At 38.5% G+C, this 57,671-nt stretch carries 42 protein-coding genes (1 of these 42 running past the window's edge); 35 read left to right on the top strand and 7 right to left on the bottom strand.

Annotation, left to right across the window (positions count from 1 at the left end; all coding sequences use genetic code 11):
* From KI375_RS13545 to KI375_RS13480, 14 genes are all read left to right on the top strand, one after another.
* Positions 1-280, top strand: partial view of an arylsulfatase gene (locus KI375_RS13545; protein WP_212974014.1) — the final stretch only. 1,274 nt of this gene lie to the left of the window's left edge; only the last 280 of its 1,554 coding nucleotides appear in the window; the start codon falls outside the window, past its left edge; it ends in the stop codon at positions 278-280.
* A 174-nt stretch (positions 281-454) separates the two neighbouring features.
* Complete coding sequence (locus KI375_RS13540) at positions 455-592, top strand: sulfatase-like hydrolase/transferase (protein WP_212974013.1); 138 nt, start codon at positions 455-457, stop codon at positions 590-592.
* 263 nt (positions 593-855) lie between these two features.
* Positions 856-1,497, top strand: coding sequence for a spore coat protein (locus KI375_RS13535; protein ID WP_212974012.1), 642 nt, complete (start codon positions 856-858; stop codon positions 1,495-1,497).
* Positions 1,498-1,831: 334 nt separating this feature from the next.
* A complete protein-coding gene (locus tag KI375_RS13530) occupies positions 1,832-2,665 on the top strand; it encodes a sugar phosphate isomerase/epimerase family protein (RefSeq protein ID WP_212974011.1) in 834 nt (277 codons plus the stop codon).
* Between the two features lie 448 nt (positions 2,666-3,113).
* On the top strand, positions 3,114-4,175 hold the full coding sequence (locus KI375_RS13525; RefSeq protein ID WP_244852626.1) for a GntR family transcriptional regulator: 1,062 nt from the start codon (positions 3,114-3,116) through the stop codon (positions 4,173-4,175).
* Positions 4,176-4,334: 159 nt separating this feature from the next.
* Positions 4,335-5,672, top strand: coding sequence for an ABC transporter substrate-binding protein (locus KI375_RS13520; RefSeq protein ID WP_212974010.1), 1,338 nt, complete (start codon positions 4,335-4,337; stop codon positions 5,670-5,672).
* A gap of 270 nt (positions 5,673-5,942) precedes the next feature.
* Positions 5,943-6,869 (top strand): carbohydrate ABC transporter permease, encoded by a 927-nt coding sequence (locus KI375_RS13515; RefSeq protein ID WP_212974189.1) that lies wholly within the window; start codon positions 5,943-5,945, stop codon positions 6,867-6,869.
* A 12-nt stretch (positions 6,870-6,881) separates the two neighbouring features.
* Positions 6,882-7,718 (top strand): carbohydrate ABC transporter permease, encoded by an 837-nt coding sequence (locus KI375_RS13510; RefSeq protein WP_212974009.1) that lies wholly within the window; start codon positions 6,882-6,884, stop codon positions 7,716-7,718.
* A gap of 249 nt (positions 7,719-7,967) precedes the next feature.
* On the top strand, positions 7,968-10,379 hold the full coding sequence (locus tag KI375_RS13505; protein ID WP_244852624.1) for a family 43 glycosylhydrolase: 2,412 nt from the start codon (positions 7,968-7,970) through the stop codon (positions 10,377-10,379).
* A 256-nt stretch (positions 10,380-10,635) separates the two neighbouring features.
* Entirely contained in the window at positions 10,636-12,399 is a 1,764-nt protein-coding gene (locus tag KI375_RS13500) for a glycoside hydrolase family 2 protein (RefSeq protein WP_212974008.1), read from the top strand.
* A gap of 264 nt (positions 12,400-12,663) precedes the next feature.
* On the top strand, positions 12,664-16,773 hold the full coding sequence (locus KI375_RS13495; protein ID WP_212974007.1) for a carbohydrate-binding protein: 4,110 nt from the start codon (positions 12,664-12,666) through the stop codon (positions 16,771-16,773).
* A 332-nt stretch (positions 16,774-17,105) separates the two neighbouring features.
* Complete coding sequence (locus KI375_RS13490) at positions 17,106-18,659, top strand: type 2 periplasmic-binding domain-containing protein (protein WP_212974006.1); 1,554 nt, start codon at positions 17,106-17,108, stop codon at positions 18,657-18,659.
* Positions 18,660-18,821: 162 nt separating this feature from the next.
* Positions 18,822-19,790: an ABC transporter permease gene (locus KI375_RS13485; RefSeq protein WP_212974005.1), complete on the top strand. Its 969-nt coding sequence runs from the start codon at positions 18,822-18,824 to the stop codon at positions 19,788-19,790.
* A gap of 19 nt (positions 19,791-19,809) precedes the next feature.
* The gene (locus tag KI375_RS13480) at positions 19,810-20,697 is read left to right on the top strand and encodes a carbohydrate ABC transporter permease (RefSeq protein WP_212974004.1); all 888 of its coding nucleotides are present in this window, start codon (positions 19,810-19,812) and stop codon (positions 20,695-20,697) included.
* A gap of 230 nt (positions 20,698-20,927) precedes the next feature.
* On the opposite strand, the gene KI375_RS13475 is transcribed toward KI375_RS13480, so the two are convergent.
* Complete coding sequence (locus KI375_RS13475; RefSeq protein WP_212974003.1) at positions 20,928-21,773, bottom strand: helix-turn-helix transcriptional regulator; 846 nt, start codon at positions 21,771-21,773, stop codon at positions 20,928-20,930.
* A 478-nt stretch (positions 21,774-22,251) separates the two neighbouring features.
* On the opposite strand from KI375_RS13475, the gene KI375_RS13470 reads away from it, so the two are divergent.
* From KI375_RS13470 to KI375_RS13395, 16 genes are all read left to right on the top strand, one after another.
* Positions 22,252-23,769 (top strand): sulfatase family protein, encoded by a 1,518-nt coding sequence (locus KI375_RS13470; protein WP_212974002.1) that lies wholly within the window; start codon positions 22,252-22,254, stop codon positions 23,767-23,769.
* Positions 23,770-23,796: 27 nt separating this feature from the next.
* Complete coding sequence (locus KI375_RS13465) at positions 23,797-25,218, top strand: LamG-like jellyroll fold domain-containing protein (RefSeq protein WP_212974001.1); 1,422 nt, start codon at positions 23,797-23,799, stop codon at positions 25,216-25,218.
* 105 nt (positions 25,219-25,323) lie between these two features.
* Complete coding sequence (locus KI375_RS13460; protein WP_212974000.1) at positions 25,324-25,572, top strand: FIMAH domain-containing protein; 249 nt, start codon at positions 25,324-25,326, stop codon at positions 25,570-25,572.
* Between the two features lie 113 nt (positions 25,573-25,685).
* A complete protein-coding gene (locus tag KI375_RS13455; RefSeq protein WP_212973999.1) occupies positions 25,686-27,461 on the top strand; it encodes a glycoside hydrolase family 2 protein in 1,776 nt (591 codons plus the stop codon).
* A gap of 378 nt (positions 27,462-27,839) precedes the next feature.
* A complete protein-coding gene (locus tag KI375_RS13450; RefSeq protein WP_212973998.1) occupies positions 27,840-29,408 on the top strand; it encodes an arylsulfatase in 1,569 nt (522 codons plus the stop codon).
* Positions 29,409-29,522: 114 nt separating this feature from the next.
* Positions 29,523-30,965: a sulfatase family protein gene (locus KI375_RS13445; protein WP_212973997.1), complete on the top strand. Its 1,443-nt coding sequence runs from the start codon at positions 29,523-29,525 to the stop codon at positions 30,963-30,965.
* 59 nt (positions 30,966-31,024) lie between these two features.
* Positions 31,025-32,575 (top strand): sulfatase family protein, encoded by a 1,551-nt coding sequence (locus KI375_RS13440; RefSeq protein WP_212973996.1) that lies wholly within the window; start codon positions 31,025-31,027, stop codon positions 32,573-32,575.
* Positions 32,576-33,106: 531 nt separating this feature from the next.
* Positions 33,107-33,292, top strand: coding sequence for a hypothetical protein (locus KI375_RS13435; protein WP_212973995.1), 186 nt, complete (start codon positions 33,107-33,109; stop codon positions 33,290-33,292).
* Positions 33,293-33,563: 271 nt separating this feature from the next.
* Positions 33,564-35,147, top strand: coding sequence for an extracellular solute-binding protein (locus tag KI375_RS13430; RefSeq protein WP_212973994.1), 1,584 nt, complete (start codon positions 33,564-33,566; stop codon positions 35,145-35,147).
* A gap of 1,083 nt (positions 35,148-36,230) precedes the next feature.
* Entirely contained in the window at positions 36,231-37,790 is a 1,560-nt protein-coding gene (locus KI375_RS13425) for an extracellular solute-binding protein (RefSeq protein ID WP_212973993.1), read from the top strand.
* A 131-nt stretch (positions 37,791-37,921) separates the two neighbouring features.
* Entirely contained in the window at positions 37,922-38,836 is a 915-nt protein-coding gene (locus KI375_RS13420; protein ID WP_374706848.1) for an ABC transporter permease, read from the top strand.
* Positions 38,837-38,876: 40 nt separating this feature from the next.
* A complete protein-coding gene (locus KI375_RS13415) occupies positions 38,877-39,773 on the top strand; it encodes a carbohydrate ABC transporter permease (RefSeq protein ID WP_212973992.1) in 897 nt (298 codons plus the stop codon).
* A gap of 126 nt (positions 39,774-39,899) precedes the next feature.
* Positions 39,900-40,862 (top strand): glycoside hydrolase family 43 protein, encoded by a 963-nt coding sequence (locus tag KI375_RS13410; protein ID WP_212973991.1) that lies wholly within the window; start codon positions 39,900-39,902, stop codon positions 40,860-40,862.
* A gap of 443 nt (positions 40,863-41,305) precedes the next feature.
* Positions 41,306-42,589 carry a sugar ABC transporter substrate-binding protein gene (locus KI375_RS13405; RefSeq protein ID WP_212973990.1) on the top strand — a complete coding sequence of 428 codons (1,284 nt, stop codon included), beginning with the start codon at positions 41,306-41,308 and terminating at the stop codon, positions 42,587-42,589.
* Positions 42,590-42,716: 127 nt separating this feature from the next.
* Positions 42,717-43,613 (top strand): carbohydrate ABC transporter permease, encoded by an 897-nt coding sequence (locus tag KI375_RS13400; protein WP_244852640.1) that lies wholly within the window; start codon positions 42,717-42,719, stop codon positions 43,611-43,613.
* Between the two features lie 33 nt (positions 43,614-43,646).
* Positions 43,647-44,453: a carbohydrate ABC transporter permease gene (locus KI375_RS13395; RefSeq protein ID WP_212973988.1), complete on the top strand. Its 807-nt coding sequence runs from the start codon at positions 43,647-43,649 to the stop codon at positions 44,451-44,453.
* 113 nt (positions 44,454-44,566) lie between these two features.
* Here KI375_RS13395 and KI375_RS13390 read toward each other — a convergent pair whose 3' ends face one another.
* The gene (locus tag KI375_RS13390; protein ID WP_212973987.1) at positions 44,567-45,925 is read right to left on the bottom strand and encodes a GGDEF domain-containing protein; all 1,359 of its coding nucleotides are present in this window, start codon (positions 45,923-45,925) and stop codon (positions 44,567-44,569) included.
* 215 nt (positions 45,926-46,140) lie between these two features.
* On the opposite strand from KI375_RS13390, the gene KI375_RS13385 reads away from it, so the two are divergent.
* The 4 genes from KI375_RS13385 to KI375_RS13370 all read left to right on the top strand — a co-directional run bounded on the left by KI375_RS13385 (position 46,141) and on the right by KI375_RS13370 (position 51,187).
* Positions 46,141-47,157 (top strand): NAD-dependent epimerase/dehydratase family protein, encoded by a 1,017-nt coding sequence (locus KI375_RS13385; RefSeq protein ID WP_212973986.1) that lies wholly within the window; start codon positions 46,141-46,143, stop codon positions 47,155-47,157.
* Positions 47,158-48,216, top strand: coding sequence for a dihydrodipicolinate synthase family protein (locus KI375_RS13380; RefSeq protein WP_212973985.1), 1,059 nt, complete (start codon positions 47,158-47,160; stop codon positions 48,214-48,216).
* Positions 48,217-48,232: 16 nt separating this feature from the next.
* The gene (locus KI375_RS13375; protein ID WP_244852621.1) at positions 48,233-49,240 is read left to right on the top strand and encodes a zinc-dependent alcohol dehydrogenase; all 1,008 of its coding nucleotides are present in this window, start codon (positions 48,233-48,235) and stop codon (positions 49,238-49,240) included.
* Between the two features lie 345 nt (positions 49,241-49,585).
* On the top strand, positions 49,586-51,187 hold the full coding sequence (locus KI375_RS13370; protein ID WP_244852618.1) for an FAD-dependent oxidoreductase: 1,602 nt from the start codon (positions 49,586-49,588) through the stop codon (positions 51,185-51,187).
* Positions 51,188-51,271: 84 nt separating this feature from the next.
* On the opposite strand, the gene KI375_RS13365 is transcribed toward KI375_RS13370, so the two are convergent.
* Complete coding sequence (locus tag KI375_RS13365) at positions 51,272-51,520, bottom strand: hypothetical protein (RefSeq protein ID WP_212973983.1); 249 nt, start codon at positions 51,518-51,520, stop codon at positions 51,272-51,274.
* A gap of 138 nt (positions 51,521-51,658) precedes the next feature.
* On the opposite strand from KI375_RS13365, the gene KI375_RS13360 reads away from it, so the two are divergent.
* Positions 51,659-52,228: a hypothetical protein gene (locus KI375_RS13360; protein ID WP_212973982.1), complete on the top strand. Its 570-nt coding sequence runs from the start codon at positions 51,659-51,661 to the stop codon at positions 52,226-52,228.
* Positions 52,229-52,485: 257 nt separating this feature from the next.
* Here the strand turns inward: KI375_RS13360 and pgeF are convergent, their stop codons facing one another.
* The 4 genes from pgeF to KI375_RS13340 form a co-directional block, all read right to left on the bottom strand.
* A complete protein-coding gene (gene pgeF, locus KI375_RS13355) occupies positions 52,486-53,250 on the bottom strand; it encodes a peptidoglycan editing factor PgeF (protein WP_212973981.1) in 765 nt (254 codons plus the stop codon).
* Positions 53,251-53,397: 147 nt separating this feature from the next.
* Entirely contained in the window at positions 53,398-54,447 is a 1,050-nt protein-coding gene (locus KI375_RS13350; protein WP_212973980.1) for an ABC transporter permease, read from the bottom strand.
* Positions 54,448-54,471: 24 nt separating this feature from the next.
* Entirely contained in the window at positions 54,472-55,953 is a 1,482-nt protein-coding gene (locus KI375_RS13345; protein ID WP_212973979.1) for a sugar ABC transporter ATP-binding protein, read from the bottom strand.
* A gap of 168 nt (positions 55,954-56,121) precedes the next feature.
* Positions 56,122-57,105 carry an ABC transporter substrate-binding protein gene (locus tag KI375_RS13340; RefSeq protein WP_212973978.1) on the bottom strand — a complete coding sequence of 328 codons (984 nt, stop codon included), beginning with the start codon at positions 57,103-57,105 and terminating at the stop codon, positions 56,122-56,124.
* Positions 57,106-57,671: the final 566 nt, after the last annotated feature.

Below are 57,671 nucleotides of genomic sequence, written 5' to 3'. Positions count from 1 at the left end.
AGGGGATAGTTTAGTACCTGTCTTTTTGGGAGAGGGAAGGGAAGAGCGGACGTTTTGTTTTGAACATGAGCAACATTGCGGTGTGCGAAAAGGCCCGTGGAAACTATCAAAAATTAAAGAAGGAGATTGGGAGCTTTATAATATCGATGATGACCGGACCGAACTGCATAATTTACGAGATCAGCATCCAGAACTTGTGAGCGAATTAAAAGGAATCTGGGAGACATGGGCTGAGCGGACAGATGTCTATCCGCGGAGAGTGATGAGTAGGGAATCCTAACTGTATTGTACCGAATCTACGATGTAAATGAACATGTTCATACACGATGATGGGCATGTTCATTTAACTATACTAACCATTGTAGATCTTTAGTAGCTTTTAGTATCATGTAAGAATTACTTAATTTTAAAGCATAAGCAGTATATTAGACTACACATATAGGGAGGAAGGAAAATGGAACAACCAAATATTCTTTGGATATGCACGGATCAGCAACGTTTCGATACACTCGGTTGTTACGGAAATGAATTTGTTCGTACGCCAAATATTGACAGATTAGCAAAAAGTGGTGTGTTATTTGAACAATTATAGAACTTGAACGGAATCTACTTAGATGGTAAATGGAGAATGAAGATGATTTCCCAATGAATACAACCGTAACTCTAAACGATCGAAACAGATATGAAGAAAAGACAAGTACATAAGGAAAGCTTTTATTCTAAGGAAAATCATATTATCAACCAATCGGGGCAGCCTCTCTTATAGAGAAGTTGGCCCGTTCCTTTTTAGAAACGGATAGTTTTTGACAAATGGCTCATACTATCTCAAGTAAACCAAATTTAGGAGGTATTAGAATGGAATTCCAACAGCCGCAAAATAATCAAAACGTTGAAACAGGAGCCGTTTCACCACAAATGAACCATGGTGGTCACGAGATGTTCGATGTACACGAGGTGTTGTCTGGTGTAATTAACACAATGAACACGTATACGATGCTAAGTGAACATGTACAAGATCAGGAGCTTCGCGATATTCTAGAGCGTCAAAAGCAATTTATGGCAGATGAGTATAACACCACTTTAGAATGTTTTCAATCAGGACAAGATCCTGCTAAACCTACGCAAAGTTACAAGATGAATCAAGGAAATAATTTTACTTATGGAATGCAACCAACAAGTCAACCACAAAAACCAATGCAATCTGCTACAGAACTTAATGATGAAATGATAGCGCTTAGCATGTTAAACGCTGTTAAATCAGGTGCTCCTGTTAAAACAGCTGCCGCAATGGAAACGACAAACCCGGTCGTTCGTCGTGTGCTTGCTGATTCTCTACCAAACTGTATTGAAATGGCCTATGAAATATCTCTTTACCAAAATAAGCACGGTTACTATCAGGTACCGCAGTTGTCGCAGCAAGATATGCAAAAAATCCAGAATGGATATGCTCCAGCACAAGTCCAACCGCAAATGCCTGGAAATAATCCAACTCACTAATTTTAAAGACTAGAGAATGAAGTGCCAATAGAAAAGGCCGCTTTCCTTTACCGGAAGTGGCCTTTTTCCATTGAAACCTTGCGGAAACAGAGATTATGCTCTAATCAAATGGCAGTAAAACCTCCACTTTGCCAATGATGGCAAGATTTCTAGATTATTGAAAAGTTAAAAGTGCTGCAAAGCTAAGGACTGAAAACTTCGTCTATATCCAATTTTATACTAACTATAGTATATACATGAACTGATTAATCTAATATCTTCAATTTTAAATAAACTCACTGATAATGTTGGGCGCTTATTCTAAATAACATGACTTGAAAAGAGGCGATTTATAATGTGGAAGAAAAAACTATGTCTTGCTACATCAGACTGCTTCGAATTGTCTACGAATGAACAAATAAAAACGTTTGCTAACATCGGATTTGATGGATTCTTTACGGGATGGCAAGCAGATTCTCCGCTGGAAGAATGGGTAAATACCGCTAAAGAAACAGGTATGATCTATCATTCCATCCATGCCCCATTCGGACGTTCCGCCGATATGTGGGGCGATAATGAAGAGAGTGGTCAAGTAGCACTGGAAGAGTTATTAGCTTGTCTGGAAGATTGCAAGCGATGGGAAATTCCAATCATGGTGGCACATGCCTTTATTGGCTTTGAAGATCACACCCCCACACAGATCGGTTTAGAACGTTTTGGGCAACTTGTCCAGTCAGCTGAAAATAGTGGTGTCAAAATTGCTCTTGAAAATACCGAAGGAGAAGAATATCTATTTGCACTCATGGAAGAGTTCGCTGATCATCCAGCAGTTGGCTTCTGCTGGGATTCCGGTCATGAAATGTGCTATAACCATTCACAGGATCTGCTTGCTCGTTTCGGCGACCGCCTGCTCATTACCCACCTAAACGATAATCTTGGCATTCGTGACTACAATGGGAAAACTACATGGATAGATGATCTCCATTTACTACCATTTGATGGGATCGCTGACTGGGATTATAATGTTGAGCGATTAAAAAAATGCGACTTTGACGATATCCTTACCTTTGAATTGACCAGAAACTCCAAGCCAGACCGTCATGAGAACGACCTATACAAAAAAATGGAGCCCGTCGAATATCTTACAGAAGTATATAAGCGCGCCTGCCGGATCGCTGCCAAATTTTAAAACATGTCTCTAACTGATGGTCTATGACTTTTATTTATTGAGGAAATAGATTTTTTACTTGACTCTTACAAAAACTTCGTCATCAAATCTTGCTTTGTCATCTGAAAACTTAATCGATTGGAAGGAAGTGGGATATGTATACCGAAATGATAATTGTTATTAATTTATTGAAAAAATGACAGTGATTTATATTTTCGGATAAAACATTTACGATTAAATCAGCCTATGATAAATTTTAAGTCAGGAATAGAAAGGTAACTCTTAGTTCTTTCACCATACGATTTCTCAATGAAAATACCATTACTATATATACCCAAGCGCATTTTTTATAAGATATCTACCCTAAAATGTAACTTCATCATCAAAGAATGGACAAATACATTGTTAGTATATAAGATATAGTTAGTATAACAATAGGCTTGGGTGATGACTTATAAAAAATATACCTTTGTATCAACAGATAAAAGAATATATTAAAGAACAGATTCAATCTGGAGAATTGCGATTAGGAGATTTGGTTTTTTCTGAAAAGGAGTTAATGGAAAAGTTCCATGTGAGTCAAATTACAACAAAGAATGCACTTAATGGACTTGCAGAGGAAGGAATTGTAGAGAGAATTCGTGGGAAGGGTACATTTGTAGCAGAAAGCGACTTTCTAAAAGAGTCAAACCCATCTGTGATGAGTCCAGAGGATTACTCCAATGGGATAGTGGGGCTTATATTGCCTAGTATGAAAACAAAGATCGAACAAGAATTAGTTAACTATATTGAGTTGTATGCATCGAAGTATAAGTATAATTTAATGGTTAAAATTACGAGAGAGTCACAGTTTGAGGAAAGCAATGCAATTAAGACGTTTAAAGAATTGGGAGTTAAAGGACTTATCATTTTTCCAACTGAAAAGGAAGTATATAATGAGTCGATCCTCAGACTTTCATTGGATAAATTCCCATTCGTGTTAATTGATCGGTATTTAGAAAATATTAGGACCTACAGTGTTTCTTCCGAAAATGAAAAAGGGACAATTGAAGTGATTTCTTATTTAATTCGCAAAGGCCATCAAAATATTGGCTTGATTTCACCACTAATTACAAATACTGTTACAAATGAGAGATCAATTGGTTTCGAACGAGCCTTCTTAAAAAATGATTTGGTTGTAAATAAAAATTTATGGTTATTATTGAACTTTAATAAAATTTCCATCGAAGAAACCCCGTTATTAATTAAGAGGTTTTTGATGAGCAATCCAGATATTACTGCGCTTTTTATTATGAATGCAGAATTAGCACGCTATACAAATATAGCCGTGGAAAGGATAAAGAAAGAATCTGCCAGGGAGATTGAAATCATATCCTTTGACTATTCAGGAATTGAGGGTGTTTCTTATATTCAACAGGATATTGAAGAATGCAGCAAACAAACAATAGAACTATTACAAGAGCAACTTACGGGGGATTATCGGCCAAGAAGAGTCTTTGTCCCGGTTAAGTTTATCAATGAGCTATTTTAATCATCTCACCGCCTTTTACCTAATAAGCTATCTATTAGGTATTTTTTTATACCCAAAATAATATAGTTAATCTATTTTATACTAAATATAGTATATATTTTGTTCTGGCAACCTAATAATATAGTAAATGTAAGTGATTACATTTCTAGGGGGTCAAATATGAAAAGGGTTAGAAATGGGTTATTTGTACTTGTTCTGAGTGCGTTTCTCTTTGTCGCGGGATGCAGTAGTAACTCGAGTAATTCAGGAGGAGAATCAGAGAAAAAGGGAGAAACAATTGAATTATCATTTATGGGACACGGAAATCCGGATGAGAAGAAAATTTTCCAATCTGTGATTAAATCTTTCGAAGAAAAATATCCAAATGTGAAGGTAAAGTATACGAGTGTTCCGCCTGCAGAATATTCGCAAAAACTCTCTACATTAATTGCATCTGGTAAACAACCTGATGTGTATTATGCTGCTGGACCTGAATTCGCCCGATTCGCTGGCGCTGATCAACTATTAAATTTACAAACATATCTTGATCAAACAGACATTTTTAACCCGGACAATGTTTGGGATCAGGCATTAGACAGATATCGATATAATGGTTCAACAGTAGGCGAGGGAGATTTATATGGCTTGCCAAAAGATGTGGGACCATGGGCAATGGTCTACAACAAAGACTTATTTGATGAAGCTGGGGTAGAGTATCCATCTAAAGAGGTTGGAGAATGGACATGGAATGACATGTTAGATGCTGCGTTAAAATTAACAAAAGATACAAAAGGTGATGGGAAAACGGATCAATTTGGGATCGCGGGTTTTCCTTTAGAAAATGCTGTTTGGGGTAATGGAGCGGATTTTATAGACTATGATACGGGTGAGGCAAAAATTGATACACCCGAATTTATCGAAGCGATGCAATTTGTCGCAGATTTAAGTCAAAAGCATAAAGTATCACCATCCCAAGAAGCGGAAGAAGCGCAAAATTCCTACACAAGGTTTGTATCTGGAGGAGTGGCAATGTTCGCAATGGGCCCTTGGGATCAACCAAGTTTTTGGGAATTGCCATTTGGCTGGGATTTAGCACCTTGGCCAGCTAGTCCTAATACGGGGGAAACGGCAACTTGGCTTGGCTCTATGGGATTTGTTATTTCCAAAAAAACAGAACATCCTGATGAGGCGTTTGCTCTTGCTTCCTACTTATCATTGGATGAAGACGGACAAAGGCAATTTATGGAGTTAGGACAACAAGTACCAAACCTAAAGAGTCTAGCAGAAGACGAATTTTTAAATATGGATCAGGCTCCAGAAAACCGTCAAGAGTTTATTAATATTATTGAGGATTATGGTAAACCAAACAACGGTTGGAGATCACCAGATGTTCAGTGGCTTGATTATTTTAATCAGGAAGCAGCAAAGGTCTGGAACGGAGAAATGTCTGTCGAGGATTGGGTTAAACAAGCTAAACCTAAAATGGAGGAACTGTACAAAAAGGGAAACTTGAAGTGATCCAATAAAGTGGCTGGGGAATAAAGAATGCGTTTGCAAATGGGCGGTTTGCTATTTAGGCAAATTACCTTTTCCCAGCCCTTTCATTCTTTTTGTAAAAGCTCAAAAGTCGGCTTTTACACATAATTAATGAAGTTTAGCGGTTTTTACAAAGTTAGTAGCTCTTTTCTTGGGTGGTAAACATTTCCAATTTCTCGTTATTAAAAATGATCATTAACGTTTAAGAAAAGAGCCTAAACAAAAGGAGGGAGAATTTTGAGTGAGTTGCTTATGGAGACCAAGAAAAAGGTCCCTTCCAAACAAAACCGTTCTAAAATTCCCGGATATAAAAAGAAAGAGATCATGTGGGCTTATTTATTTGTTGCAGCTCCAGTAATTGGTTTTTTCTTATTTGGATTGATTCCTACCATTTGGTCAATTGGTTTAAGCTTTACTGAATGGGATCTAATTAATAAACCTACGTTTGCAGGAGTAGGTAATTATAAAGAACTTCTCGGAGACGAAAAGGTCTTTAAATCTATTTATAATACCATCTTCCTCATGATTGGAATCCCAATTGGGATGATCCTCTCATTAATATTGGCCGTTATGATGAACAGAAAGATCAGAGGGATTAGCGTTTTTAGAGCGATCTATTATATTCCGGTTATCACTCCAATTATTGCTGTTTCACTTGTTTGGCAGTGGATTCTTAATTATGATTTTGGACTTTTAAATAATATGCTTTGGGAATGGTTCGGAATACAAGGTCCTAACTGGCTAGGAAGTGCATCTTGGGTAAAACCAGCGCTCATCATTATTGGCGTTTGGACAGGATTGGGAAGTAATATGATTCTTTATCTAGCAGGACTTCAATCTATTCCAAGTTCTTATTATGAAGCAGCGGAAGTGGATGGGGCGAATATTTACCAAAAGTTTGTAAAGATTACTTTTCCTTTGTTATCACCTATTCATTTCTTTGTTCTTGTTATGGGAGTAATCGGGGCGTTTCAGTCTTTCAGTCAAATTTATGTTCTCGCTAATGACGGAGGCCCTGAATATAGTGCGGCTACGATTGTATTCTATATTTTTGAACATGGTTTTAAATATTACAATATGGGATATGCCAGTTCGATTGCATGGATACTAGGTGTGATTGTCTTTATTGTAACGTTAATCCAATTCAAATTATCTAAACACTGGGTTTATGAAGGATAGGAGGGTGAAGGTATGAGAAGTGAAAAAATTATTAATATTTGGGCCTTTGCTATACTGTTAGTTGGATCAGTGGCGATGCTCGTACCTTTTGCTTGGTCAATCTCTACCTCATTAAAAGATCAAAAAAATATATTTCAAATGCCACCGCAATGGATTCCCGACCCAGCAACGTTTCAACATTATATCGATGTCTGGAAGGAAGTCCCGCTGTTCAGTGGATTTACCAATACACTTATCGTTGTCATTTTTGTATTGGTGATTGGCATTTTTACCTCCACGATGGCTGCTTATGCTTTCGCTAAAATTGCCTTTCCTTTTAAAGAAACGATTTTTTTAGCGCTATTAGGTACGATGATGATTCCTTTTGCAGTCGTGATGATTCCACAATTTATTATGTTTTCTAAATTGAATTGGGTGGATACTTTGTTACCTTTAATTTTACCAGGTCTATTTGGCAATATTGTGATCGTGTTCTTTTTAAGACAATTTTTACAGAGTGCCTTGCCTGATGAATTAATTGATGCATCCAAAATAGATGGTAGCGGTTTTATCCGGACTTTTTTTACTATTGTTATACCTGTCGCCAAACCGGCTATTGCGGCCCAAGCGGCATTAGGTTTTATGGGAATTTGGAATGACTTTCTCGGTCCATTAATTTATTTGCATTCTCCAGAGAAACAAACCTTACAGGTCGTAATCGCATCAATGCAGGCACAGTATATGGGCTCTTCAAATTATCCATTGATATTGGCTGCATCCATTATATCCATGATTCCATGTGTGATCATCTTTTTGGCAGCACAAAAGCATTTTGTTCAATCATTGGCGATCAGTGGTATAAAAGGATAGTTAAAGAGGATGTTCAAAAAGTAAGGATCAAGTGGATGAACAGCTAAGTTCGCGTCGTCCTGACCAATGCCCTGTTGGCCTAAATCTGCAATAACAATCGTAACATGTTTGTGATATGCGCCTGCAGGACTCCGCGAACTTCCGACGTACAGGATGTACTAATGTCGGAGACTGGACTCCGCGCTTTTATCCTTCTTTTTGAACACGCATTTAAAGTAAGTTGAATGTTTCTGGAGGTTACAAATTGGCATGAACCGAAAACAATATTTTACGCTCCTTTATTTAAGTCTGATGCTATGGGGGTTAACAGCTTGTACGCAAATAGAGGAAGTAGAGGTGGATGTAAATATGGATAAGATGCAGACTTACGCTAATCCATTTGAGTTGGCTGACGAATGGCCGGATTATGGTAATGGTGATCCTTATGTTTTCCGTTATAACGGGATTTATTATTTATATGTGAGTACAAAGGATGCCAGAGTAGGAATTAAAGCATGGAGTTCCACAGATTTAATTAATTGGACATACGAAGGGTTAGTGACAGAGGATGAGCGGACAACTTCTGCTTATGCACCTGAAGTTGTTTATTGGAATGGAACCTTTTATATGTATACGTCGCCAGCCGGAAATGGACATTATGTGTTAAGTAGTAAGAGTCCAACTGGCCCTTTTAAAATTGAAACGGAGAATCTTGGAATGTCTATCGATGGATCTGTTTTTATTGATGATGATGGCTCGTGGTATTTTACTCATGCAGGAAATAAGGGAATAGTTGGCCATAGAATGAAAGATCCGTATACATTTGAGGAAGGTGTGGAAACAAATGTCTTTCTCGATCATTGGACAGAGGGGTCAATGATTATTAAGAATAATGATCTCTATTATATGACGTATACAGGAAATCATGTTTTCAGTAAAGGGTACAGAATTAATTATGCGGTTTCTGAACAAGGCCCATTAGAAGGATATGAAGTTCCCGAACATAATCCGGTTCTAATCAGTACTGAAGATGAGTTTAATGGGCTTGGTCATAATTCCATTGTGATGGGTCCGAATCTAGATTCTTATTATGCTATATACCATAATCTCATTGGCCGTTCGGCTGAGGGCCCTCCTGTACGCAAAATGAATATCGATCGGATGGTCTTTAATGGGAAAAAGTTGGATGTGCTTGGTCCAACCCACTACCCGACTCCTGTACCGGAATCAGCTGATTTTGAACAGAGATGGGAAGAAAGTGAACTGGTTAAGAACAATTGGTTAAGTGAGGCTAAGACAAAGGATCATTTTACTGCGGAGTTTAATTTTGCAGCAGCGACAATTGAAAAGGATGCGCAGCTGGCAATCCAATTTTCTTATCAGGATGATCAAAATTATGGTGCGGTATCGATTGATTTGGAAGGAAATAAAATAGAACTTTTACAAGTAGTGGATGGGAAGAGCAAAGTCTTAAATGAGGCTGCATTTCCTCAAGAATTTGATTTTAGCTATCTGCATACTATTAGAGTAGAAAATAGAAAAGATAAAACAATCGTATTTTTGGATGGCATGAAAAAAATAGAAGTGGAAGCGTCTGATTTTGGTGCAGGAGAAATAGGTTATCAAATGAAACATGCGAGCATGTCTTTAGGATATACCGCATTCTCTGACCAAGTTGATCATTCAAGTGATGTGGAATTATATAAGCCATTACCTGGCACGATTGAGGCTGTTCATTACTTGGAGGGGGAAAATAGAGGGTATTCGATTAAAGAACCTTCAAAAGAAAATCAATACCGGGAGAATGTACCTGTTCAATCACGTGAGGATGGTTCCTATTCTGTGGCTCTAAAAGATAAAGGTGACTGGCTTAAGTATAAAGTAAATGCAAGTAAAACGGGATTGTATGAGGTAAATGCAGTTATAAATCCAAACTCCATTCAAAAAAATCTTTCATTCGGAGTATCGATAGATGACGAAAAGCAACAGACATTTAAGGTGAAAAGGGAAGATATGGATGTTGATACTAGTTTGCTTAAAGTTCGACTCGGCAGAATGAATATAGATGAGGGTTTTCATGTATTAAAACTTTTGCTGAAAAGTGGAGAAGTGGAGATTGACCATTTAGAATTTAATCTTGTCTCTGATGAAAAATTTGATATTGAAGATGGATTGGAGCAAGTGGAAACAGAGGATATCCATGGGCGCTGGGAACTACCTGAGATAGGAGCTGTTTCTAATTCTAGTGAAGATATGAAGATGTACTTAGGTGATGAGAAGTGGACAGATATTGAAGCAGATTTGACATTTGAAATCAATGATGAATTGATGGATGAAGCAGGATTGTTATTAAGAGTCACCAATGAATCCGAGTTTAAACATCAAGTAGATGATTCGTTGATGGGTTATTATATTGCTTTCAATGCAAGAGAAGTAACTTTACAAAAGTTAAACTATAACTCTACCTTACTAGAGTCGTCAACTGTTTCACTGGATGGAGGAAAAGAATATCATTTACGTGTTTCGGTCAAGGGTAATGAAATGAACGTTTATTTGGATGATGAAAAAGAGCCAATTATTTCCTATAAAGATCCAATGGCTTTTATGAACGGAAAAGTAGGAATAAGATCAGGATACTCAGACGTTTATTTTAAGGAATTGACAATTAAATCTATACAATAATTGAGTGTTCAGAAAGAAGTATAAAAAGGACCAAGTCGGCGACTACGCTGACGTCAATCGCAAGCTTCCGACACTAATGCATCCTGTACGTCGAAAGTTCGAGCACAAGGAAAGCTTCCCGCCAACGAACTTCCACAGAATGTGGTGACTTCGATGTTCGGTACAGGACATGTCAGTACTTAGTCGAAGTTTCTTGATCTCGAAGTGCCATTTTTACTGGGCTTTATGAATAAACTCGATAAGGAGAATGTACTAAATGGATCAAAATATTATCCCAAGAAAAGAATATCCAAGACCTCATTTTGCAAGAGAGGATTGGCTAAATTTAAATGGAGAATGGAACTTTGCCTTTGATAAGAACAATATAGGGGAAAAGGAAAAGTGGTACGAGTCTGGGGATCTCAAACAAAAAATCATTGTCCCTTTTACATATGAAACGAAGGCAAGCGGCATTGGCGAAGAAGTATTTTGCGCTAATATATGGTATCAAAAACAAATAACTGTTCCTGAGGAATATAAAGATAAGAAGGTCCTTTTACATTTTCAGGCTGCCGATTATATTACAAAGCTATGGGTAAATGGCAAGTTTGTGGGCAGACATCAGGGGGGACAAATTGCTTTTTCTTTTGATATTAGCGAATTTATCGATGAGAATCGTGAAGTGAATATCGTGGTGAAAAGTGAAGATAGTGATAGCTGCCATCAACCTAGAGGAAAACAACGCTGGCTTGATAAGAATTTTGGTTGCTGGTATGTACAAACAACGGGAATTTGGCAAACGGTATGGCTGGAATTTTTGAATGAAGTGCATGTTGATTCGGTAAAAATTACGCCAGATATTGATACAGAATCAGTAGAGTTTTCATACCAGCTTCCAGAAGAGGCTGATATTAGTGATGATCTAACGTTGAAGACGGAGATCACCTTTAATCAAATGTCGATTAAATCCTTTAGTATCGATATCCATCGGCCGAAGCACACATCGAAAGTAAACATTGCCAGTGATCATTTTGATTGGAAAGTGATGTTGTGGGGGCCAGAGCATCCCAATCTTTATGATGTCGTTTTTACCCTTTATAAAAATGGAGAAATACTGGATCAAGTTGAATCTTACTTTGGCATGAGAAAAATATCGATTGAAAATGGAAATGTCCTATTGAATAACATCCCAATCTACCAGAGATTGCTCTTAGATCAAGGTTACTGGCTGGATAGTCATTTAACACCGCCTTCAGAGGAAGCCATTTTGGAGGACATCGATAAAACAATGGAAATGGGCTATAACGGTGTTCGTAAACATATGAAAGTGGAAGATCAACGTTTTCTCTACTGGGCTGATAAGAAAGGGTTGCTCGTTTGGTCGGAAATGGCTGCCACTTATGAGTTTTCAGAAGAAGCGATGCAAAATTTTACAGAGGAATGGCTAGAAGTTGTCGAGCAGCAGTATAATCATCCTTCCATTATTACTTGGACTCCTTTTAATGAGTCATGGGGAGTTAAAAATATTTATACAGATGTGAAGCAACAGCAGTTTACTGAAGGAATCTATCATCTGACCAAAGCTTTTGATAGTATGAGACCAGTTATTGTCAATGATGGCTGGGAGCATACGGTTTCAGATATTTTAACCTTACATGATTATGTAGAAATGGGAGAAGAGTTTTCAGAACGGTATAAGGATCTAGAAACTATCGTTGAAAATAAAATTGCTTTCAATAAACATAAGCATGCAATGGCTAAGGGTTACGAATATAAAGGCCAACCGATCATTATCAGTGAATATGGAGGCATTGCCTTTAGCTCGGAAAAAGGCTGGGGTTATGGGAATCAAGTGAAAAATGAGGAAGAGTTTTTGAAAAGATTTGAGTCGATCACTCAAGCCATTAAGGAGATAGATTATATTTGTGGCTTCTGCTATACCCAAATAACAGATGTTCAACAAGAGGTTAATGGACTCCTGACTGAAGACAGACAACCAAAAATAGATTTGAGAAAAATTCGAGACATTAACCTTAAGTAAGGAACTTGAATGAGTAGAACCTACACCGCTTGATACCTTGCTTTAGGATAATTCAAGCGGTGTTTTGTGTCTAAACGAGATTAATAGGAGAAAAAAAATGTTGACGAACAAACCAAACATGAAGTAGATCTTAGTGGGGTGAATAGGAATGACGAATCAGCTTAACTTTGAACAACAAATAGACAAGGGGAGTTCACTACTCTTCCTCTCCTTTTTTTAGGTCAGAAAAATTTGGAATAATCATACAAGGAGGTTATGTTCACAATGTGGTTTTTACGTGTGCTTCTCATAATAGGTGGGTTATTCATATTCCCTAGTATTTCATTTGCATACAGTAATCCTTTTGATTTGTCGGATTCGTGGGAATGGGAAAATGGGGATTTCTATGGAGAAGGAGATCCTCACATTTTAAAATATAATGGAACCTATTACCTTTATGTAAGTACTGTTGATGATAAGAGTGGTGTCAAGGCTTGGACATCGGAAGATCTAATAAACTGGGATTACGCTGGACTGGTCACTGAGGAGTCCAGTACAAAAGCAGCTTATGCGCCTGAGGTGACATATTGGAATGGAGAATTTTATATGTATACATCTCCAGGTGGCAATGGGCATTATGTTTATAAAAGCTCAAGCCCATTAGGTCCTTTTGTAAAACAAACAGAAAATCTGGGCATGGGAATTGATGGTCACGTTTTTATTGATGATGATGGGCAGTGGTATTTCTACGGTACTGGATCCAATCGCATCAGTGCATACAAAATGGAGGATCCTTATACTTTTGGTCCAGCCATAAATACGGGAGCAGAAATGGACGGATGGACAGAAGCTCCAACGGTATTTAAAAGGCATGGACAATATTATATGACTTATGTGGGTAATCATGTTTGGAGCAAAGCTTATCGTATTGATTATGCTACTAGTGATTCACCAACGGAAAATTTTACAGAGAAGCCATTGCAGAATCCAATTCTTCTTAATACAGAAGGTGAAAATGTTGGACTAGGGCATAACTCCATGATAAGAGGTCCTGATCTAGATTCAGAGTTTATTGTCTATCATAGTCATGCAAATCCTGGCCGCTTTATCAATATGGATCGGATTGCATGGAATGGGGATAAAATGACGGTGCTGGGTCCAACTACATTTGAGCAGCAGAATCCAAGCTTACCGGACTTTAGTGATCGTTTTAAACGGAATGATATAGGTGCAGAGTGGTCAAAGATTAATGGTGGTAGTTGGTCGATCCGTGACCATGGACTGGAACAAAAGTCAATAAATGATACTACATGGCATCGGCTTATCACCAATCACAAGACAGAAGCAAACTATACAGCCGAATTTAACATGACTTTCATGGATAATGGTGAAAGTGCGTCTCCTCGTTATGGTGCGGTATTTTCCTACCAAGATGAAGGAAATTACGGAATCGCTGTGTTGAATTCAAAAGCTAATAAAATAGAAACTAATTTCTTTGTTGATGGTGTTGAACAAGGCTGGGAGGAATCAACACTTCCTACTGATTTCGATTTTAAACAGTTGCACCAAATCAGAGTTGAAAAGGAAGATTCCAAGTTTACTATTTTTGTAGATGGAATGAATAAACAAACAAGGGATATTGATTCTTTACATGGTGGGAAAATTGGCTATACAACAAGCGATGTATATGCCTCCTTTGGTTATATTGCAACAAGTAATAAGGTAAATGGCAGTAATGTATTTGATTTCCATAAACCTTTGCCAGGTAAAGTGGAAGCTGTTCATTATAATTCAGGCGGGGATGGCACTGGCTACCACATTTCCAACGGCGAATTAAATCATACGTATCGGCAGGATGAAGTGGATACTCAAGAAAATTCTGAAGGTGGATATAGTGTCAAGCTAGCGAAAAAAGATTGGCTGCAATATAACGTCAATGTAGAAGAAAAAGGTCAATATAGTATTAGCTTAAGAGTGGCTACAGACAACAATGAAGCAAAAGTGCGATTGTCGCTTGATGACAAGGATTTGACTGATACTGTCAGCATTCCAAATACTGATGGGCACTGGCAAAACATTATAATTGATCATGTTTCTGTGCCAAAAGGAAAACAGAAGCTGAAAATCGAAGTCACTCAAGGTTCTTTATCCTTTGCTAGTTTTGAGATTAGTAAGTACAAGGATGCACCAATTGTTTTGGAAGATTTTAATGATGGGTTTGATTTCGGATGGGATCGTTATGAAGGATCTTGGAGAGTGGATACCAATCAAGATTCCGAAAGTGTATTTGATGGGTTTAAACCGATTCCCGGAGATATTCAAGCAGCCTATTACATTACTGGGGGAGAAGGTGTAGCCTTTCATGATACCACCCCAGAAAATATAGGCGGTGTGCTAAGAGATGATGCTGTTGATATTCGCGATAAGCCAGGGGGCGGAACAGCGGTTGGCTGGAATCAAACAGGTGAATGGTTAAAATATAATGTGGCTATTCAAGATGAAGGAATCTACAATCTGGAAATGGAATATGCCACGACATTTGAGGATGCAAAAGTACGATTTTGGTTAGATGATGATATTGATTTAACAGGTATAGTTGATGTCTCCGCGACAGAAGGCTGGAATGATTGGCAGATGCTGAGGATGGAAGATATACAATTGCCGAAAGGGGAACATACGCTAAAGATTGAAATTGTGGAAGGTGAATATGATATCGCTAAATTTCACTTTAGATCTTTTGATATCCACAAACCAATCCCAGGCACAATTGAAGCAGAAGATTATAATCTTGGTGGCGAGGGTGTTGCTTATCATGTCCATTCCGATTCAAATACCGATGGTGAATTTAGAAATGATGCGGTAGATAGTCAACCTGATCCAGACGGTGGATATGCCATCCACGATTTAAAAAAGGGAGAATGGATCAAATATAATGTAAACATATCCGAATCGGCTAAATATGGACTTGATTTCATTGCCAATAATTCCGATGAAGCTACGAAAATACGTATTTCGTTAGATGATGGAATAGATGTAATGGAAAGTGTTACCATTCCTGTTACGGATGGAGAAAAGGATTGGGAGAATATTTCCATTTCCGATTTAGATTTACCGAAAGGAAAACATACGCTAAAGATTGAAGTGAGCGATGGCGAATTATCTTTTACAAAAATGATTTTCGATACATTTGATCGTACTCATTCCTTGCCAGGGAAAGTGATGGCGGTCGATTATATGACTGGTGGTGAAGGTGTCGCCTATCATGACAAAACCCCGCGAAATATCGGAGGCAAATATCGCTATGATCGTGTAGATATTCGCAATCATCCGGATGGCACGTTTAATATTGGGTGGAATCAAACGGATGAATGGTATAAATACAATGTTGATATTGCCAAAAGTGGTGACTACGTATTAGATATAAACGTCACAACCAAACAACAGGAGGGTCAAGTACGATTATGGTTAGATGATGAAATAGATCTCACAGGAGTAATCGATATTCCGCGAACAGGGGAATGGGATGATTGGGCGAGTGTGATTAAGGAAAATATTTCATTGCCTGCCGGAGAACACACGATTAAGGTAGAAACAGTCAATGGTGAGTTCGATTTCCATCATTTTAGTTTTATTGAACAAGATGAGTATCAAGAAGTGGAACAAGAGGGTGTGTATCGCTCAGGGGCAGGGACATTTGGTAAGTCAGTGATTGGCGATAGTGCTTGGCATAATTATATCGTTGAAGCGGATATCCAGGTTGTGGATGGTAAAGGTGATGGTGGTATCCTATTTAGGGTAAATAACCCTGCCCACGGAAAAGAACTCAACCACAATAATGCCGATATGTTACAAGGATATATTGCATATATTAATAAAGATGGCGTTCATCTCGGTAAATTTAACTACAATTGGGCTTACCTCAAAGGAGCCAAACTAGATGATCCAATAGATGAATGGCAACATATTAAAGTAGTTGCAAGTGGAACAAATATTAAGATTTATGTTGGGGACATGGACAAACCAAAAATAGATTACGATGATCATAGTGCTACCGCATTTATTCATGGCAAGGTTGGTGTTCGTAGTCACTTCAGTGATACAAAATACGATAATATCTTTGTGCGACCACTAGAGCCTAGTACTAATGATTTGCTATCAATCCTCAAGGATCGTCAGCAGGATTTATCAGAAAAAGATTATCAATCTCTCAAGATCCACTTAACAGCTGTAAGTCAATTTGAGAAAAAAGGTGCAGCTGAGAAGATAAGCAAACATATGGAAGGTTTCAAGCAATTGCTTGATTATCAGCAAGAAAAAGAGCTGATTTCTAAAGAATTGCACGGGGTTCTGAGGGCAGCGGCCAATTCGCTTATCGAGAAATGGGAAGGTGCATAAAAGCACTAGGAAATCTTATCCTTTCTGGGGGCATCCTATGGATGTTCCTCGGATCGTTGAGGAGGTGGTTATGGCCCAAGAGAATGGGAGGAAACCTTGCTGATACTAAAGGATGTTTTTCCTCCATTCATTATGAATGCGCTATCATTCATGCGGAGGTGGTGTAATCAGATTTTTTTTACAGTTGGGAAAGGCAACAAAAAGGACGAAATCAGGGAGGGGATTATCTTAAAAGGTGATTTCTGTGCCAGGATAAGGGGATATAAATTTCAATGAAAACCGTTTCATAAATTAGTCCTATTGTAATGAATTAAATAAAGGGGGAATCGGTTTTGAAGAAAAGTGTTTTAGTTCTGTTATTGATTGCGTCAGCTTGCCTCGTCTTTTCAGGTTGTAGTTCAAAAGGAAGTTCAAACCAGGCTGACCCTGCTAAGGAAGAACCGTCAGATGATTTTAATGCGGAAGGTTTCCCAATTGTTGATGAACCTATTACATTAACGATGTTTGCATCTAGATCTGCCGCAAATGGGCCATATAAAGATATGTTTATGTTTCAGGAGTATGAAAAAAAGACCAATATTAAGTTTGATTATAATGATGTACCAGCTGAGGGATTTGATGAAAAGAAAAATCTAGTATTCGGTAAAAAGGAACTGCCAGACATCTTCTATAAAGCGTATATTTCTAATGACAATTTAATGAAATATGGCAGCAGCGGCGCGTTAGTTCCATTGGAAGGATTAATTGAGAAGTATGCACCAAACATTCAATCCATTTTTGATAAGTATCCTGAGGTGAAAAAAGGAGTAACCTCACCAGATGGTCATATTTATGGAATGTCAAGTGTTATTGAACCATTGGTACAAAGAACCAATAAGCTGTGGATCAATAAGCAAATGCTTGAAGATGTCAATATGGATGAACCAGAAACAACGGATGATCTATATAACTTATTGAAGGCGTTTAAGGAGAAGTATCCTGACCGTACGCCATTTCTAACAAGCGGCGTACAAGACCTTGTTAATGGGCTTAGTGGGTCATGGGGATTATATCGACAAATGGGCTATAGCCTTAATATTGACAATGACAAGGTTCATATTTGGTTAACAGATGATAAATATAAAGAATTATTAATGTATTTGAACAAACTTTATGGAGAAGGTTTGATTGGTCATAAAGTAATGGACCAAGAATATGCTGAATACATTGCTCAGATGCAATCAGGTGAACTTGGTCTATTTACCAATCAAGCTGCTGACGCTTTTCCACAGGTTGCTGATCAATATAAAGGGATAGCGCCTGTTAAAGGCCCAGATGGAGATCAAGGCTATGTTTCGAGCCCAATTCCTCGCGATACAGGAGCATTTGCAATTTCTGCTTCAAATGAATACCCGGAAGCGTCTATTCGCTGGTTAGATTATCTTTATGACGGGGACGAAGGTTCCATGTTTTTCGCATATGGCGAGGAAGGAAAGACCTTTGAGTATGATGAAGAAGGTTTGCCGCAATATACAGATGAAGTTCGTAATTTGTCCAAAGGCACTGGCTCTGCTTTTCCAGGACCAGGAGGGGGTACACCACAATATTCAACACTTAAAACAGCAGGAGCGGTAAATACGCCAATAGATGCTGAAGCTGCTTCAAAGATGGAGCCTTATGTTTTGGAGGAAGTGTATCCTGCCCCAATATTTGAGGAAAATGCGTCGAAAAAGGTATTTGACATACTAGATGATCTTGACACATATGCCAATGAAAGCAGAGCAAAATTCATCACAGGGGACCTTAGCTTTGATGCTTGGGATCAATATGTTTCACAGTTGCAAGACATAGGGATAGATCAACTTGAAGAATATTATCAGGATGCCTATGATAAACAATTTAAATAAACATTAGGAAACGAGACTGGGGCGAGGCGTCTTCACCAAAGAAAAAAACGAACTATTATTGTGCATATACCTCCGCTAAGGTAATGCGTTGTTCATTTTTGAAGCTTAGCATTTTAGTAATGTCTCAGTCTCATCCCTTTTTATTTGTATGGAGGCGAATGAATGAACCTTAAACCTGAAATTGCCCATCGAAAGTCAAAAGCGACGGTTCCAGTTCCTAATCCAAAAAAGAAGCTCTGGAAGCAAATTTTGAAGCGACATCAATTATATTTAATGCTCTTATTACCCATGGCTTGGTATGTTATCTTCACATACGGTCCTATGTATGGACTGCAGATTGCGTTTAAAGAATATCTGCCCATGAATGGATTTTGGGGGAGCGAGTGGATTGGGTTTGAGCACTTTAAGCGTTTTTTCTCTTCCTACTATTTTTGGAGACTGATCAAAAATACAGTTACCATTCAACTATTCTCTTTGATTATTGGTTTTCCAATTCCAATTCTATTAGCTTTGTTAGTTAATGAAATCAGAATGAACAAGTTTAAAAAAACACTGCAAAATATCACTTATATTCCTCATTTTATTTCAGTAGTGGTGGTTGTAGGGATGTTAAGCTTATTTTTGGATCCTGAGAATGGGATTGTGAATATTGCGTTAAGTCATTTCGGCATTGATTCAATTCCGTTCATGCAAAAACCGGAATGGTTTAAATTTCTTTTTATTAGTTCAAACATATGGACCGACATGGGATGGCAGTCGATTATTTATATTGCGGCACTGAGTGGTGTGGACCCACAATTGTATGAAGCAGCAAGAGTTGACGGTGCCAGCCGACTGCAAAGGGTTATCCATGTTTCCATTCCAGCTATTTTACCTACAATTATCATTCTGTTAATTTTGGATATCGGCCATTTTATGGACATTGGCTTTCAAAAAATTTTATTAATGCAAAATGATCTAAATCTGTCTTCAAGCGATGTTATTGCAACCTTTACCTATCGAAAAGGTATTTTAGACGGTGACTACAGTTACACAACTGCAATCGGTTTATTTAATGCTGTGATTAATTTTATATTACTGATATTAATTAATCAGCTAGGAAAGAAAAAAGCAGAAACAAGCTTATGGTAAGAAGGACATGGGGGTGAGTATGATTACAAAGAAATTCTCCGAAGATAAGATCTTTAATATCGTTATTTACACGATTGCAGTTATGATTATTATCATTGTTTTGTATCCACTGATTTTTGTGGTAAGTGCATCCTTTAGTGAGCCCACTAAGATTCTCAGTGGAGAGGTGTGGTTATATCCGAAGGGGTTTACGCTCGATGCTTATGCACAGGTATTTCAAGACGGACGGATTTGGAATAGCTATAAAAACACAGTTGTATATACAGTTTTAGGAACATTTATTAATCTAGTATTAACCACTCTACTAGCATATCCACTGTCAAGAAAGGATCTGCCAGGAAGAAACATCTTTATGTTGATTATTGTTTTTACAATGTTTTTCCAGGGGGGAATCATTCCAACCTACTTAATTGTACAAAACTTAGAGATGATCGATACTATTTGGGCTATGGTCATTCCAAATGCGATCGCAACCTATAATGTGATTGTTATGCGTACATTTTTCCAGAGTAGTATCCCTTGGGAATTGCAAGAAGCAGCTTTAATAGATGGCTGCGGTGATTTTAAACTGTTTTTAAAGATTGTTATCCCTTTATCAAAGCCAATTATTGCCGTAATGGTTCTTTTTTATGCTGTAGGTCATTGGAATTCTTACTTTGATGCCTTAATTTATTTAGATCGCGATGGTTTATATCCCCTGCAAATTATTTTAAGGGAAATACTCATTCAAAATCAGTCTGCTATGGAAAATGCCGTTATGGACTTTGAGATGGTGAACCAGGTAATGCTGGCTGAAAGTATGAAGTATGCGGTAATTGTCATTGCTAGTTTACCAGTCATTGTAATGTATCCATTTGTACAAAAGCACTTTGTTAAAGGGGTTATGATTGGGTCTATTAAAGGATGATTGTAGCATCTATAAAAAACACCTCAGAAAGGGTGATAGAATTGAATATAAGGGGATTGCCCACCGAGGATATCCAGTTAAATATTCAGAAAACACATTAACTTCCCGTCAAGGCAGAATAAAAAAATAGAAGGCAAATAAGAGGCTCCCCATGCAGGTACTTTCAGCATAGGGAGCACATAGGTTACCTTTCGTTTCAATAGGATTATGTCCTTCTCATTTATGGACACTTATTCTTTTGCAAGGTATTGATTTGGTGAGACACCATAATAGTTTTTGAAAGCCCTTGAAAAGGAATAAAGGTCTGAATAGCCAAGGGTCAATGCGATTTCCGTAATCATATGCGTTTTCTCTGAAATTAACTCTACGGCCCTATTCATTTTTAAAGATAGAAGATAGTTACTTGGTGTTACTCCGACCTCATTTACAAATGAATCGGCAAAGTAGGAACGGTGAACACCAACATATTTTGCTACATCTGCTACCGAGATATTCTCCGCAAAATGCATATTCATATATTCCTGGCTTTTTTGCAGCCAATTTCTAGGTGTAGCAGGGGTAAGCCTTTTCTGTTTTGATTGAACAGAGAGGCTGTGAAATAATTTATATATGATACTCAAGCCAAATAAGTCGTCATCTTCATCATCCTTTTTAAAAAATGTAGCAAGCTCGTTTAAAATATCAGTAATCTCCTGATTAAGAATGCCTTTCACATGAGTGGAGTAGTTTGTTATCCCAATCCGTTTGAGAAGTGGATTTGCTTGCCTTCCATCAAAGGCCAACCAGAACATTCGAAGTGGGTGGTCAGGATTAGATGAATATTGATGTGTTTGGTTAGGGAGTAAACAAAATATATCTCCTTGCTGAATCTTTTTATTTGTTTCATTCTGACTAAATGACCCTTCGCCATCTAATATAAAGTGTATGCTGTAATAGGAGATCATACGCGGTCCCATTCTGTAGTTGGGCTTGGCCTTGTTCTGCCCTGCTCTAATAGGCCAAAGTCCCCCCGCCTTTTCCATAGGAGTTGGGTTATGAAACCAATGTTCCGCATGTTCATGGGAAAATTCCTTCAAATGTAACTCCTCCTTTCAGGAAATGTAAAAGAAAGTTATAAGTTCTTGTAATGTCTAGCTCCAGGCGCCATGGGCTTGCAGGATGCGACAGGGCGTTGCGTCTTTAGCTGTTCATCCTTACTATGAAAGTTTGTACGTCGCTAAACGGGCGCATGCACTTTTGTTCGTCCAGCTCCAGCGCCTAGCCCCTCGAGGTCAAATAACCTGAAACCTGCGAAGGGACAACCGCCCTTCTTAGTTTCAGAACATTTGCTTGTCGGAGGCCAACAAGGATGTTGGTCAGAAAGGCGTTGTGCCAGGACGGCACGAATTTAGCCTTTCTTCCTAGACCAAGGCGCATGCGCTTTTCTTAGAATCTAACAAATTGTTATCCAATCATCTAACAATGTAACATTCATGATTTCATAGATCTTGGCTATGGTAGAAACCAAGGTCTATTTTTATACTTATTATATTGTGACAACTGGAGGTCTAGCAAGTGGGAAAAGGAAAACAGCCTAACATTCTGTTAATTTCAACAGATCAACAACATTGGAACACCATCCATGCATTAGGAAACGAAACAATACATACTCCGAACTTGAATCGAATGGTGGAGGAAGGGGTTGCTTTCGAACGGGCATATGTAGCAAGTCCGGTTTGTTCTCCGAGTCGTTCCTCTATTATCACAGGGGAATACCCATCAAGACATAAATGCTGGAATATAGGTGTGGAATTAGATGAAAATAGAACAACTATGGGTCAGGTAATGATGGAACATGGGTATAAGACAGGATTGTTTGGCAAGGCCCATTTTAAGCCTGTATTAAAAGAAGGTAGTTTTGAAGCTCCACCACATATACATGATCGTGACTTTTGGAAGGAATGGCAAGGTCCATACTATGGATTTGAAAAAGTCGCAATGGTTCACGGACATTCTGATGAAGATTCCTCCCATGGTATGCATTATGGGGCATGGCTTGTGGAACAAGGTATTGATCCGTCGAAGTATTTTGGACCCGGCGGTGGGCATCGTGAAGGTTCTTGGGATATACCAGAGGAATATCATTACACTCGTTGGACGGCAGATCAGACAATGGACTTTATTGAGAATAAAGAGGATGATAAACCGTTTTTAGCTTGGTGTAGTTTTCAAGATCCTCATAATGCCTTTTTATGCCCTGAACCATGGAACAGTATGTATGATCCCGATCAAATGCCGCCATTTGTTGAAAAAGAGGGCGAGATGGCTGATAAGCCACTTATTCATCAATATCTCCTGGAAGATCGGATGAATGAACTTGATATTGATGTTACATCAGATCCGGGCCATAATACGGGAGGAGTTCAGTGTCTAGGCCACACGAATAAAAAGATCGGTTATGATCGAGCCAAAAAATGGCTTACCTCTTATTATGGCATGATAAGCTTAATAGACCACCATATTGGGCGCATTTTAGATAAATTGGATGAGCTAGGTTTAGCCGAAGACACGTTAATTGTGTTTACATCCGATCATGGTGATTATGCCGGTAATCATGGTTTTTGGCTAAAAGGACCGATACACTATGATGATATTTTACGTGTACCATTTCTTGCACGGTGGAAAGGCGAGCTTCCGGAAGGCAGAAGGACAAATTCACTAATGAGTTTAGTTGATTTAGCACCAACATTCCTAGAGGCTGCTGGAATCGACAAATATCCTACCATGCAGGGAACTAGTCAATTAAAAACGCTGTATCAACCTGATCAAGCGACACGAGATTGGTGTTTAGTTGAAAATCGTGCAGAACCTAGCTTTTATGTAAAAACACTTGTGACAGATCGATATAAGCTAAATTATTTTCTTGATCGAGATGAGGGTGAACTTTACGACCTTAAAGAAGATCCAAATGAATTTGTTAATTTGTATAACAAAGAGGACTACGCAGAGATTAAGCTGAAAATGTTTCAAAAGTTAGTAGACATCTACGGTGAACTAGAAAAGCCAATACCACCGAGAGAAAGCTTTGCATAAATACCATTAAAAAAGGAGAGTTGTATGATGGCCAAGGAATCACCCGCATACTTAATTGCCTATTTTAGATCTGGACCTATGCAAACGAATAAAAATGAGAAACTTCATTACGCATATAGCCGCGATGGATTACATTGGTATGAACTTAATCAAAATAATCCCGTTTGGTCACCATCTATTGGAGAAGGAATATTACGTGATCCTTTTATTAAGAAAGGAAAAGATGGATTCTGGCATCTGGTCTTTACCATTCGTCCAAAAGGGAAATTGCTGGGATATGCTAAGTCAAAAGATTTAATCACATGGGAAGATGAAAAGGCGATCGAGGTAATGGCTGATTATGACCAGGTTCAAAATTCATGGGCACCGGAATTTAATTACGACCCAGAAAAAGAGGACTATATTCTTTATTGGGCTTCCAGTGTTGGAGAAGATATGAGTCATAATAAACATTATTACTGTCGAACATCGGACTGGAATACTTTTTCTGAAACAAAGCTATTTTTTGATCCTGGTTTTCAAACGATTGATGCCAGTATCGAACAATGGAACGGAACAAATTATATGTTTGTAAAAGACGAAAGCGCCGTCTATGATCCGAAAAAGCGCCCTCAGCCGATTGCTAATAAGCTTGCTGTATCGTCCAATTTAAGCGGACCATATGAGGTGATCAGTGATTTTATTACTCCGGAATATACGGAAGGACCCGAAATATTAAAGATTCCAGACAAGCAAAAGTGGTATCTGATTTATGATTATTGGAAATATGGGAGATTTGGGATTAAGGAATCTACCAATCTTGTAGATTGGTCTGATGAGCTTGCTAGTGAACAGTGTCGTTTTCCTCATCAGATTCGCCATGCGACAGTATTTTCTTTAGAGGAAGATGAGCTATTTCAGTTAATGAATCATTTTTCTTTGGAGGCTTACTACCCAACCACATTCCATAGTTATGTAGCTTTGGCTGCCCATTCAAGTAGTGGCTTTATGCATAATGAGTTTTATATGCGTTCGATATCTATGTGGTTTAAAGCTAATCGCACAGATGGAATCCAAGTTTTATATGATGAGGGAGGAAATGATAGCGGTCTATGTATCCGGATCAAAGATGAAGAATTAGCAGTAGCGATCCGAAATGAGGAGAAGCAAGTTACTGTTTCTGCGGGATCGATAGAAACAAATAAATGGTATCATGTAACCGCCGTATTCAATGAAGGGATTTTAAAAGTATACTTGGATGGAAAATTGGCAGAGACAAAGTCCTCATACTCTCCGTTTGTTGAACAACATTCCAATCCAGGTGGACTTGGTGCTCGATTTGGTGTAGATGCCTTTGGTGAATCAGCTGGTAAAGCAGTATTTAATGGAATATTCCGAGACTGCAGGATTTATACAGTGCCGTTACAAGACGAGGATGTGGATTGTTTATTTCGAGCTGAGCAAAGATAGATTGATGCCTGTGTCGATGGTGCGGAAGCGACATATAATTCTTTTACTGGGTTTGATATTTCGGATCATCCGCATGATTGGAAGGAAGATATTAATACATCTGACATGCTTACAACACTTGAAAGTCATCAGGAAGAACTATCTGAACAAGTCTATCGGGCTTTGTCCACCCATTTAATCTCAGTTGGGCATTTTGAAGAGCAACAGAATGCTAAGAAAGTTGTCAAACATATGGAAGGCTTTAAACAATTAATTAATCATCAAAAGGATAATCAATTCATTTCAAAAGAGCTCCAAGAAATATTGGAGGCGGATGCAGACTCCATGATATTAAAGTGGCAAGGTGAAAAGTAATACAAATAGGGCTAGCCCAAAGCGCGAGGCTTTCTAGCATTAGTATTAATACAAAGTATTTATGGATGTTGGATGATCGTTCGGCATTCTAAAAATAAAGGAGAGCAATGTACATGACAACGACTGTAAAAACATATCAAAGAACAGAATATCCGAGACCGCAATTTCAACGTCAATCTTGGGTGAATTTAAATGGGACATGGAAGTTTTCCTTTGACGACCAGAATATTGGTGAAAAGGGATCTTGGTATGAAAAGCCTTCTTTCTCGACGGAAATACAAGTCCCTTTTACGTATGAAACAAAGGCAAGTGGTATAGGTGAGGAAAAGTTCCATCCATATATTTGGTATCAAAGAACATTTGAAATCCCAAAAGAGGAAATTGGAAAGAGAACGATCCTGCGTTTTCAAGCTTCTGATTATCTAACAAAAGTATGGGTGAATGGTATTTTTATTGGTCAGCATAAAGGGGGATATGCAGCGTTTTCTTTTGATATTAGCAATGTCATAGACAATACAAAGGAAAATGAATTAGTTGTTAAGGTAGAAGATAGCCAAAGCTGTTATCAGCCTAGAGGAAAGCAGCGGTGGATGGATCAAAACTTTGGTTGCTGGTATGTGCAAAATACGGGTATTTGGCAAACCGTTTGGTTAGAATTTTTAAATGAAGAAAGTATTGAAAGCGTAAAGATGACACCAAATATTGATACTAACTCCGTAGTTTTTGATTATAAACTACATGGGGAATTGCCAGAAGATACAAGACTTGAGACAACTGTTACATTTTCAGGAAAAAGGGTTAAGCAATTTTCCATTAATCCTGATCGTCCGGATATCCATTTTGAAGTAGATCTTACTTCAGAAATACACCACTGGAAGGTTTACCATTGGACACCGCAAAATCCGAATTTATACGACGTTCAATTTCGTTTGTATGTGGAAGGTAAACTTGTTGATGAAGTAGATTCTTATTTTGGAATGAGGAAAATTTCAATTAAAAATGGCCAAGTCCTGCTGAATAATGCGCCAATCTATCAAAAGCTGTTATTAGATCAAGGTTATTGGACGGATACAATGCTTACCCCTCCATCCGATGAGGCGATGCTAGAGGATATTGAAAAGACGGTGCAGATGGGCTTTAACGGTGTCCGAAAACACCAAAAGCTTGAGGACGAACGATTTTTATATTGGTGTGATAAAAAGGGATTATTGGTATGGTCCGAGATGGCTTCTACATTCGACTTTTCAGATGAAGCAGTTGAGAACTTTACAACAGAATGGCTGGAGATTGTACAACAGCATTATAATCATCCTTCAATTATTACATGGGTTCCATTTAATGAATCTTGGGGCATCCGAAATGTCCTTACAGATAAAAAGCAACAAAAATTCACCGAATCTATCTATCATCTAACAAAATCAATTGATTCTGAACGTCCAGTTATCGTGAATGATGGATGGGAACATACAATTTCCGATATTATCGGCTTGCATGATTATGAAGAATCTGGAAAGGCCTTCTACGAGCGCTATAAGGATAAAGATCGAATTCTTCACAATGAAATTACTGCTAACCATCATAAGTATGCAATGGCTGAAGGCTATGAATATAAAGGCCAGCCTGTGATGATCACGGAATATGGCGGAATTGCTTTTAATGACGAACGTGGTTGGGGATACGGGAATCAAGTAGATTCAGAGGAAGCCTTCTTAAAGCGTTACAAAGAAATGACTGAGGCAATTAAAGCAATTCCTTATATTACAGGATACTGCTATACACAAACAACAGATGTTCAACAGGAAATCAATGGATTATTAAAAGAAGATCGAACACCTAAGATTGCGTTAGAGAAGATCAAAAAAATTAATGATTCATTCAGACCAAGATAGTCATCTAGAAGATAAATGAGAGAGGGGATTGGCAGTAACAATCCCCACTCTTTTATTTCAAGCCTCTTGTTGTTAAACATCGTCTACCAAGATAGTGCGTGGTTGATTTCCGCTACAGTTGCTCGCTTTCCGCGGGCGGGCGGTGAGCCTCCACGGCGTAAAAAAAAAACGCCTGTGGGATCTCACCTGTCCCGTTGATCCCGCAGGAGTCTTGCACTTTCGCTCCAATCAACCTTCAACAGATTTTGTTATTGCTAAGCAACAATTCCTTGGCTCCATAAAAATGTAGGAGGAGAAATAAAAATAGTACAAGAAAACCTTGTACCGTCTAGCTCGGTGAATACCGAGATACTATAGAAACATTCGGAGGGATGAATCATGTCTGAGAAAAAGCCAAATATCGTATTAATTTTAGCCGATGATTTAGGGTTTTCTGATCTAGGAAGTTTCGGAAGTGAGATTAAAACCCCGAACTTAGACCAGCTCGCTATGGATGGATTGCGGTTAACGCAGTTTTATAATTCTGCACGCTGTTGTCCAAGTCGAGCATCGTTATTAACTGGGGTATATCCACATCAAGCCGGTGTTGGGCATATGACAGAAGACCATGAGATTCCTGGATATCGTGGATTCCTAAAGGATCAATGTGTGACACTTGCCGAAGTGTTAAAGGAAGGCGGGTATCATACGTATCTATCAGGAAAATGGCATGTTGGAGAAAAGGGACCAGTAGAACGCGGTTTTGATGATTTCTATGGTATTTTAGGTGGATTTACAAGTTTCTGGGATCAAAAGGATTATTCTCGCCTACCTAAAGACCGTCCCACAAGACATTATGGAGAGGGAGAATTTTACGCAACAGATGCGATTACAGACTATGCCCTAGATTTTCTGAAGGATTCGCGCTCCGATGAACAGCCTTATTTTCTCTATCTATCCTACAATGCTCCTCATTTTCCACTGCAGGCACCTGAGGAGGAAATCGCTAAATATGAGCAAGTTTACGAAAAGGGTTGGGATCGAATTCGGGAAGATCGGTTAGAACGAATGAAAAAATTAAAGATTGTGGAAGAAAATACATCTCTAACTCCTCGAGCTGAATATTGGAATCGTGATAGAGACATCCAGGGGACAAATCCTGCTTGGGATTCGATTGACCCTGATCGGCAAAAGGATTTAGTGAAACGAATGGCCATTTATGCAGCGATGGTTGATCGAATGGACCAAAATATCGGACGAGTCCTAGACGATTTGCGTGAAAATGGGGAATTAGAAAATACTCTGATTTTATTCTGTTCTGATAATGGAGCTTGTGCTGAGTGGGATCCATGGGGATTTGATGACTGGAGAACAACTTCCAACTTCTTACATCGTGGAGCTGATCTAGAAAAAATGGGGGGACCTGACTCGTACCATAGCTATGGTTCAGGATGGGCCAACGCATGCAGCACACCACTTCGACTATATAAGCATTATGGACACGAAGGTGGAATTAGTACGCCATTGTTAGCTCATTGGCCGGAAACGATTAAACGTCAAGGGGAGATTGAGCATCAACCAGGTCATTTTATTGATGTAATGGCCACTTTGGTTGATATCAGCAATAGCCCATACCCTAATCATTATAAAGGGCATCAAATTCTTCCAATGGAGGGGGAAAGTTTAGTTCCTCTATTTACGGGAGAGGGAAGAGAAGAACGTATATTTTGCTTTGAACATGAGCAACATTGCGGTGTGCGAAAGGGTCCATGGAAACTATCGAAAATCAAAGAGGGTGACTGGGAGCTTTATAATATCGACAATGATCGGACTGAAATGCACAATGTAAAAGAACAGTATCCAGCACTCGTAACGGAATTAAAAGGAATTTGGGAAGAATGGGCTGAAAGGACAGATGTTTATCCACTTAGAGTGGGTAGGCAAAGGAAGAACTCCGTATTGAAATAATTTCTGATAAATGAACATGTTCAATCAATGTTAATGGGCATGTTCATTTAACGACTATTAATGATTGAAAGTTTCATATCTATATCCAACAATTTATAGGGGAGGAAAAGGAAAATGGAACAACCAAACATTTTATGGATATGCACGGACCAACAACGTTTTGATACACTCGGTTGTTATGGAAATGAATTTGTAAATACGCCAAATATTGATAGATTAGCAAAAAACGGTGTGTTATTTGAACATTGCTATAGCAATAGTACAGTGTGTACGCCAAGTCGAGCAAGTTTTCTAACAGGCAGGTATCCGAGGACAAACCGTACCAGACAAAATGGACAATCAATTCCCGCTGATGAAGTTCTGGTTACAAAGATGTTGGCGGATGCAGGGTACATATGTGGTTTAGCGGGTAAGTTACATATCTCTGCCTGTAACCCATCTGTTTCTACTGCTAGGGAACCTCGGATAAATGACGGTTATACAGAATTTAATTGGTCCCATCATCCCAATCGAAATTGGTCCTCTGATGACTATCAACACTGGCTCACAGAAAAAGGTGTGAAGGTTAAAAAAAGAAAGGTTGAAGGGATGCCTTATATCGAATATGGTGCTGATGAGGAGAATCATCAAACCACATGGTGCGCGCAGAAAGCAATCAATTTTATTAAAAACAATGCCGATTTTGAAAATCCATGGTTATTTTCGGTGAATATGTTTGACCCGCATCACCCATTTGACCCACCGGAAGAATACATGAAGCGATATTTAGATATTTTTGATGAAATCCCTATGCCTAACTATAAAGAGAACGAATTGAGTGAAAAGCCAATTTTTCAACAAATTGATCATGAGGGAGCATATGGAGTAAAGGGATTATTTCCTGGCTCTAAAATGAGTGAAAAAGATCATAAATCTTTAAAAGCGGCATATTGGGCTATGGTAGATTTAATCGATAAGCAGGTTGGGAGAATAATGGATGCCCTAGAGGAAACGGGGCAGTTAGAAAACACAATCATTATTTTTATGTCAGACCATGGAGAAATGCTAGGAGATCATGGCATTTATTTAAAAGGTCCACACTTTTATGATCCGGCAGTGAAGGTGCCATTTATTGTCTCATGTCCAAGTAAAATACGAGGAAATAGACGAATGGATTCAATGGTTGAGCTAGTGGATATCGCGCCCACATTGTTAGAAGCAATTGGTCAACCTTATCGTAAAGGGATGCAAGGAAAATCTTTATGGAATTTATTAATAGATTCAAATGAAGAAGAGTCTCATAGGGATGATGTCTATTGTGAATTTTACGATGATGGGAGAGGAGAAGATAAGTTAAGAGTATCATCGAATATGCTTCGAACAGAAAAGTTTAAACTTGTTGTTTATTCGGGAATGGAAAACGGAGAATTATATGATATGGAAGAGGATCCCAATGAATCTTCAAACCTCTGGAATGACATAAATTATCAGGACATAAAAATGAAATTATTTAAGCGGCTATACGATCGGATGATGGAGACAATGGATCCTTTACCAGAGAAAGAAGCAGCTTGGTGATCGCTGACTAATGTTGATGGGGTAGGAGTGAATAATATAAACGTTGGAGGAGGCAAACGATGAAAGGAAAACCAAATATTGTATTGATCCAGACAGACCAACAATCTGCCGAGACATTGGAAATGTACGGAAATCCGATTGTGAAAACCCCCAACCTTAAAGGTTTAGCTGAGGAAGGTGTGTTGTTTGAAAATACCTTTTGTAACTATCCAGCATGCGTGCCATCTCGTTCTTCGATGATGTCTGGTAGGTATGCATCGACGATTCGTTCCCATGCTAATCATATGTTGTTAAATCCACTTGAGGCTTCGTTACCAAAACTCTTAAAAGACAATGGTTATCAAACAGCTTTAATTGGTAAAAATCACGTATTTATGGATGGAAATCAAGTAAACTTTTATGCGAACGGTGAAGAAAAGCCTGATGTACTTCATGATGTGTTTGATTACGTACGAGAGGGCAGACATGGACATTTAGTCGATGGTTATAGCGAGGACCCTAAAGTACAACAGGCCCATCAATGGGCACAAGATCATTGTTGGAACAGTCCTTTAGGTCATGGAACCAATCCAGCTTCCTATAAGGATTGTGGGACACAGCTGCTCGGTAATGCAGCTATTGAATATTTGGATAAAAATCAGTGTTCAGATCAACCATTTTTTATGTGGTTATCATTTCCAGATCCGCATACTCCTTATCAGGTACCTGAACCTTATGCAAGTATGTATAATGTGGAAGATATCCCCTTGCCTCCTAAGGATGACTTGCAAAACAAACCTGAAAGACAAAGAGTGGCACATATTATGGATGCGATGGATAAAACAGATGATGACCTTATTAAGAGTGTTAGGGCGATTCATTACGGTATGATCAGTTTTATTGATGATAATATCGGTAGAGTATTGAAGAAGTTGGAAGAACTAGGCTTAAGAGAAAACACGGTGATTTTATTTACTTCAGACCATGGCGACTCGATGGGAGCGCATGGACTCATTCAAAAGCACAATGCATTCTATGATTCATTTATAAAAGTACCTTTAATTGTTTCTTGGCCAGAAGAGATTCAATCAAAGACATGCAACCACTTAACCGAATTGGTTGATATTTTACCTACCATTTTAGAATTATCGGGAATGGAAGTTCCTCAAGGAGTACAAGGAAAAAGCTTTACTCCCTATCTATTTGATCAACCATACACTCCAAGAGAGTTTGCGGTCATCGAAAGTGGAGAAAGCGGTGAACCTATGACATTATCTGAAATTACAGTCCGTCCAGAGACGCCATTTGATGAACGTTACTTTGTTTGGTGTGCTTACCGTGAAGCATTTATCGGAAAGGGGAAGTGTATACGGACTCATAGTTGGAAGCTAAATGTTTATACGAATGGGGATGGAGAATTATACGATCTTCACAACGATCCAAATGAATTAAACAACTTATATGGTGATTCAAAGCATAATGCGATCGCGATAGAGCTTGAGCGCACATTACTTAGATGGTGCATGGAAAATGAAGATACACTGCCCATTAATCAAACGGTAAATCTAAATTATCGGAGTAAGTATGGGAAAAAGGAGATAAGCAAAGGAAGTAACAAGGGGTATTTTTAGTGAGCTAGGTCTAGGTAAGGAAACGGTTTGAGTTCATAAAAAGCCATTTATAGGCATGTGAACAATGAATATTAATATCAAACTTTAAAAGATTATAGTCGTATCCTAACAAAATGCTAATTGACAATCTAACAAATTAACATTCACTATATATGATATTTCAGTTACTTTAAACTAAGAAGGTTATAAAAGTGGGGAGGTTTTTTGTAAACGTAACCAACGGTCAAACTGCACATTAACTGGCTATTTAATGCTGCTTTTTGAAGTGACTAATTTATGCTTCTAAGAGTTTAACTCTAGTATATCATGATAACAAATTATTGCGAATGATAGATTGGATATAATTCTTTCGCTCAAAAGCACTTTGTCAAGGATCTATTAAATGGTAAGCCTATAAAAGGGGTCTGAAAAGTTTGCTGAAATACCAATGTGAAGAAGGTCCCCATGTAAAAGTTAACTTACATGGGGATTTTGAAATGGTAATATCATTTCCTAATGATTGAGGATCTTGTCGCAGACATAAAGGATGAAATGAAGCAAAAAAATTCAGCTGAACAATTATGGGAAATGTTTGAAGCAGTATTAGACGTCGTCATCGCGGCAATATCCGAATCTGGTTTCGTTGATAGTCAATCTTTTAAAAAGTGCCCAGAATTCAAGCTGAAGAATTTATTTACGTCGTTGTTTTTAGGGAACCAATTGTTTGAAGGTGCTTAAAAGCAAAAATGGAATGATTGGAAAAGACACTAGAAACAAAGACATTCAGTAGATTTTATACCCAAAATTCCCCCAGACTTCGGGGATAAAATCTTAAGTTATTATTCTTGGATACACAATGCTTCCATTATCTTTAATTGAAAAAGTAATGCAAACGTAATGGGAGGATTTTGAGTATAAAATTATTTTTGGAAAAGGAAGAGTGAAAAATTGTATGCGGTTGCAAGTTGAATTTGAAAATACAATAAAAAGAAGTGAAGGGGGAAGTGAAATGAAAAAACTTTTAATGCTAATCTTATCTTTAGCTTTGATCACCATCATATTTGCAGGCTGTTCAAAATCGAATAAGACAAATGGGGAAAGTGTTAGCAAAGGACCTTCGGATAATTTTAATAAAGAAGGGCTGCCGATCGTTGATGAGGAGATAAATTTAAAGTTTTTTGCAAGGCGTTCTCCTGTGAATGGACCCTATAAAGATATGTCCATCTTCAAAGAATTTGAAAAAATGTCGAATATAAAAGTAGAATGGAATGATGTTCCACAAGATGGTTTTGATGAAAGAAAAAACTTAGAATATGCGGCTAAGAAGCTGCCTGATGCCTTTTTTAAGGCCGCGATTTCGGAGGCAGAGGCCGTGAAATATGGTTCGTCTGGACTCTTTATTCCACTTGAAGATTTACTTGAGGAGTATGCACCCAATTTAACAGCATTATTTGAGCAATATCCGGAAATAAAATCATCTATTACAGCTCCAGACGGTCATATCTATGCATTGCCGGCTATTGTTGAACTAGATGCTGCAAGAACAGAAAAATTTTGGGTGAATAAAAATTGGTTAGATGAATTAGAATTGGAAGAACCAACAACACCAGATGAATTGGTTGATGTTCTTGCTGCTTTTAAAAATGATGACCCGAATGGGAATGGTGAACAAGATGAAATACCAATTACTGAACGCGACCTCCCTACTTTAATCAATAATATGGCAGGTTCCTGGGGATTATTGCAACAATTAGGAAATACGATTAATATTGAGAACGATAAAGTCCACATTTGGAAGACAGATGATAAATATAAGGATCTATTACAATTCCTAAATAAGCTTTACAAAGAGGGATTACTAGATCGGGATGTTTTATCACATTCACCATCAGAGTATACAGCTAAATTGTCTACCGGGAAGGTAGGAATGTCCCATATACAGGCAGATGATATGAATACTCAATATAAAGACTATGAGTATATTGGTATTGCACCAATAGAAGGACCTTTTGGTGATCGATTAGTCAAGGCATCTCCTATCGCTAGGGATTTTGGTACATTTGCGATTACATCAGCCAATGAGTACCCTGCAGAAACGATTCGGTGGATGGATTACTTCTTTAGTAAGGAAGGCTCCATTATGTTTAGATATGGGGTTGAGGGAGAAACCTTTAATTACGATGAGGATGGTTTGCCTGAGTATACAGATGAAATTTTAAATGATGAGCGTGGTACTGGAGCTGCAATCGGCGAATTTAGTCCATATCCAGGTGGAGGAGCACCACAATATATAACGGAGTACAATTCGTCAGCGATTAATCCGCCGTCAGTACAGGAAGCACAGAAAAAATTTGATCCTTATTTACCAGAAGTAATTTATGGTGCCCCATTATTTGATGAAAAGGTAAACAAAGAAGTCAATCAAATCCGTCAAGATATGGATGCGTATTATAATGAGTCTACTTCTCAATTCATCAATGGCGATAAGAGTTTTGATGAGTGGGATGAATACGTCTCCACTATAGAGAATTTGGGTTTAGAAAGATTAGAGGAAATTTACCAGGAAGCTTATAATTCGACTTTCAAAGAGTAACAGAGATGAGGCTGGACATAATTAAAACATTAAGTCCGAAAGGCGAATAATGCATTACCCTTGTCGTGGAAATATACGTAGGGTTCTGCGGGAAGTGAGAGTTCGGCAAGACCTCGGAAGGCGAAGTCTTGGAGACTTGCTACTCGCCCGCGGAAGCGAAGTATATTTCCGGAGCAGGGGTATATTAACCCAAGTAGTTCTTATTTTTCTTTGCTAGAATACACCTAGGTGAGGAAAATCCCCATGAAAATAATTAATTTACAGGAGGGGTTGAAAAGAATTATGATATTATTATCCTCTAATAGGATTTTTACAGAGCGTAATAGAGGTTAGAAAAGGTAAATTCTTTTAACGCTCATTTTCTTGCAAGGTATTGATTTGGTGAAAGAGTATAATAATTTTTGAAGCTCTAGAAAAAAATAAAGGTACTAGTAATTAAGCGAAAAGTCTATTTTAGAAACCACATGCGTTTTCTCCGAAGTCAATTCTGCTGCCCTATTCATTCTTAAAGAGGACGTTATGAAAATTTGGAAAAATCAAGATGCGAGATAAAGGAACTTCGACTAAGTGTCGACACGCCCTGTGTCGAACGTCGAACTCACCACATCCTGTGGGATTTCGTTGGCTTGCTTTTCCGTTGCTCAATTCTACACTTCCTTGAATCTCTAGCTTCTTTTTATCCTCCTTTTTTATACACACACTATCAGAATGAGAACAATGACTATTATACTTTAAAAGATTATATTTCCACCCTAACAAAATGCTAATTGATAACCTAACAAATTAACATTCGTTATACATGGTATTTCAGTTACTCTAAACTAAGAAGGTTATAAAAATATATATTGAGGGAGGCCTTTTGTAAACGAAATCAACGATCAAAGTGCTTATTAATTGAGTGTAGACTTTGAATTGTAAAAAGTTTATGTTTGTAAGGGTTTAAATGAAGTGCATCATGACAACAAACTATTGTGAATGAAAGTGTTGGAAATAGGTATCTTCATAAGAATCTATGTATCCGATTGCTAAAGAGTAGAAATGTGTCCTGATAGATGATTGGAAAGTAAAGGGGGAAAAAGAAACATGAAAAAGTTTTTAACGTTAGTTGTATCTTTAGTTTTGGTAACTTTAATATTTGCAGGCTGTTCAAAGTCCAATAAGGAAAATGAGGAGAATGCTATAAAAGGTCCTTCAGATAATTTCAATAAAGAAGGAATGCCGATTGTTGATGAGGAGATTAATTTAAAGTTCTTTGCTAGACGTTCTCCGGTGAATGGACCTTATGAGAATATGTCCGTCTTCAAAGAATTTGAAAAGATGTCGAATATAAAAATAGATTGGAATGATGTTCCACAGGATGGTTTTGATGAAAGAAAGAACTTAGAGTACGCTGCTAAAAATCCGCCTGATGTCTTTTATAAGGCTGAAATTTCGCACGCAGACGCCGTCAAGTATGGGTCGTCCGGACTCTTTATACCACTTGAAGATTTACTTGAGGAGTATGCACCCAATTTAGCAGCATTATTTGAGCAATATCCGGAAATAAAATCAGCTATTACAGCACCAGATGGTCATATCTATGCGTTACCAGCTATTGTTGAATTAGATGCAGCAAGAACAGAAAAATTTTGGTTGAATAAAGATTGGTTAGATGAATTAGGGTTGGAAGAACCAACAACACCAGACGAATTAGTTGAAGTTCTTACAGCTTTTAAAAATGATGATCCAAATGGGAATGGCAAACAAGATGAAATTCCATTGACTGAACGTAATTTCCCTACCTTAATAAATAACTTTGCAAGTTCTTGGGGATTATTGCAGCAACTGGGAAATACGCTAAATGTTGAGAATGATAAAGTCCATATTTGGAAAACAGATGATAGATATAAAGATCTATTACAATTCCTAAATAAGCTTTACAGCGAGGGATTACTAGATCGGGATGTTTTATCACATACACCTTCAGAGTACACGGCTAAATTGTCTACAGGGAAGGTAGGAATGACCCATACACAGGGAGATGACATGAGTACTCAATATGAAGACTATGAGTACATGGGTATTTCACCGATAGAGGGGCCTTTTGGAGATCGGTTAGTCAAGGCATCTCCTATAGCGAGAGATTTTGGTACATTTGCCATTACATCAGCCAATGAGTATCCTGTGGAAACGATTCGCTGGATTGATTATTTCTTTAGTGAAGAAGGTTCCATTATGTTCAGATATGGGATTGAGGGAGATACCTTTAATTATGATGATGATGGTTTACCACAGTATATAGATGAAGACGCAAGTCTCGAGGCGGTTACTCCATTTCCAGGGGGAGGAGCACCACAATATATAACGGAGTATAATTCGTCAGCTATTAATTCAGAGGCAGTACAAGAGGCACAGAAAAAATTCGATCCTTATTTACCAGAAGTAATTTATGGTCCACCATTATTTGATGAGCAGTTAACCAAAGAAGTCAACCAAATCCGTCAAGATATGGATGCGTATTATAATGAAACAAGTTCCCAATTTATTAATGGTGATTTGAGTTTTGATAAATGGGATGAATATGTTTTTACGATAGAAAATATGGGGCTAGAAAGATTAGAAGAAATTTATCAAGAAGCTTATGATTCAACTTTTAAAGAATAATATGAATGGCTAGGAACAAAAAATTCTTTGTTCCTAGTCATCACTAAAATAATTCAAGAGGGAGGTACTATGGAGTGAGTAATGTAAGGGCAAAATCTCAAGTGAATAAATCGAGTGTTGAACCCCAACCTATTTTAAAAAAGCGTCAGTTATGGAAACAAATTGTCAAAAGTTATGACCTGTACCTTATGCTCTTGTTACCCATAGCCTGGTATATTATTTTTCAATATGGTCCGATGTACGGTCTACAAATTGCCTTCAAAGACTTCAATCCTTCGTTTGGTTTTCTAGGAAGTGAGTGGGTTGGCTTTGAAAACTTTACCAGATTTTTTGAATCTTATTATTTCGGCAGATTACTATGGAATACGTTTTCCATAAGTATCTATTCATTGCTTATAGCGTTTCCGATCCCAATACTTTTGGCCCTGCTTATCAATGAAATTCGAAGTAATGCGCTTAAAAAGTGGGTCCAAAACGTTACCTATATTCCCCATTTTATTTCCGTGGTCGTTATTGTCGGAATGCTAAGCCTATTTTTAAATCCCGCTAGCGGAATAGTCAATACCATGTTAAATGCTTTAGGATTAGATTCTGTCGCTTTTATGGAGAAACCAGGATGGTTTAAGACAATATTCATTGGGTCTAATATATGGCAAAGCATGGGTTGGCAGTCGATTATCTATATCGCTGCTTTAGCAGGAATCGATCCACAATTGTACGAAGCGGCTAAGATGGACGGAGCAAGCCGGTTTCAGAGAATTATCCATGTATCGATCCCAGGCATCCTTCCCGTAATCATTATTTTACTTATTTTGGATGTAGGGAACTTTTTGAACGTAGGATTCGAAAAAATCCTCTTAATGCAAAATAATTTAAATATGAAATCGAGTGATGTCATCCAGACATTCGTTTATAGAAACGGTATTCTCAACGGGGACTTTAGTTATAGTGCAGCGATTGGTTTATTTAATTCGATTATCAACTTTATTCTATTAATATTTATTAATCAATTTGCAAAGAAAAAGGCAGAGACAAGCCTATGGTAGATAAAAATTTAAAAAATGTCAGTGAAGGAGGGAGCCTACGGTGAAACAACAATCTAAAAAGATCTCGGATGGGAAAGTATTTGATATCGGAGTGCTCATTATTTCTGCTGTCATTTCGGTAATCATATTATATCCGTTAATTTTTATTGTTAGTGCTTCTTTTAGTAGTCCTGAGAGAGTTATGAATGGAGAAATGTGGCTTTTTCCTGTTGATTTTACATTAGATGCTTATAGTGAAGTTTTTAAAGATGGAGCTATATGGAACGGCTATAGAAATACTATTTTTTATACCATTGGTGGTACTTTCGTCAATATTATATTAACGACTCTAGCTGCTTATCCATTATCAAGACGGGATGTACCAGGCAGAAACATCATTATGTTTATTATAACCTTTACGATGTTCTTCAACGGGGGAATGATTCCAACCTATTTGGTCGTACAAGAACTAGGTATGATTGATACCTTTTGGGCGATGATTATACCGAATGCGATTGCAACCTATAATCTGATCGTTATGCGTACTTATTTTCAGACAAGTATTCCTTGGGAACTTCAGGAAGCTGCAATGATTGATGGTTGTTCTAATTGGAAGATGCTATGGAAAGTAATTCTCCCATTATCAAAACCGATCATGGCCGTTATGTTACTTTTTTATGCAGTGGGACATTGGAATGCCTTTTTTAACGCTTTGATTTACCTACGGGATGATAAACTATATCCCTTACAACTCATTCTAAGGGAAATTCTCCTTGTTAGTCAGGCAAGTATGACAGAGGAAATGGGTAGTGAATTTGGCTTAGACGAAAAGATGATGCTGGGTGAAAGTATTAAGTATGCTTTAATTATCGTAGCTAGCTTACCTGTCCTGGTTATGTATCCTTTTGTTCAAAAGCATTTTGTCAAAGGTGTAATGATTGGGTCTATTAAAGGATAATATTTTTGAATTCTAAAATTAATTGATGATAAAATCTATCTAAAATAGATCAATGGAAAATCTAACAAATTAACATTTTATGGGAAAAGATATCTAATAAAATAAAAAAGAAAGAAGGGATTTATTATGACAAGTACTTTTCAAAATCCATTAATGGATCCAGGAGCGGATCCGTGGGTTTATAAAGATGGCGATATGTATTATTTTATGGCTACGAGAAGGACGCATCTTGACTTATGGAAATCATCTACATTGAGCGGGATCGCCAATGGCGAGTGTAAGACGATCTGGTCTCCGCCAGAAGAAGGAATCAATAGCCACTTTCTTTGGGCTCCGGAGATTCATAAAGTAAATGGAAAGTGGTATGTGTATTTTACTGCAAATGATGGAAAAGTCGGAAAAGACGGTGACATGACGCGGAAAATCTTTGTCTTGGAAAACACCTCACAAGACCCTTTTGAAGGGGAGTGGATAGAGCGAGGCTATGTCAATACTGAACACCCTGGATTAGATGGAACAGTCTTTGAAGATAATGGTCAGTGGTACTTTGTATATGCGGGGTACGGGAATTTCCCAGCTTATGGTTCAGGACTCTATATTGCGAAAATGTCTAACCCTTGGACTTTAACGGGTCCTGAAGTATTGATCACAAAGCCGGAATACGAATGGGAAGTGCAAGGAGGGCTGGCTGTAAATGAAGGGCCCGTCATGTTGAAAAGAAACAACAAGCTTTTCTTAGTATATTCTGCAAGCGCCACTTGGTCTGATGACTACTCACTGGGTATGTTAACTGCTAGTGCCGGGTCTGATCTATTAAACGCCCAGTCTTGGGATAAATCGAAAACCCCAGTTTTCAAAAAATCAGTAGAAAATAGTGTGTTTGCTCCGGGGCATAATGGCTTTTCGCAATCACCAGACGGCTCAGAGGATTGGATTGTCTATCATGCAATCCCTGAATCAGAAGGTGGCAGCCAAAAACGCAGTACCCGTATTCAAAAGTTTGGATGGAATGCGGATGGTACACCTGATTTTGGGATTCCGCTCTCTACATCAGTGTCTATTCAAGTACCTTCTGGAGAAAGTGAATAATAGCAACATATTTCAACAAAATAAATAATTTTAGACTACTAGGGTCAGAGTCTCATAGGAGAACTGGCTCTTTTCTATTGTATAGAGCTTTCTACAGACTGCAATTCCCATTGATTCTTTTTGTCTTATTACCATTATCTTTATCATTTTGCGGCGGGTTTTATAAACTTAGAAATAGACTCTATTTAAAGACACTTTAGAGACTTGTCTCTTATATAGAAAGGTTATACACTCAGAATACAAGATTTAAGGGTATAGAGTTTGGCGCTATTCCAACATATGAATGGTCTCCTCGATTCAAGTTTTGAATTTATATGTATGAATTGACAACGCTTCCAATACCCATTTTTGAAAATTTAGTCTTATTGAGGTGAAATGCCTTCAATGTTAGTGTAGATGCTCATAGTTGTCCAAAGATAATGTAAAGAGAGGGATTTTATTTCATGAAAAGTTTTCGCTTGTTATCAGTATTTTTTTTGATCGGAACTCTCCTTGTTGGTTGTAGTTCCGGAAACAATAGCCAATCTAGTGCAGGAGGCACAGAATCAATAGGAGGCGATAAGTCAGATGGGAAGCTGTCAGGTGAAATTACTGTTTGGGCTCATCCCTTTACAGGAGATCAAGACGTAGAAGGAAAGATGTGGGATGAGATTATTTCTTCCTTTGAAGAAGAGACAGAGGTGAAAGTGAATTTTGAACAAATACCATGGGCAAACCGTGATCAAAAGATTTTAACGGCATTGGTTGCTAATAATGGCCCCGATGTGTTCTATGCAATTCCTGACCAAATGCCGCAATATGCAGAGGAGGGCATGCTGCTAGAGCTTGATTCATATTTAGAAGATCTAGACATGAATGATTTTGTAGAGACAGCCATAGTATCCACGACATGGAAAGATAAGTTATACGGTTTGCCGATTTTGCAAGAGGCTTATACATTTCTGTATAACGTTGATATTGTGAAGGATATTGGGGAAGATCCAGAGAATCTGCCAAAAACATGGGATGAATTTGATCAATGGGCCAAGAAGGCAAAAGAAAAAGGTTACTATGCTATGAGCTTTGCAGGAGGCGGTTCTATGAATGGAACCCTCTATCCATATGTTTGGCAAGCTGGTGGGGATGTCGTCAATGAAGATAATCAAGTATTAATTAATAATGAAAAGAGTTTAAAAGCTTGGGAACGACTGGATCACATGTATAAAGAAGGGTGGATCCCTGAAGATTCGGTTACGGCAATGGAACATGATGCTTTATGGGATAGTGGGAAACTTTTAGCTGTTCAAGGTTCAGGTGCTTCCATCACAAATATGTTAAGTAAAGATTTGTTTGAATTTGTGATTGCCCCACCATTAAAAGGTGAAAGGCAAGTGACGTATGGAACGACAGGGATGTTTGTTGCGCCTGTGAATACCGATAACCCAGCAGCTGCAGCTGAATTCATTAAAGTGATGACAGATACAGAAAACCAAAAGCGCTTTAATAAAGTGACTCAATATATTCCGACGCGCGAATCAGCAAAGGAAATTTTTGATGATGAACCATATTTAAGTCAACTTGCAACCTATACTGAATATGCCTTGCCAGGAGTCATTCATCCTGCAGGACGTACGATCATGCCGTCCATACAATCTGAACTTCAAACAATGATGGAAGGAAAGAAAACGCCGAAGGAAGCAGCCGATGCAGCTGCAGAAGCGGTACAACTAGAATTAGATAAGAAGTAGTGTTTCATAGACAGAGGGTTTGATAAAGTTCATCAAACTCTCTGTTACTGACTTTTTAAGAAATAGGGTGATGACAGTGGACAATACTGAAGCGAATTCGACCGTATATGTTTTAAATAAGAAAAAAATGCCTTTGGGACAGCGGGTCAAAAGGGAACTAAAACGAAATGCAATTGTCTATATTTTCCTTACCCCAGTTATGATTCATTTTTTAATTTTTCAAGTGTATCCGTTTCTATTAAGTTTCTATTTAACTTTTATGGACTGGAAAATAATTGGGGATCCAGAATTTGTAGGACTTAAACATTGGAAGAATTTATTGAGTGATAAATTAGCATGGAAAGCAATTTGGAATACCGTTTTATTTTCGATTTATTATATATTACCCACAATGGCACTTGGCTTAATTTTAGCGCTTATTATTAATTCTGGTGTAAGATTTGCTCGCTTTTTTAAAGGGATTTTCTTTTTACCTGTTGTGACATCATTCGTTATTATTGCTGGTATTTGGGGCTGGTTATTTAGAGGAACTCCAGATGGATTAGTCAACTATTTAATTAGCTTCATTGGGATTAAGCCACAGCTTTTTTTCTCAGCTTCTGATCAAGCTTTAATGGTATTAGCAGGTTTAAGTATTTTCAAAGTAAGTGGGAGTACAATGATCTATTACTTTGCTGGATTACAATCCGTTCCAAAGCAATTATATGAAGCTGCACGCATTGATGGCGCTTCTGCCTTTCGGATTTTCCGTAGTATCACTTTTCCATTATTAAAACCTATTCATTTTTATGTATTAATTACGACGACCATTGGCTCTTTCCAAATTTTTGATTCAGCCTATTTGTTAACAGGTGGGGGGCCTAATTATTCGACAACCACACTCGTTTACTATTTATATGAACAAGGTTTTACCAGCTTGAACTTAAGCTATGCATCGGTATTATCATATGTTTTGTTTATTATCATTTTGATTATTTCCCTTATACAGAGGAAATACCTGGGGAAAGAAACAAATATTTATTGATGGGATTAGGCTTTAGGAAAGGAGAATTCGAGCATGGCTAAGAAAGTCATTCCGTATACAGCATTGCTTTTATTAGGAGCTTGTTTTCTATTACCATTTATCATTATGATTTTGGGATCTTTTAAAGATGCTCAGTATGCACAACTAGATCCTTTGTTTTGGATTCCAGATCAACCTACTTTGAAAAACTATATTTACATTTTTAGAGATGGCACTTTTTTACGTTGGATTATGAACTCCGTCATTGTGACGGTCATTCCAGTCCTTAGTCAAATGATTTTTTGTGCGGTATTAGGCTATGTATTTGCGAAAAAGCAATTTCCTGGAAGGGAAATGCTCTTTTGGATTTTTATGGCGGTGATTATGATTCCTCAGCAATTGCTTATTATTCCGAAGTATATTATGTTCTCTGATTTTGGTTGGATCAATACATTTAACGCCCTAATTATTCCTGAGCTCTGGGGCATTATGGGTGTATTTCTTGTCAGGCAATTTTTGCAAGGAATCCCAGATGATTTTGAGGAAGCAGCCTATATCGATGGAGCGAATGATTTTCAAATCTTTTTTAGAGTTATATTGCCACTATCCATACCAGTCGTAGCGACGGTCGGGACATTTTCTTTTATTTCAAACTGGAACGATTTATTCCAGCCTTTGATTTATTTGACACAGGAGAAGATGTTCCCGATTACACTCGGATTAGCCTCTATGCTGGGGAAAGAAGGGAACTTTGGGATTGAGATGGCCGGATCGGCGATTTCATTCGTCCCAACCTTTTTGATTTTCCTCTTTTTCCAACGCTATTTTACAGAAGGAATTCAAATGTCTGGGTTGAAATAAGGGTTCACACTAGGAAGAATTGAGACAGCTAAGATGTCTAGCAGCCGAGAGTCTGTCGCCAAGTTGATATAAGGAAAGGCTGGAGGATAAACCTCCAATCTCGTCCTTAAACCTTAAAAAAGTTCTTCATCATCAATAAAACTAAGTCGGTAGATACGGCGGGGTCGTCCTTTATGTGTGACTTTTTCTTCTCCAACAATCTCAACTAATTCAGCATCCATCCATTTTAATAGAATGCGATGCGCACTCCTTACCGTAATCTTTAAAGTTGAAGCCAATTCTTGAGCAGTGTAATCAAACTTTCGATAGCGGGCAACACGTGCCATCAACTTTGTCATATAGGCGGCAGACATTCCTGCCTTCTCGGCTTTATCTAAAAGCTCTGCATCTGTAATAGCTAGGTCATATCTCTCATACTGGGTATGGGTTGTGATATCAACGGGCCCTAAAACGCTCCGGTCTTCTCGCACAATATAACAAATATTTCCTCCTAATTCCTTGGATTGACGGAGGGCTAATCGTGCATGGTTCCCTGCTTCGGCTGCCGTCCTACCGAATCCAATGCCCATGCTGAGAGTAATATCAAGTTCGCTTTTAGTATCTTGGAGAAGAGGGATGAACTTATAGCCTCTTGTTTCCCGTTCAAAGATCCCTCTTGTAGTAATGAATGAATATTCTTCTCCTCCTAAGTTGATAAGATGGCCATCTAGCTGTTTCATATAATCAAGTAGCATCTGTTGAATGTTTAATTTCAATATTTGGACATCGTGTTCAGACGTAAATTTTTCGACAACTCCTTTGAAGTTGTCGATATTAATTAATCCAAATACAATTTGCGCTTCTTTATTTCTTCGAGTATTAGTGGCCAAGAGCGCGCGCTCAAGGGAGACAATCAGGTCTTGCTGTGTAGGTGTCACCCATTCAAAAGGAATTTCTCGTTCCATCAGACCATCAGCGACCTCTTGAATCCCAGTGAGGGCAACAGTACCGTATGTATAATAATTATGAAGATGAAATTCAATGATTTTTTGGATGTTTGACCCTTGGCTTTGCTTTTTATAAATACGTATTTCTTTTGGCTGTTCACCAAGCTCGAGCAAAATCTGTTCTACATATTTCGGCTCTACTGTATCAACAGATAATCCCTTTAATCCATGATTACTTTTCAAAAGGAATAAAGAACGATAAAGACCCGTTCCCATTAAAGGGACATGATGGACTGGGAGGCTGAACTCAACTTGTTGTTTGGCCAACTCATAAACATGGTACTCGATAAAAAGAATGACATCAACATCACTCATTAAGTCTTTGAGTGCGTTAGGGTCAAAGTTAAAGGAGTTAAAGTGACGAAATTGAGCTTGGAAATTTGGGAAAGATTTTAGCGTTTCACTCGCTAGTTCTATCAAAGATGGAGGACCAATAATACCGATCTGGATTTCTGAATGGCAAGAAGCTCTAGATTGAATTGTCATCGATTCTTCTCCTTTATAGGTCATACTTGTCTCTTTAGTTAACATATTACTTTTTTCATTAGCGACTGTCAAAGTCTGATTTTATTAGACTTGTAGTATTTTATTGCATTTTTTAATTAAAGACATTTATAAGACTTGTCTTTTAATAAGCCTCTTCATACAATACGAATAAGTGGTATTTATGTTTGTAATATAAGAAATATAGGGGTGTTTAAATGAGAACAATTGCAGAATTAGAAGCCTTTATGACAAAGCCTTCAAAACAACTATTAGAGGACATTAAACATATGAATGGCGATATTTTAATTTTAGGCGTAGGAGGAAAGATGGGGCCAACTTTGGCTAAATTAGCGAAACGGGCTATTGATGAAGCGGCAGTGAAAAAAAGAGTCATTGGCGTTTCGCGTTTTTCATCGGGAAATTTGCAAAAAGAATTAGAGGATTTTGGAATTGACACTATTGCCATCGATTTATTAGATGATCAAGCTTTACAGGCCTTACCGAATGTTGAAAACATTATTTATATGGCAGGTAATAAGTTTGGTACAGTTGGGAATGAACATTTTACCTGGGCGATGAATACATACTTGCCTGGCCGATTGGCTGAAAAATTTCCCTCCTCAAAAATTGTCGCTTTTTCAACCGGTAATGTGTATCCTTTGACGAACGTGTTAAACAATGATTGTACAGAGGAGAAGTCAGAAGAACCGATTGGTGAATATGCGCAATCTTGTTTAGGACGGGAGCGAATCTTAACTTATTTTTCTCGGAAAAACGAGACACCGATGCTTTTCTTTCGATTAAATTACGCCATCGATATGCGCTACGGGGTAGTTTTAGAGATTGGGAAACAAGTATTAGCGAAAAAGAAGATTGATTTAGCGATGGGGAATGTGAATGTCATTTGGCAGGGAGATGCCAATGAATATGCGATTCGTTCTCTATTACATTGTAAAACACCACCGAAGATTTTAAATATAACAGGACCAGAAACCATCTCAATTCGTTGGTTGGCCGAGGAATTTGGAAAGCGCTTTGGTGAGCACCCTCAATTTGAGAATGAGGAGCAACAAACAGCTTTATTAAACAATGCGGCTAAAGCCCATCAATTATTTGGCTACCCAAAGGTATCGATCCAGCAAATGATTGACATGGTCTCGATTTGGTTGATGAATAATGGGGAGACTCATGATAAACCGACACATTTCCAAGAACGAAAAGGGGCTTTCTAAATGTTAAATCGACAAGTAAAAGAAAAGCTACATGAAGGAGCTGTGATTCCAGCTCATCCCTTGGCTTTAACGAATGAACGAGAACTTGATGAGAAAAGACAACGTGCACTGACGCGTTATTATATCGATTCAGGTGCTGGGGGAGTGGCAGTTGGTGTTCATACAACTCAATTCGAAATACGTGACCCTCAGTTCAACCTCTATGAAAAAGTGATGGCTTTGGCTATAGAGGAAATCGAAAAGGCTGGAATGACTGAAGCTTTTATAAAAGTAGGGGGGATTAGTGGTCCGGATGAACAGGCGATTAAAGAGGCGAAGTTTATTAAAGAGATTGGGTACGATCTTGGTTTGCTGAGCATGGGTGGATTAAAGTCATATTCGGAAGGGGAACTTCTAGAACGAACAGAAAGGATTGCGAAAATCATCCCGGTATTTGGCTTTTATTTACAGCCATCTGTTGGGGGAAGAGTGTTATCCTATGAATTTTGGAAGGCACTTGCAGAAATACCGAACGTTCATGCTATTAAGATCGCTCCTTTTAATCGTTATCAATCGCTTGATGTTGTGCGCGCTGTTTGCCGTTCATCAAGGAATGAAGAAATCGCGATCTATACGGGAAATGATGATAATATTGTGAATGATTTATTGACAACGTATCGTTTTGACGTATCTGGAAAAAAGATAGAAAAGCAGATTGTTGGAGGGTTGCTTGGCCATTGGGCTGTTTGGACGAAAAGGGTAGTTGAGTTGTTCAAACAAATTCAATCCGTAAGGGATCAGGAGGAGATACCAAGCGAATTTTTGACTTTAGGACAGGAAATTACAGATGCAAACGCCGCCTTTTTTGATGCAAAGAATCAATTTAAAGGCTGTATAGCGGGGATCAATGAAGTTCTAGCAAGACAAGGATTATTGCAAGGAAATGAATGTTTATTGGATAAAGAGAGATTAAGTCCCAATCAGGACAAGGAAATCGATCGTGTCTATGCGGCATACCCGCATTTACATGATGATGAGTTTGTGCAAGACCATCTTAAAAAGTGGTTGAGTGAGGTATAAGAATAGGAGAGTGTGAATGATGACTTTGCGTAAAATAGTGGCAAAAAACCAACAGATTGAAATAGCTCATGAGGATATTCCTTTACTCAAACCGAATTATATTTTGATCAAGACAATGTATTCTGTCATCTCTCCAGGGACGGAATTAGGGATGATGGAGAGTAGTACGGATCGTGAAGTTCCGCTTGGTTATAGTGCCATGGGGGAAGTTGTGGAATGGGGGGAGGGGATCACCGATGTGGAGAAGGGTGACCTTGTTGCCTGTTACGGGGCGCCATTTGTTCATCATGGTGAATACTTGCTGGTGCCACGCACATTGTATACAAGAGTACCAGAAAGCGTGGAGGCGAAAGAGGCTGCACTTGCGGGAATTGGGGCGATCGCGATTCATGCACTCAGAATTGCTAAGCTACAATTTGGCGAAGCTGTCGTAATCGCAGGGTTGGGAATACTTGGGCAAATGATTGCTAAAATTGCCAATGCTGCTGCCTATCATGTAATTGCTTGTGATTTATACGAAGAGCGTGTGGCTATGTTAGCTTCTGATAATGGTATTCATGCTTTCGCTAACGTAGAGCAGATGAAGGCAAAGATCTTTGAAAGTACAAATGGGCACGGGGCAGATGCCGTTTTGGTTTGTACAGGTGGGAAGAGATCTCCTTTGACCCATGAGAGCCTAAAATGGATTCGAAATAAGGGCAAGGTTGTAATTGTAGGAGATGTGGAACCTGACTTTCCAAGAGATCTTATGTTTGGAAAAGAGGCGGAACTTCTGATATCGCGAGCGGGTGGGCCTGGTCGCTATGATGAGGTCTATGAGAAGCAAGCGATTGATTATCCCTATGGGTTTGTGCGTTGGACGGAAGGGAGAAACATTGCTGAATATATTCGTTTAGTAAGTGAAAGACGAATTGACGTCCAGCCGTTAATAACGGCAGAGGTGGCTTTTGACGATGTTTTAGGTGAATTTGAACAGTTACGCAATAAGAAGACAAGTACATTAACAAAACTAATTCGTTATTAATGGTCACTTTTTATCCCGAATTAACTGGCAGTAACCCCCCACTCTAAGAATTCGAGGTGAAAACGAGGGGATAACTACCAGTAAATACACGGTTGGTTCAGGCCTGCAGGACGCAGGTCACAAAAGCGTTGCGACGTACAGGACGTATTAGTGCGGGCGAAACGACAGGATGTCGTGCTTTGAGCCTGCCGACAGGATGTTGAGAATTTAGCCTTTGATCCTTACCATTCAGTGGGGGATGAAAAAAACACTGAATGAAGTTTCACTTTATGATCGTTGATATTCATTGTGCCAAGGCGTGCTCAAAAAACGAGCGCTTTCCCTGGAAAACAAGAAAGAGAGGTGGTGGAGACATTGGGAATAGAGAAGCTACATTATTATGTACCAACCACAAAAAAATCAGAGAAAAGGTTCATTAAAAAAGATGTCATTATATATGGAGGAACACCAGCAGGCATTACAGCTGCTGTGCAGATTGCCCGCTTAGGGTATTCAGTAGCAATTGTGGAATTTAGTCAGCAGGTCGGTGGGATGACAGCTAGTGGTTTAGGAGCCACTGATCTCGGGGCGGAAGAAGCGGTTGGTGGTCTTGCTAAAGAATTCTATCAAGAGATCGCCCGTTATTATCAAAAGGAAAAACAATGGATTTTTGAGCCGAAAGCAGCCCACTATGTTTTTCAAAAATGGATAAAGGAGCATAATATTGCCGTGTATTATCGTCAACATCTAGAGAAGGTGTTGACGATAAAGGGGAAAATAACCGAAATTGTCATGGAGGATGGTTCTTGTTATCAAGCTGACATTTTTATGGATTGCAGTTACGAAGGTGATGTATTAGCTAAGGCCAATATATCCTATTTTGTTGGAAGGGAATCCAATGCTACATATAAAGAAGTTTATAATGGGATTCAGTTTGGCGGCCTCCACCATAAATTTGAAAAATGGATTGATCCTTATAAAAAAGAAGGAGATGCCAAAAGCGGGCTCTTACCAGGAATAACGGAGGATGACCCGAGCTTACTAGGCTATCAAGGACAAGGGGATCACCGTATTCAAGCTTATAATTTCCGGATTTGCCTTACGAACGATCCCGAAAAGCGGGTTCCTTTTCCGAAACCAGCTAACTACTGTGCCGAGCAATATCAATTACTATTACGATACATCCATTCTGGTGTGTGGGATGTGTTTAAACTCCATACTATGCTACCAAACAGAAAGTCTGATTTAAATAATTATGGCGCTTTCTCGACAGACTATATTGGCATGAACTATGACTGGCCAGAAGGAAGCTATGAACATCGCGAGGAAATCTTTCAACAACACGTAAACTATGATCTCGGTCTCCTTTATTTTCTTGCAAATGATAAACGAGTACCAATTAGTATTCGCGCAGAAGTAGCTGAGTGGGGGCTTCCTAGAGATGAATTTATGGAAACAGGGCATTGGCCTCCACAGCTTTATATTCGTGAGGCAAGACGGATGATTTCTGATTATGTGATGACAGATCGTAATTGTTTAGGACAAGCCTCTATTCATGATTCTGTTGGCCTTGCTTCCTATCATATGGATTCCCATCATTGTCGCCGTGTTGTGATAGATGGACGATGTGTTAATGAAGGAGATGTTCAAGTACCGACTTCTCCTTTTTCTATCTCATATCGTTCGATTCGCCCACAATTAAGCGAATGTAGGAACCTATTTGTCCCTGTTTGTTTATCGAGCTCGCATATTGCTTATGGTGCTATACGCATGGAACCTGTTTTTATGATAGTAGGGCAATCCGCTGGGGTAGCAGCTGTACTTGCTTTGAAAAACAAGGTAAGTGTACAAGAAGTACAATATAATGATTTAAGAACTGAACTTTTGCGTTGCGGACAAGTATTAGAGTGGTCAGCGGAAATAGAGGATGATCCAATTAAACGCATGCAAGCAACCTTTGGAAGATAGAGTTGATCGATGACGAGATAATCCGCCTCAAAGCGGATTATTTTTATGATGAAAGTCGGAATTTAGTTCGATAGGAATACAAGCTTAAGGAATAAAAAGGATTTTAGTAACTAGGAAAGTAGAAGTTTGTCCTATATAATACTGAGCAGGACAGTATGGATTCGCTTTTAATTGAACCCCAGCATTTAAGGAATTAAATCGTGAAAGTGATATTGCATCATAAGGATCATTTTGCCTATTTTGTCCTCCGGTCAAATTTCCGAATTTATCGGGAGTGTTCGGTGTTGGCTCGTTAGACTTTTCCTTTTGCTGTTCATTTGTATGTTGCGACATGTGATCACTCCTACTTTTCATTTGATCGCTCTTTTTATTCGTTTCCGGAACAGCTGAAAATATGTAATTGTTGCTAAAATAAAATGATGAAAGAAAATTTAGTTTGGTATTCATAATGGTCAAGGGGATAGGGAGCTTATGGATAGAAGGCAAAAGCAATCTGATTACGGGATGATCGAGGCTGTTGGAGTCGTGCTTGTGTTGGCGCTCATTTTATTTATTTCACGATGGTTGTCAAGTCAGGAAGATAAGGGCCAATTTATAAAATTCATTGTGTATGATGTTTTGGTCGTAAATATGTATGGTATTCTCCTTGTCTTGCTAGGATTGGCTCTTATCGTTTTTTGTATATACTTCATCGTAAAAAGGAAAGCGGCTAATCCGAAGCGTCTAGCATGGATTGGCCCATTACTAGCAGTATTTTTGATTGGTTTAGGAGGGCTTCTTTCCCATAACTTAAAAAATAACCTTATTGATATAACCAGCTATGTAACGGGGAATACGGTGACAGAGGAGGTAGTTATTGAAAAATTTGCTATTCGTTCAGCAGGAGAACATACCTATTATGAATACATATTTGCTGATGGACGAGAATTTTCAGAAAAATATTCAGGAAAGGGGTTTAGGCAGATTGAAGAAGGAAGAGCGTATGTACTTCACTATTTGCCAAAATCAAAAAAACTTTTAAATATAAAGCTTGTTGAATAGAATGGTGACAAAGCCTGCGGGAATAGCACAGCAGCTGAAGACCCGCAGCGTATGATGTCCAAGGCTAAGGTCGCATTTTCCTAAGGCAAAGCAATAATGTTAGATACACGTGGTCCTGCCGGCAGACTCATAATGCAATGTCCTGTTACTTCGTCTGTGCTAGTTCATCCTGTATGGCGTGACACCTGCATGATTTATGCCCCGTTGATCTGTTACAAGATAGTTTTTTGGGGATTTTCAATTTTTAGAAAAGCTCTTCATTTTTCCTTTTTCATAATAAAGCAAAGATGTCTCCCGCTTTGCTTATCTTGGCGATGAGAAAAACCATCAGAACTTTGAAACGTGCAGGTATGATCTATTTGGATTTGGTTTTCCGGAATGCCAGCTAATAGGCATTGCTGTTTCACAGTTTGCTGATTATCAATATGATATTTGCTTGTTTGTTCGTTATATTCAATCCATTTATCCGCATAGCCTAAAGCTTTATATTGCACGTAGACATCTTCATCCACTTCAAATTTTTCTTGACTGAGTGCTGGACAAATTTGGACATGAAAATCATTTGGGTCACATTGCTTGTCATGAATCAGATGCTTAAATAATTTTAAAGAGATCTCTTTGACAGTACCTTGCCAGCCTGAGTGAATAACGCCCGCAACACCACTTGGTTCATGATAAAAAAATACTGGCACACAGTCTGCATTGAAGCTACATAGTAAAATGTTGGGTTCATATGTGTAAAGCGCATCAGTCACTGGGACAGCAGTCTCTAATTTGTCAGCCCCGCGGCCTTTATCAGCGTGGACAACTTGATGGAAATTGGCACTATGTGTTTGTTCTGCACAAACGAAGTCACCTAATTCGCAATTTAAAAAGCGGGCTAATTGTCGGCGATTCTGTAAGATTACTTCTCTATCCTGACAAGCATGTAACGCCATGTTGAAATTTTCCGGCTCCGCTTCATCCTTCATCGTCATTCCTGCAAGCCATTTTTCGTTATTCAGATACATTTTTATATTCATATATATCACCTGTCTATCTTATGTTTTTTAACGGCTTTGTGGCATTTATGTGAGTAATTTTATATAGAAAATAAAGGAATGATGGTAGGGATTAATGTGGAGTTGAAAAAGGGGCAGTATTCTGCCCCAACTAGCTAATGAATTCAGTTAGGCGGCTTGTTCCTTCCGTTGCAGAAGCACTGCTGCGATTACGATGAATCCTTTGAAAGCCTCTCGAAGAAACGGCGGAACACCAAATAGATTTAATAAATTGTTCATAACGGCGATAATCAGCATTCCATATACTGTTCCCAAAATAAACCCTCTGCCTCCAAGCATGCTTGTGCCGCCCACGACGGCAGCTGCGATTGCATCCATTTCCATTCCTCGCCCAGCATTTGAAAAGTCCATTGAGCCAATCCGCGAGACTTGGATCACAGCTGCAATCGAAACAAGGACGCCCATCAATGCGTATACATTTAGTTTGACTCTATTCACATTAATACCAGAGAGCTTAGCCGCTCTTTCGTTTGATCCTACTGCAATAATTTGCCGACCAAAAACGGTTTTTTTCGATATATAGTATAAAATAAAGGCGATGATCGCCCAATAAACAATCGGCATAATCATATAGTTGCCAATTTTAAAGCTTGCTAACTGGGTAAACTCAATCGGAACCTTTGGATTGTAGCCTTGCATAAAGTGTTGTGTGACACTTCTAAAGATCATCATTGCTCCTAAGGTCGCAATAAAGGGCGGAATATTTCCTTTTGTTACGCTTGTTCCAATTAAGAGTCCAAGTAAATAGCCCATAAGGATGACAAGTACAATTGTGATGAGGATCGCGGGAAAACCAGTTAGGCCAAGCCCGGCTAAAATTCCTTTGGTACTAGTATCCAATAGAACCATCGTAAAGGCTCCTGTTGCCACTAAAGTAGAGCCGACGGCAAGGTCAATCCCTCCGGTCATAATGACAAAGGTCATACCGAGTGCGATAATTCCTACTCCAGCATTATTTCTTAAGATATTCACCCAGTTATTTAACCACGATTGAAACCAGCTTCCAAATGAATCATAATTAAAGCCCAATACTAAAGTTTGGATAATGATCATCACAATAAGTGCGATGGCTGTACTAAATACAGGATCATGTTGCCATTTATATTTAAACCATGTAAAAAAGTTTCGATTATTTTTAACACGGATATTATCGGTCATTGGGTTCTCCCTCCTTTAGCCTGATCAATTTCCGCCTGTAGCGAGATTCATAATCGTATGCTCATTCATTTCTTTTCCCGTTACCTCGCCTTGAATGACCCCGTGGTACATTACAAGAGCACGATCACAGACACGAATAATTTCTGCGGCTTCACTAGAAAGGACGACAACCGCGATATTTCTGTCTGCGAGATCTAAGATAATATCATAAATATCTTCTTTAGCTCCAACATCAACACCCTGTGTGGGGTTATCCAAAATAAGTAACTGTGGATCTGCTGCCAACCATTTGGCCAGGACAACTTTTTGCTGATTCCCTCCGGAGAGACTTGTGATATTGTCTGTTTGCTTGCCCATTTTTAAACGTAATCGCTCTCTTTGTTTTTCAAACTCGAGCTGATGTTTCTTCGTTTCAATTTTCCCCCGTTTGGAAAATTTAGGCCAAGTGGCAATCGAAGCATTCTCAAAAATATCCATATCTTTAATAATGGCATTTTCCTTCCGATTTCTTGGAAGATAGGCAATGCCTTTTTTGATCGCCTGTGTTGGACTATGAATGACGACTTCTTTTCCATTCAGAAAGATCTTGCCTGCTGAAGGATGCTTCGCTCCAAAAACAGCTTGAAAAAGCTCGCTTCGTCCATCCCCAAGTAATCCCGTAAAACCGACAATTTCGCCAGTCCTAATGGAAAAGTAAATATCTTTAAAAGCGGCTGGGTCAGTGAGACCTCCCACTCGCAAAATTTCTTTCCCGATTTTTTTCTCCCTTAATAAAGGTTCTGTTCTTACATCAAATCCAACCATATATCTAGCCAAATCATTGGTTGTGACATCGCTCACCGCTCCTTCTGCAACAAGATTACCATCGCGAAGGACGAGATAGCGGCTACAAAATTGCATAACTTCATTTAATTTATGGGAAATAAAAATAATGCCGACATTATGCTCTGTTAATGTTTTCATCATTGTGAACACACGCTCTATTTCTTGGTCTGTTAGAGACGTGGTAGGCTCATCCATTATTATAATGGATGCGTTTGTCATTATCGCCCGGCAAATTTCTACTATTTGTTTATAGGAGGAATCCAAGTCACGAACCATTTTTTCGGGATCTAAATCAATATTCATCTTTTTAAATATTTCATTGGTTTCATGATACATGCGTTTTAAGTCTAAGCTACCTGTTTTAGTTTTTAATTCTCTACCAAGAAACATGTTTTCATAGATGGGCAAGTCATTGATTAAATTTAATTCCTGGTGTATAAAAGCAATGCCCGCCGCCTGCGATTGGGCCGGTGCAGCAAATTTTACAGGCTTTCCATCGATTAGAATTGAACCTGCATCCATTTGGTGAACGCCTCCAAGAATGTTCATCAGGGTTGACTTTCCCGCACCATTTTCGCCAAGCAAAGCGCAGATGTCTCCACCTTGAACACTAAGGGAAACATCCTTGAGCACATCGTTTTTTCCAAATGATTTTCTTATATTATTCATTTCAATTTTCATACGATCACTTCCATAACCTGGAACAAAGAAAGACAGAGAAAGCCTTGCTTTGTCCCAGAACATTTACTTGTCGAAGGCCAACAGGATATTGGTCAGAAAGGTGTTGTGACGTACAGGATGTACTAGTGTATACGAAGCGGCCGGATGTCGCGAACTTAGCCCTTCTTCTTAGTAGGAAGAGTCTTCGTCAATGAATTCTTCGTAATTATCCCGGTCCACAACGGTTGTAGGGATGATCGTGACTTCGTCCGCATCTTCACCATTTAATAATTTAAGCGAGACATCGACAGCGTCCTTCACCATAGCTGGGCTATAAAGTGTTGATTGAATCCAAATATCTTCGTTTTCTGGCATCATGTTGAAGTACTCCTGCATACCGCCTCCGCCAGTCACTACTTTAATATCATCTCTGCCAGCTTCACTAATTGCTTGTAGAACACCCACGGATGTTTCGTCATCCATAGAAAAGACAGCATCAATATGTTTATTACTTGTTAAAATATCAGCAAAATCCTTCAAACCATCTTCTCGTGTAAATTGAGTCGCATATGTGCTAATTTCCATGTCAGGAGCCATTTCCTCCATCGTGTCCATGAAACCTTGTTTTCTTAACTTGGAAACAGAACCAGAGGATGGCACCTCTAGGACAACGACATTACCTTCTGTCCCAATTTTATCAATAATATATTTTGCACTTTCAATTCCCATACCTTCATTATCGCCAGATACACGGTAAACCCCATCAGCGTCAATTTCAATATCAAAGTTTACTACTTTAATACCAGCATCAAGAGCGGTTTGGATGGGGATTTCCATACCTTCCCATTGAGGGAACGCCACAATGGCTTCCGCACCCCATGTCATTAAATCATCTAATTGAGAAGTCATTTCTTCTGCATTAGAACTTGTTTGGATTTGGTAATCAATCTCATCAGATAATTCCTTCGCACGTGCCTCTGCCTGGTGGGCTACATCTGATACCCAGCCATGCGTGACAGCAGGTGCTAGAATGCCGATTTTATGTTTTTCTGTACTTGATTTTTCACCTGAATCGTTACCTGAATCATCATCCTGTGTTCCTGAATTACATGCACTTAATAGCGGTACCAACATTAATAAAAGTACAACTAGTACACTTAAACTTTTCTTCATGAGAATGAACGCCCCTTTTTTCATATTTTTAAATGGAGGATCTAAAATACTTCTAACAAATGAAAGGAAAAAGCTGTTAGGCTTGTATTGGAAAAACGGCTATACGCTGGATTTAAAAGCTTTAAGCTGTTGGCACCTACCTAATCTAAACGTTTCACCAAAAAGTTGGATAATGTAAGGATGGACAAGACTTGTTCAAACATTCACATCGTCATATAGCCATTTACCCAAAACTTTCTTATGCACCTTCATTATAAGACATCTAAGGAGGAGAGTAAATTAGATTCTCAATTTTATTTTTAATTCGTTTTATACGATAAAAAGTCGTCAAAAAGGAGCTAGCAAGTTTCCTGATTTTTGCTGGAATTTAAGCAGGGAAATGCTGGGAAAGCGAGAATAGTTATTATAGGAGTGAACAGAGGGGATGATGTCTTACGGGTCACTAGCGTTGCATTAAATTTCCAGCCAAAAGTCAAGAGGAAATAACTATGCCAAAATTATGAATAATGGCAATTATCACTATAAAAGTCCATAAAAAAACCTTATAATTAGGGTATGGTAGTCCT

This window comes from Bacillus sp. J14TS2, assembly GCF_018333015.1.
Classification (GTDB): domain Bacteria; phylum Bacillota; class Bacilli; order Bacillales; family Bacillaceae_C; genus Lederbergia.
The sequence above is the reverse complement of the archived record's forward strand: the minus strand, read 5'-3'. Positions and strand labels throughout refer to the sequence as shown.

Excerpts from the sequence above, each read along its gene's own strand:
- KI375_RS13540 (WP_212974013.1), top strand. The coding sequence starts at position 455 with ATGGAACAACCAAATATTCTTTGGATATGCACGGATCAGCAACGTTTC.
- KI375_RS13515 (WP_212974189.1), top strand. The coding sequence starts at position 5,943 with ATGGAGACCAAGAAAAAGGTCCCTTCCAAACAAAACCGTTCTAAAATT.
- KI375_RS13485 (WP_212974005.1), top strand. The coding sequence starts at position 18,822 with ATGAACCTTAAACCTGAAATTGCCCATCGAAAGTCAAAAGCGACGGTT.
- pgeF (WP_212973981.1), bottom strand. The coding sequence starts at position 53,250 with ATGAATATAAAAATGTATCTGAATAACGAAAAATGGCTTGCAGGAATG.
- KI375_RS13385 (WP_212973986.1), top strand. The coding sequence starts at position 46,141 with ATGAGAACAATTGCAGAATTAGAAGCCTTTATGACAAAGCCTTCAAAA.
- KI375_RS13455 (WP_212973999.1), top strand. The coding sequence starts at position 25,686 with ATGACAACGACTGTAAAAACATATCAAAGAACAGAATATCCGAGACCG.
- KI375_RS13340 (WP_212973978.1), bottom strand. The coding sequence starts at position 57,105 with ATGAAGAAAAGTTTAAGTGTACTAGTTGTACTTTTATTAATGTTGGTA.
- KI375_RS13480 (WP_212974004.1), top strand. The coding sequence starts at position 19,810 with ATGATTACAAAGAAATTCTCCGAAGATAAGATCTTTAATATCGTTATT.
- KI375_RS13430 (WP_212973994.1), top strand. The coding sequence starts at position 33,564 with ATGAAAAAACTTTTAATGCTAATCTTATCTTTAGCTTTGATCACCATC.
- KI375_RS13345 (WP_212973979.1), bottom strand. The coding sequence starts at position 55,953 with ATGAAAATTGAAATGAATAATATAAGAAAATCATTTGGAAAAAACGAT.
- KI375_RS13350 (WP_212973980.1), bottom strand. The coding sequence starts at position 54,447 with ATGACCGATAATATCCGTGTTAAAAATAATCGAAACTTTTTTACATGG.
- KI375_RS13380 (WP_212973985.1), top strand. The coding sequence starts at position 47,158 with ATGTTAAATCGACAAGTAAAAGAAAAGCTACATGAAGGAGCTGTGATT.
- KI375_RS13460 (WP_212974000.1), top strand. The coding sequence starts at position 25,324 with ATGCTTACAACACTTGAAAGTCATCAGGAAGAACTATCTGAACAAGTC.
- KI375_RS13520 (WP_212974010.1), top strand. The coding sequence starts at position 4,335 with ATGAAAAGGGTTAGAAATGGGTTATTTGTACTTGTTCTGAGTGCGTTT.
- KI375_RS13445 (WP_212973997.1), top strand. The coding sequence starts at position 29,523 with ATGGAACAACCAAACATTTTATGGATATGCACGGACCAACAACGTTTT.
- KI375_RS13500 (WP_212974008.1), top strand. The coding sequence starts at position 10,636 with ATGGATCAAAATATTATCCCAAGAAAAGAATATCCAAGACCTCATTTT.
- KI375_RS13360 (WP_212973982.1), top strand. The coding sequence starts at position 51,659 with ATGGATAGAAGGCAAAAGCAATCTGATTACGGGATGATCGAGGCTGTT.
- KI375_RS13400 (WP_244852640.1), top strand. The coding sequence starts at position 42,717 with ATGCCTTTGGGACAGCGGGTCAAAAGGGAACTAAAACGAAATGCAATT.
- KI375_RS13435 (WP_212973995.1), top strand. The coding sequence starts at position 33,107 with ATGAAGCAAAAAAATTCAGCTGAACAATTATGGGAAATGTTTGAAGCA.
- KI375_RS13440 (WP_212973996.1), top strand. The coding sequence starts at position 31,025 with ATGAAAGGAAAACCAAATATTGTATTGATCCAGACAGACCAACAATCT.
- KI375_RS13425 (WP_212973993.1), top strand. The coding sequence starts at position 36,231 with ATGAAAAAGTTTTTAACGTTAGTTGTATCTTTAGTTTTGGTAACTTTA.
- KI375_RS13510 (WP_212974009.1), top strand. The coding sequence starts at position 6,882 with ATGAGAAGTGAAAAAATTATTAATATTTGGGCCTTTGCTATACTGTTA.
- KI375_RS13465 (WP_212974001.1), top strand. The coding sequence starts at position 23,797 with ATGGCCAAGGAATCACCCGCATACTTAATTGCCTATTTTAGATCTGGA.
- KI375_RS13530 (WP_212974011.1), top strand. The coding sequence starts at position 1,832 with ATGTGGAAGAAAAAACTATGTCTTGCTACATCAGACTGCTTCGAATTG.
- KI375_RS13365 (WP_212973983.1), bottom strand. The coding sequence starts at position 51,520 with ATGTCGCAACATACAAATGAACAGCAAAAGGAAAAGTCTAACGAGCCA.
- KI375_RS13410 (WP_212973991.1), top strand. The coding sequence starts at position 39,900 with ATGACAAGTACTTTTCAAAATCCATTAATGGATCCAGGAGCGGATCCG.
- KI375_RS13375 (WP_244852621.1), top strand. The coding sequence starts at position 48,233 with ATGATGACTTTGCGTAAAATAGTGGCAAAAAACCAACAGATTGAAATA.
- KI375_RS13450 (WP_212973998.1), top strand. The coding sequence starts at position 27,840 with ATGTCTGAGAAAAAGCCAAATATCGTATTAATTTTAGCCGATGATTTA.
- KI375_RS13505 (WP_244852624.1), top strand. The coding sequence starts at position 7,968 with ATGAACCGAAAACAATATTTTACGCTCCTTTATTTAAGTCTGATGCTA.
- KI375_RS13405 (WP_212973990.1), top strand. The coding sequence starts at position 41,306 with ATGAAAAGTTTTCGCTTGTTATCAGTATTTTTTTTGATCGGAACTCTC.
- KI375_RS13535 (WP_212974012.1), top strand. The coding sequence starts at position 856 with ATGGAATTCCAACAGCCGCAAAATAATCAAAACGTTGAAACAGGAGCC.
- KI375_RS13395 (WP_212973988.1), top strand. The coding sequence starts at position 43,647 with ATGGCTAAGAAAGTCATTCCGTATACAGCATTGCTTTTATTAGGAGCT.
- KI375_RS13390 (WP_212973987.1), bottom strand. The coding sequence starts at position 45,925 with ATGACAATTCAATCTAGAGCTTCTTGCCATTCAGAAATCCAGATCGGT.
- KI375_RS13495 (WP_212974007.1), top strand. The coding sequence starts at position 12,664 with ATGTGGTTTTTACGTGTGCTTCTCATAATAGGTGGGTTATTCATATTC.